Origin of the sequence: Gemmata algarum, from assembly GCF_034097035.1 — a bacterium.
Taxonomy (GTDB): domain Bacteria; phylum Planctomycetota; class Planctomycetia; order Gemmatales; family Gemmataceae; genus Gemmata; species Gemmata algarum.
Genome location: NZ_JAXBLV010000187.1, coordinates 1 through 57,671, shown reverse-complemented (window position 1 = coordinate 57,671; position 57,671 = coordinate 1). Strand labels below are relative to the sequence as shown.

The window sequence follows — 57,671 nt, the reverse complement described above, 5'->3', positions numbered from 1 at the left end:
AACGTTCCCCGACGAGCAATCGGTGCTGGAGTCCGTGAGTGAGCGATTGAAGCGGTGAGTTTCGCCTCGTGATCCCTTCCCCAAACGGAGGAGCGTCATGTTCCGCCGGTCGTTCCTGGTGCCGTTCGGCCTCTTGCTCTTCGGGCTGACCGTTGTGCCGGCGTGTCGCAAGAAAGAAGCCGCACCCGACCCGTCCGCCCCGCCCGCGGCGGTGAAATCCGATTACGTCGCTTTCGCGCACATTGACACGAAGCAGATCCGCGACGGCGACCTCTTCGCAGAAATTAGGCAAGCGTTCACGAAGGCCGGTGGCGCAGCCGAGTGGAACGAGGTCGAGAAGGGGTTCGCCAGTCAGACCGGGTTCAAGCCGTCCGACGTCGACGCCGTAACGGTCTGCGTGACCGACGTGACAGAGCGCGACGGGCCGCAACTCGTCCTGATCGTGAAGGCCAACACTGCGATCCCCAAAAACGGAGCGTTCGGGATCAAAAAGGGCACGGAACCGGACGCGGACGGGTTCTACATCGTTTCGCACGTGGCGGACGCGCACTTCCCGGACGACAAAACACTGGTGGTGCTGACCCGAAGTTTGCGGAAAAAGTACCTCGACGGGTACGCGAAAGACCGCGCCGGCTGGCCGCTCACCCCGGACCTTTCAAAGGCCGCCGCGGGTCACACGCTGTTCGCCCACGTCCAGCTCGACAAATTGCCTAACGAACTAAAGAACGGCCGCGAGATGGGCGACATCGCCCCGCTGCTCGCGGCACGGTCCGTAACCGTGACCGGGAACCTGAAAGACAAAGCGCTCGTCCTTGCCGGGCGCGCGGCGTTCGCCGACGCCAACGCCGCTGGCAAAGCGAAGGACAAGGGGCAGGAGTTCATCAAGATCGCGACCGACGAGGTCGCTAAGTTCCTGAAACGTCAGGGCGCTGAAGACCTCGGCCCGCTGCTCGCGGCGGTGAAGGAGGCCGACCGCGCCCTCGCGGCCGCGAAGCTGGAAGTGAGCGGCTCGGACGTCACGCTGGTCGCCGACTACAAGGCCGACTTCGACTTCGGCACGATGGTGGTGGAAGGGGCCAAGAAAGTGCGCGAGGCCGCCGCGCGGATGAAGGTGTCGAACAACCTGAAAATGATCGGCCTCGCGCTGCACAACTTCCACGACAGCAACACATGGCTCCCGATACACGGCACTGGGGCGAGTGGCACCAAGCTCACGAAAGCGACCGACAAACCGTTGCTGAGCTGGCGGGTCGCCCTACTGCCGTACATCGAGCAGGACGCACTGTACAAGCAGTTCAAGCTCGACGAGCCGTGGGACTCGGAGAACAACAAGAAGCTCATCGAGAAGATGCCCAACATCTATGCGCCGGTCCAGAAGCCGGGCAAGCCGGGTTACACGAACCTGCAAATGGTGATCGGGCCGAAGGCGATGCCGCCGCTTGCGACCACTCTGGTTGCCATCACCGACGGCACGTCCAACACGCTGGCGGTGGTCGATGCCGCGGAACCGGTCATCTGGACGAAGCCGGACGACGTGATGCTGCCCGAAAAAGAGTTCCCGAAGGACTTGAAGAAGAAGTTCGGCGGTCAGTTTAAGGGCGGGTTCCAGGCGCTGTTCTGGGACGGCTCGGTGCGGTTCATCGCGGACACGATCGACGAGAAGACGCTCCGGGCGCTGATCACGCCGGCCGGTGGTGAGGTGATCGGCGGTTACTGAAGTAAAAGCGACCGGGGGCGTGAGCTCCCCGATTAACCTTCGCGCTCAAGTACGCTGAGGAGGTTACTCGGGGGCGGCCGAGCTACGGGCCGAGTTGGCCGACACGTTCGCCGCTGTGGTCGTTTTACGCCACCCGGCCTCCAACTTGATCAGTCCCTTACAGGCAATTGGCACCTTCAGAACGCCGCAACGATTCGTGGCCACCGCCGTACAGCTGCCATGTGGCAGTGCAGACCAAGCCGAAATCAGCTTCGGGTGCTGAGTAAGTTGGTGAGCAACAGCCCCACGGACAGCGCGCCGATCGTTCCGAGCAACCCTGGGAGTTTCGGTTTCGCAACCGGGCGTCGCGCGGCTTCAAATCGCGCGTGGCACTCCCGGCACAGCGGCACCGGCCGACCGTTGACGCTCGGCAGCACGCGAATCCGTTCCAGGTACGCCGGTTCGTCGAGGGTGTCGGTTTCGACGAGGAACCGGAGTTGCTGTGCGGGTTCGAGCGGCCCTTTGCAACACCGGCACGGGAATAATTTGGTCACGACCGCCCTCAACCGCAGGTGTGCGGATACGAAGCCAATGACATTGGCGGAGGAAACGTGTGGAATAGGAGAGGGGTTAAGGTCAAAACTAGCCTGACCCCGGCCACATGTCAAAAGTTATCGGGGCGCAGCTTAGCAAGTTTGCCCCACATGTCCAGTCGAACCGGCTATTGGGATGACTCGCGGCCTCTTTCCAATCCGGCTGCGTTCGCGCCTCGTCTGAATTACGACGAGTGATACTCCTTTCCGTCGGGTGGCGAAATCCGCACTATGCTGTTAGCTGAGTCGCCGTAACTCGTCGCACAGAAACCTTGAGCGGCAAATTTCGGTGCCCCCGTTCACCCTCCTTCGAGGCTTCCCACCATGCGGACACGGATCGCGGCCGGGTTGGTCACTTGCGCGGCCCTAGTGGTCGTTCTCGCAAGCAGTGCCACCCGCCCCGCCGGCGCCCAGGATAAGAGCAAAGACGCGGCTAAGGCGAGTGCGGGCACGCCGACGCACCTGTACGGTCATAACGTGAGCGTCCGCCCGGGCGGCGAACAGGAGTGGACCAAGGCCCGCAAAGTCGGGATCGAGTTCTTCCGCGACGACGCCACCAAAGCCGTCATTGCGATCAGCGACGCCGGCGCGATCGCCGTGACGAAGGCGCCGGTCGGCTCGCTGGGCGTGGACAAATCGTGTAACTGGATCACCGCGCACGACCTATCGTGCCGCCGGGCCGATGAGGCCGAGTTCACGCAGAAGACCAAGAAGTTCGGTGTTGAACTGTTCCAGGACCGGGCTTCGAACACGCTGCTGTACGCCTGCGAGAGCGGGGCCATCGCGCTGGCGCCGGTGCCGGGCGGGTTGGTGAAAGATAAGGGGCCGAAGTGGCACCACGCCCAAACCGCCAAGGTGCGGTCCCCGGGGCAAGAGTCGTTCGACAACGCCAAGAAGTTCGGCATCGAGGTCTTCAAGGACGAGAACACCGGCGGGTTGGTATACGCCACCGAGGTCGGCGGCATCGCCACGGCTCCGGCGCCGTCGGCCGTTCCGGACCCGAAAAAGCTCCTCGCCCCCAAACCGCTCCACGGGTTCGACCTCCGGGTCCGTAAGGCCGATGAGGCCGAAGGCGGGACCAAGGTGGGGTTGGAGGTGTTCGAGGACCGGAACGCCAACGTCCTGTTCTACATCAGCGAAGCCGGGTTTCTGGCGACCGCACCGAACGACACGAAAGCGGCGACCGACGGCCGCGGGGTGACGTGGAAAGGGGCGATGGTACTCAGCGCCCGCAGGGCCGAGGAGAAAGATTTCGCCAAGGCCAAGCGGTACGGGATCGAGGTGTTCCAGGACAACCGCACCGGGCACCTGATCTTCATCAGCGAAACCGGTTCGATCGCGGTGCTGGCTAAATAAGCCATTGTCGCAGGTCCGCAAGCCCGCAAGTCGAAGGCCTTACTCACCACGGTCTTCGACTTGCGGGCTTACGGACTTGCGACCTGTGACTTAAAGAGAATGAACCCACCCCGCCGGCGCCAGCGGCTGTCGCGTTCCGTTGAGTTCGAGCCACAAACCCGTCTCGACACACGTGCCGATTTTCGCCAGCCCTGGGAACGGCGAGCGTGCCAGTAACTGTGCGCCGTGCTCGGGCGATACCGCGAACACCAGTTCAAAATCCTCGCCGTCACCGAGCGCGTGTTGGAGCGGCGTTCGGCCCGATGTGCGGCTCAGCTCCCGCGCGGCATTGGTAATTGGAATCGCCCCCCCTTCCAGAACCGCGCCGCAGCGGCTCTCCTCGCAGATGTGGTTCAGGTCGGCGGACAACCCGTCGCTGATGTCGCACATCGCCCGGAGGTCCACCACTTCGTGAAGCCGTAACGCTTCCGCCACGCGCGGCGTGAAGTCGAGGTGGTGCCCGAGGATGCTGCCGCCGAGCGGTCCCGTGACGAAGATCCAGTCGCCGGGCCGCGCCCCGTCGCGCCGGACCGGCCCCCGCTCGGTTGCCTCGCCGAGGGCGGTGACGGAGATGACGAGCGGCCCGGCCCAACTGTTCGTGTCGCCGCCAACGATGGGCACGTTGAAAGCGTCAGCGACATCGCGCAGCCCGAGGAACAGCTCACGCGCCAGATCGGCCCCACGCGCGTTCGGGAGCGCCACACTTACCGTGGCGGCGGCGGGTGCGCCGGCCATTGCCGCGATGTCGCTGAGGTTCGCGGCCATCGCCTTCCGCCCGACCCGCCGCGCGCCGACCTCCGACAGGATGAAGTCGGTGCCATCCATGAGCATGTCGGTGGTAACGAGCAGTTCCCGTGCGGGCGGCTCCAAGGCGGCGCAGTCGTCCCCGGGACCGATCCGGACCCGCGGGTGGGCGGGCGTCTGTGACCGCAGCCACGCGATGTACTCGAACTCACCCGGCATCGCACCACACCCGTTTACGGCCCGCGGTTGTTCTTGTCCCGGAAAGCGGTACGCGGTATTACCCCATTCCCTATTGTCGCGCGAAGGCGGTCGCGCCAACCGTTTCGATTTTACCGATGCGGCAAGCGATTGCGGTGCGGTGCGCGTGCGACCGAAGCCCGGTCCGTGCGACGGCTCTTGGGACGGTCGCGACCCTGGTAATAGTGCAGGCCGTGCCACCGGGCGACCTCGCGGTGTACCTACCTGACGACCGCACGGTGGAACCGCTCCAACCCGACGCCGACTTCGGCGAACGGTACCGTTCGCTCGACGCGCTCAAGGTAAACACCCCCGGCTCCGATGCCGATCCGGGACCGGTACCGGCGGCGGTTCGGGATCGAGAGCCGCTACCGCCAGTTGGACCCGGTGCGGCCCCGCACCTCGACCACGAATGGGGTCGTGCGGCTCCGGTGGGTGGCCGTGGGCCTGATCCCCCGCAACACCTGCGTCCAGTTCCGAACCGAACGCGGGTGGGCACTGACCACCGCGCGTCTGCCATTACTGACTGATGCGTTAACATCAGAATCGGGCATGAGCCAGCCAATTACCATCATGCATGAGGGCCATAATTCCAGATCGCCAACTTGAAACTACTGGATTCGGCTTGAGTCGCCATACATCGCACCGATCACTTGATCGGCCCGTCACCACACGCGCTCCGCTCGGGGGCACAGTGAGAACCGTTCCCCGAGGCGTAAAGCGGAAAGACACGGCGCGCAAGCCCGCGCAACGCACCCAGCTATGCGTGTTGGCCGTGGTCGAGGGGCGAGCGGTTCGGCAAACTGCGGCGGCACCATGAAACGTTGCTACACCCCGCTTTCCAAGGCTTGTCATTATCGTTTGCGGCTGTAGAATGTATTTGGGATGCATCACGGTGCCATCGCAATGACTGCTAGGTTATAGCTAGCTAGATTTTATCTGGCGGCAAAGTTCTGTAGATGTCAAGAAATGCGCGTTTAGCTCAGTTGGCTAGAGTACCACATTGACATTGTGGGGGTCACTGGTTCAAGTCCAGTAACGCGCACTCAACTAACCGGCCGCAAACCCAAGCTAAACAAGGGTTTGTGGCCGGATGTTTTTACCTCGCTTCACCAGTCTTGCTTGTCACCGACTTCGTCTTACTGCCACCCAAATCTATTAGAGCCGCTGCACAATAACGAGTATTCTTGCCGTAACTGTTACCGTGCCTGACTTTAAAATCGAAAAGCCGCGTCGTCTCAAAAATTGTCGCAAATCCAGCTTGGACAAATAGTTACGTCAGATTGCCTGTTATTGTGCAGCGACTCTAATTTCTCGCTTCCGATTGGGATCACGCCAATTCTTCGGGTTCGCCACCCACCAGCGGCTCCCCTTGAGTCGGCTCCGGGTCTCCGCCGACAGCCCCCGCTGCAACTCCCGGCGGGCCACCGTAAGGTCGCCCTGGAAGTCATTCATGACGTGGAACCGATCGGTGGTGATGGCGACGCCCTCCCCGAGCGCCTCCCGGGGCGTCTCCGCGGAGGCGCCCCACATGTCCGTCGTCACTTCCTCGACCCGACTCCACAAGCCCTGTTCCTTCCGCGTCTTGAGGTATACCAATACCGTCGCCTTCTCACGGCTTTCGAGCACTTCGAGCACGCACCCGTGATCGTGATCCACGATCACGGCGACGAACGGCCGGTGCCTTTTTTAGGATGATTAGCAAAATTCTAGGGGAGCAAGTAGGCTGTTCCAATAACCCTCGAAGAGTATGAACGCCACGTGGTTGGGCCGCTCTGTTGCGCGGTGCCACTAGGCTACCCACGAGGAACTCGGGCGGGCAGCGGCAGTGCCCTGGGTGCCGGGCTAAATGGAGCTACCACCGTCGCAAGGTCCGGCGGGAGCTGCTCCGGGCGTTCGCGTTGAGTACCACCGCCCACCACGCGGCTCGGGTGGTCCGGTGTAGCTACCCCACGGCCCATGCCGCGTACACCCGGTTCCGCCTCGCCCTCCAGGCCATAACCGATGAAGAGAACCGGCCCCGGCTCGGGACTCTGGAGTTGGACGAGTCGTACTTCGGGGGCAAGAGGGGCCGCGGCGCGGACGAAAAAGTCCCCGTGTTCGGCATCCTAGAACGGGCCAGGCGGATATACGCGGTGGCCGTCGAATGGCAAAAGATCCGGGCCGCGACAGTCAAAGGGAGCGTGTTCTACACCGACGAGTTCGCCAGCTATAACAACGGCCAGAGCCAAGGCAAGCATGTGACCATCAACCATCAGGAGACGTTCGGAGGGGGCCGCACACATCAATCGAGGGGTTCTGGAGCTTCACCAAGCGCCTGTATCAGCACGTCCACGGGGTCGAAGCTGGCAACGTACCGCTGTACCTAGCCAAGTACGAGTTCCGGTACAACCACCGCGGAGAGTACCTCATGCCCCTCCTGTGCGACCGCCTGATCCGAGCCATCGTTCTAACCTAAACCCAGCCCTAGAATTTTGCTAATCACCATCCTCTATTCACTACGGCTGGACTACCGCAACCACCAATACCCTTGAAATCCTAGAATGCGAAGGGGGGGACTTGAACCCCCACGACCTTGCGATCGACAGAACCTAAATCTGTTGCGTCTGCCAATTCCGCCACCCTCGCGTCGAGCAATTCTACAAGCCGCAGAGAAAATCAAATTACTCCGGTGCCACGGCCAGGTCAACCCCCATTTCCGTTACACGTAAGCCCGTTGAAGATGTCGCATCCTCCAACAGTGGTGGGTGTTACGTCGTGCCATATTGGGTGCGGGACTGATGTCTGCGTGCGTGGGAGTGACCCGGCACCACACGAAATGGTCGCTGTCCCCGCATCAACCTGACGGGTGCGATTGGCGAGCCGACCTGAACGTCGTTCCGCAGTCGCTCCGGCGCCACGCCCGTCGCTGGGCTCGGGCGGCGTCCCCCGTCGTCCCACGGAATCGTGATTGGTGCCAGACCTATCCCTTGATGGCAAGGGCTGCTAGCGAAAGAGGCTGACGCCGTTCGGTTTGACGGGTTGCGGCGTCAGCAGCTCATCCAACGAGTTCCAGTCAGGAACACGGATCTCGCCGAGCGGGACAGAAGGGTCGATCTGGTGGACGACGTACCGCCCCGAGCGGAAGACGACCGGTTGGTTCCAGGGGAACTTCTGGCGCTCGTGGTCCGGGAGCCACACCGGGAGCGGGTCACCGCCGCGCCACGACTCGGGACGGTACGGCGCGCGCGGGTCGTGGGTCGTGCGCAACAGGTCACTGACCACGTAGCGCTGGCGGCTGGCGCGCACGGCGTCGGCGATTTGTTCCCGTTTGGACTTCTGACCGGGCGGCGGAGGCCCTAGTTCCTTGATGTCGAACGCGGTGCCGTAGTGCATGTACCGCGTCGCGGGGTCGAGGTCGAGCATCAGGTACAGCGGGTGTGTGCTGTCGTGCCAGCAGTTCAGCTCGCCGGCCCCGAGCGGCGGCTGGATGGAACGCAAGTGGTCCGCAACACTGGTCAGGTCCTCCCAGTTGGTGCCGCAGTGAACCCCGGTGTACTGCCCGACCCGGTCGCGCAGCTCGGGCGTATCCCCTTCGGTAACGGCACGCACCCACAACTTCATGACCTCGCCGTCCGCGAGGACGTGCTTCTCGAACTTCCCCTTGGCGTCTGCGGGGTCGAGCTTGTGGACCCACGGCGCGACATCGTGCGGGTACGCGTCGGCGAGGTTCAGCAGGCCGCCGACCGCAACGAACCACAGGAGGTACAGGAAACCGAAGCACCATCGCTGCGCCGCCACCACCGCGAACGCGAGCAGCGTTACCGGAACGTAGACGTAATCAAGACCCTTTTGCAGCCCGACGGCCTGAGCCGCCCAGCCGAGGTACAGGGCCGCCAGGATCGCGCGGGCCGCCGCCGCCCCCTCACTCTGCGCCGGCGCGTACCAGCGCGTCGGGCGGAACCCACCGGCCGGCGGGCCGGGTGTGCGCGACCAAGCCCAGGCGTCCCAAAGGGCGAGGGCCGCGAGCGGGAGCGCGACGAAATGCAAAACGCCCCACGGCCGGTGCATCTCGAACAGCCCGCCGATCCGCGCCGCGAGCGGGGCGTTGTCCGCGAGGTACGCCGGGTTCCAATTGAGGAAGATGTCGAGAAAGTGAGGCCAGGCACCGGTCGCGATCAACCACGCGATACCGGGCACGCCCGCGAGCGCTCCGCCGCAAACGAGCGCGGCGAGGTCCCGCAGAACGCTCCCGCGGGATTCGTGCCGTGCGAGCAGCGCCGCCGACACCGCCCACACGGCGAGCGCGGGTACGACGACGTGTGGCTTGAGCCACAGCGCGGCCCCCCAAAGGAACCCTTCGAGCAGGGCGGTACGCGATGCGGTCCGCACCCGCCGGAACCGTAGCCAAGCCGCCACCGTCGCCGGGAGCAGCATCCACGGGTCGCGCTGGACGTGGTTGAACTCGGACGTAAAGGGGTAGAACAGCGCAACCGCCGCCGCGAGCCACGCGACCGTGTCGCGCCCCCCCCCGCACCGCCGCACGAACCGGCCCAGCGCGGCGGTAACGGCCCCGATCACCACGAGGTCCACGGCCCGCAGCGCAACGGTGCTCCATCCGAACAGGAGCTTCGCCCCGGCCATCAGCCACACGAACCCCGGCAGGTTCGTGTCGAAGATGTCGCGGTAGTGGGTGCCGCCCCGAAGTACGTTGCGGGCGGCCATCTGGTAGAGCGTGACGTCGCACCACGGCGGCATCGCAAGGAACAGCGGCACACCCGCGACCAGCGCGGCCGCGGTTACGACCCAGCCCGCGGCACCGGACCGCCACGGGCGCCACCGGGAAGAAACGACGGGTTCGGGCGCGGCGCTCAGTGGGGCTTCCCCTGATCGGTCGAGGCGCCCGCGGGCGCTCCGGAGTGCTCGGTCGGGTGGTGCGGCATTGTATACGCGGTGACCGCGAGAACGACCGCCAGCGCCGCCGAGCCCAGCCCCGCCAACCAGAACGCCTTGCGCTTGGTCAGCAGCGCGAGGGAGCACAGCACGATCCCGATCTCGGCCCCGAGGTGCGCGACATCGAGCCGGTCGGCCTGGTGGTGCGAGTGGTGCGCGTCGCTCATTTTCTGGAGCGACTCGGTCTGCTTCTCGTGGCCCGTGTGCCCGAGCTTTTCGGCCTCGGCTTTGACCTCCGGCAACCGCGCCTTGTACTTCGTGTGCTGGCCGTCGGCTTTCTTGATCGCGTCCTTGAACGCCGCCTCGTACTTGGGCTCGACCTTCGCGACCTCCTTCAGCAGCCCGCCGGTGAACTCGTACCCGTGGTCGCGTACGTTCACCGCTTGGTACTCGCTCCACTTGTCCGTGGACTGTGTGTGCGCGATGCTGGCTTCGGTGGTAAGGCGGTTCGCCTCCCCCTGAAGCTGGAGCACCTCGTTGTGCTTGCGGTGCCCCAACATGCTCAGCCCCGCGAGCAGCGCCGCAACGACGGCGACGCTCACCGCGACGCGCTGGTTGAACGGATCGGCCGCGTGGTGACTGGCATGTTCGGCATGTTCGAGATGCTCGTGCGTGTGTGCCATGAACACTCCGAGAGGATGGCGGCAGCGCCGGAAGTTTACGGGCGCCTGCGGGGCACCGCAAGGGTCAGGAAAAAAAGGAATATGCCGGAAAATCGTTGCAGTCCACAAGAGCCATGTTTACGATGCGTGAAAGAATGGAAACGAGCCCTTCGCCCTCGCAATTCGGACGGATCCGCGGTCGCACTTCGTTGCGCCAACTGTTGGCGTGGGTCGCGTTTTCGTTACTCAGTCGCTAATCACATCCGGGGCTCGCACCCGGTTGAAACGCTCGCGCCCTCTCTCAATCGCCGGAGCGACATCATGAACACCTGCCCCTCTCTCGCCCCCGATCTGGCGGACTTTTTCCTGCACAGCCCGATCGGCCAACTCCGCCGGTTGGTCGTCATCGAGAACGAGACCGAAGTGCTTATCACCGGGCAGGTGTCGAGCTACTACCACAAACAACTGGCGCAAGAGCACCTGCGCCGCAGCCTGGGCCAACGGATCATCGTAAACCACGTCGAGGTGTGCCCGGGCGACATCGGCTGAAACGGCTTGAGCAGCGCGCCCTGACGCCTCGCGACTCCTCGGACAAGCGTCGCGGGCCGCCGAATTTACGTGCTGCGGGTGGTCACTTCGGTACCGCCCGCAACGCACCCAGCAAATGAATCACGCCGTTACTGCACCCGAGATCCGCGGCGTCCGGTTCGAGCTTGACCCCACCGACGTATAAACCGTCCCCGCGCTCCTCGATCTTGAGTCGCTCGTCACCGATCGTTGTCAGCGATTCGCCCGCCTGTGCCTTCTTTTTCAGTGCCGCGGTCGTGTACTTCCCTTTCACGAGGTGCGAGCGCAACAACTTTTGGACCACCTGTTCGTTACGCGCGACGGCACCGATGCCGTCGTCGTCGAGTTTCAGGAAGGCCGCATCGGTCGGAGCGAACAGCGTGTACTCGTCCTTCCCTTTGAGGACCGCAGTCAACCCAGTTTCTTTCGCGGCAATGGCCAGGATCGCCGTCTGTTCGTTGGCGATGAGCGCATCGTAAATGGTCCCCCGGTCCGAAGCGCCCACACGCGGCGCGTGGCAACCGAGGATGAACGACGCCACAAGAACTGCGGTTCGGGTCGCTCTCACGATTCGCTCCGGCGGCGCAGCCCACGAGTTTCAGAGTTCTCACGTGCGAGGCGGCGCTGTTAGAATACGTGAGTACACCACCCCGCACAAGTCGCGAACCGCACTTATGAGCCGCACACCCAAGGACGGGAAGAAGCAGGGGACGCTGTTCGCGGACGAGTTCGACGGCTTCGGGCCGAGCCGCTTCCGCCCCGCCGAGGAGGTTCCGCCGGTCTTCGAGGTGCGCGGCAAGCGGCTCAGCAAACTCAAGCGCGGCACCAAGAAGAACGCCCCGAAGGTGCCGGGCGTGTACGGTATGTTGGACACCCGCGGCCGGCTCATCTACGTCGGGAAGGCGAAGAACCTGCGCGCCCGGCTGTTGTGCTACTTCCGTGAGAACAGCCGCGACCCGAAGGCCGGTAAGATCATCGAGCAGACGAAGCGACTCGTGTGGGAGCAGTGCGGCGACGAACTGGCGGCGCTGCTGCGCGAGCTCGAACTGATCCAGCGCCTGCGACCGCGGTACAACGTGCTCGGCGTCCCGGGCTTTCAGCGCCACCATTACATCTGTGTGGGGAAGAGCCCCGCCGCCCACGTGTACGTCACCACCGCGCCGAGCGGGAACGAGCAGGGCGTTTACGGCCCGTTCGTGAAGCGGCACAGGTCCGAGGACGCCGCCCGGCGGCTGAACGACTGGTTCAGGCTCCGCGATTGTCCGCAAACGGTCCCCCTGACCTTTGCCGAGCAGGGCGCCCTGTTCGATCCGGCCCGCAGCGCGAAGTGCCTGCGATTTGAACTCGGGACGTGTGCCGGGCCGTGCGTGGGCGCATGCACGCGCAAGGACTACGCGGCCGGGGCGCGGGCGGCGAAAGCGTTTTTGGACGGACGCGACCGCTCGGTCTTGCGCACAATCCGAGAGCAGATGACGGTCGCGGCGGACGAGTTTCAGTTCGAAAAGGCGGCGTCGCTTCGCGACAAGTTGCACGCGCTCGAGTGGCTCGACAACCGGCTCAGCCTGCTGAACACCGCACGGAACCGCAACTCGTTCGTGTACCCGCTCGAGGGCACGGACGGCCAGACCCGCTGGTACCTGATCCACCGCGGCGAGGTGCAAGCGGTGTCGTTTCCGCCCGACGCGGAATCGGCCCCCCGGGTGGCGGGCTTACTGGGCACCACGTTCGCCGATCGCCCGGCGCCGGCGGTGCTTTCGGACGTGGCCGTCGACAGCGTGCTGCTCGTTGCGTCTTGGTTCCGCAGGAGCGAGAGCGAGCGCTCCAAACTCCTGACGCGGGTGAACGCCGAAGCCGCGTGCGCGACGTTCCTGTCTGGCCGCACGCCGAACTGATTTCGTTCGGGCGTGCGCGGTCGAATCGGGCGCGCTGGCGCCCGCTAATCGGACAGTTCGTCAAACGCACTCTTGCTGACGAAGCGGGAGTATGTTGTATGATGGCATTGCGCCTGCCCAGCGCCTGGAGGTTGTCAGATGGGAGTGCCGACCGGAGAAGTCGTTGCGCGGCCAATGGTGGCGCGCGCGTGCGGCTGCTTGCGCGAGTTCCAGCATTACGCGGTGGACCGATATCGGGCTCAACGGCTGGCGAAGTTTCAGAAAACCCGTTGTGAGGTGTGCGTCGCGAAGCTCAACGAGGAGCAACGGGTTGCCGCGGCCGCCGTGCCAAAAAAGGGCGAGGCTTTCAAGCTCCTGCCCACCGACGCTCACTTTTCGTTGACACGCAAAGCGGATGCCACTTGGGCCGGTACTCTCACGGCAGACGGCTCGACGGTCGAGGCGACCGGCGACGGGCCACACGGGCTGACGCTCGCCCTAGCTCGATCGTGGCTGGCGGAACGGGGCATCTCGGCCGCGCCCGATGATGCTCCTGCGGACAAGCCCGCATCACCGGCGGCTGAAGCGAAGCCGGCGCCCGCGGGACCGGTGTCGAAATTCCCGGCACCAAAGCCGCCGCCACCGTCCGCACGGCCGAGTCTAACGAACTTCCCGCGCCCGAAGCCGAACTGATCGCACCGTCCGTTCGTTTTGAGAATGTGGCACCACCGGCAACGTACTTGAAAGGGTGCCGAGCAGGAACACACGCCCGATCACGATGGCAACGATTCGCCCCTCGCCGATCCCGGGGTTGCGCTCACGGTCTTGGCCGAACTAACAGTAGGCAAGAGCGGGAAGTTAATCTCCCGGCTCTTGAGGTTGGATCGTGAGGCTCCACTTGGGCAGGGTAGCTGAACGTATCAGCCGTGCGGCGATGGTACGGAACGCGGCTCGAGCCACTCGCACGCCCCAGACGCAAACCGTCGTGGTTTTCCGAACGATCGGATGGAGCTCGCGCCACGTCATCGTTGCGGCCCACCGAGGCACATCCGCCACGGACGCGAACGCGCTCCCGTTTGTATTTGCTGTGATACGGGGGTAAGCACACCGACTCCACCGTCACCCGGTGACGGTCCGCCAACGGTTGCCAATGCTATTCCGTTAGAGGTCCGAATTATCCCAAGGGATTTGGCCCTCTCGTGTCGCATGAGCACCTACACGCCGCGTCTCGAAGCTGCGGTCCTCGACCCGCTCGCGTGAGTACGCGGGTCTGTTCGCGGATGCGTTCCCCCCCCGTCCAAGCCCGTCGCGTGGGCGGGTGTCTACCTCCGGGGTGGGGCTCCTGGACAGGGAGCGCAAATCCGTCGAGCCCCTGTCGCACCGGGTCCGGCTTCCCGAGGGGCGGTCCTCCACGGACCCGAAACAAGCGATCCAGCAGTTCGTCAGCCCGAGCCAGTGGGATCACGGCACGGTTCTCGAGCAGTACCGGGGCCATTTGGCGCACACGTCCGCATCCCCCGACGGGATCGTTCCGTTCGACGACATGCGACCGGTGGCGCGGGGCGCGAGCGCGGAACGGGTGTGTTTGCAACGGGTGCGTTGGCGCGACGGAACCAAGGGGATGTTGTCCGGGCGCGTCGCATGAGTGCGGGTGTGGCACGCCCACGGTTGGAAGACGGGCGACGGCGCCGGGGTCCGGGCGTTGTGGGTGCGGATCGAGAAGCCAGGCGACGAGGAGCCGTTGAAGTTCGCGTTCTCGAACCTACCGGCAGGTACCCGCCGGGTCGCGGCGGTGCGGCGCTGGAAGAGCCGGTAGCCGGTGGAGCAAGGCTACACCAGCAGTTGAAGGCAGAGTCAGGGCTGGGCCACTTCGAGGGGCGGTCGTAGCGCGGGTTCCACCACCACGCGGCGATGGCCCTGTTGGTCTGCGGCACCGGCTCGGGGCCGAACGCGAGCGGCCCCAGAACACCCGCCCGAAGCGGTTAAAAAACGGGACCCCGAACCGCCCCGACCCCGCCCGGGGTGCGGCGCGTCTTGCAACAGCCATTGCGCCCGTGGACCAAGCCGGACGGTGCCAACTGGCGGGTGCCGCACGTACATCCGATTCAAATCTAACGGAGTAGTACTAACACTGATGAAGCGTTCAACGGACCAGCCCCCAGGACGTAAATTATTGTGCAAATTACTATAAAATTATACAAGCAATAGCAATAAATTACCATCACTCGCCATTTTATTCCGGGAGCGGTCTGCCCTTCGTTTCGGGCGCGAACGCGATCAGCACAAGGCCTACCATGTACACCCCGGCGACCAGGGCGCACGCTCGCGAGTAATCTTTGTCGAAGTAGGCCAGCAGGTTGGCCATTTGCAGGTTGCCCGCCGCCGCGATGATGCGCCCGAAGTTAAACCCGAACCCCTGACCGGTCGCTCGGACGGCGGTCGGGAACAGTTCGGGTAAGTACAGCGGAAGCCAACCGTAGAACGAGGCCGATATCAGCCCCAGCAAACCCGATGCGAGGACGAACATAGCACCGAACGGCGGCTTCCCGCCTTCGTAGAGTTGCCCCTGCTGGTAAAACCCGACCATCGCCAGCATTGAGGCGATACACAGGGCTGCGTAAACGGGCCGGCGCCCGAACGGGCCGCACAACAGTGCGCCGGCCATGCACCCGAGTGCGGCTCCGATCGACGATGACACCTGCATCCACGCCCGCGCGTCCGGCGATTTGCCCCCGGGAAGGTCGCCGACCCACTGGTACATCCACATCAGCCCGGCCCAGGTTCCCAGAAGCGCGACCCCACTGAGCCCCGCCCCAAGGAGCATCCGACGAAGTGTGGTCGCGCGCGCTTCGGGCGAAAGGCCGCTGCGGGTGAGGTACCCGCGCGCGGGGTAGAGGTAGCCGAGCACCACCACCACCAGACCGACGAGCGAGCCGACGACCCGCACCCAGAACGGAACCGGGACCGTGAACGCGGTCTGTTGGATTGTGAACGTGAACGGGTCGGAGAGAGCCCACAGCACAATGACCACACCCGCCGCTCCCGCCCCCACCAGCACGCCCGCGAGGTCCCGCTCCGACCACAGGGCGGCGCGTCCGGATTCCTTTTCGTGCATCCACTTTTCCGATTCGGGCACGAACAGCCGAAGGGCCATTGTCAGCAGGGCAGGCAGCGCGCCGACCAGCATGAGCAACCGCCAGTTGTTGCCCGCGGTGAGCTGAGCGGCCCAGTCGGTCGAGAGCCCGATCGTGGTGAGCGCGTTCTGGATGTCCGCCGGCGATGTGCGGTTGGGGCTCAGCCCGAGTGCGATGCCGCCGCAAATCAGGTACCCGAGGTTACCGAACGCGCCGATCAACCCGGCCATGAGGGCGCGCGAGGCGCCGGGCCACAGCTCCATGACCAGCGCGACGCCGAGGGCCCATTCGCCGCCCATGCCGAGCGCGCCGACGAACCGAAGCACCGCCAGTTGCTCGGGCGATTGTGACGCGGCCGACAGCCCGCTGCACAGCGAGTACATCAGGATGCTAACGGTCATCGCGCGAACGCGGCCGATCTTGTCACCGAGCCAGCCGAACAGCACGCCCCCCGTTGCTGCCCCGACAAGGAAACATGCCAGCACAATTCCGTACCACTTGTCGACCTGCTTCGACGGGTCTGTGCCGTCGCGGAGCCACTCGCTCAGTGCGTCCCGGCCGACGAGCGGGAACAGTCCCATTTCCATACCGTCGAACATCCAGCCGAGCAGGGCGGCAAGAAGCGCGAGGTTACGACCGCGTGAGGTGACGGCGGGAAGGCTCATTAGTGTTCGGCCCGGTTAGGAGGGATTGCAGCCAGAATGTGGGAATCGCGCGCCGCGGACAAGGGGAATCTCGGACCGGGGGGTGTGCCTATTGTTTGGGGCGGTGTCAAGCGGGCATCCTCATCTCATCGTTTTTTGGGAGGCACGGATGCCCACGCGGGCCACCGAACACCGCACGGAGGCCGAGCGCCTGCAGTGCGCGCGGGCGATCACTTATGTGCGGGAACGGAACCGGTTGGGAACCACGGCGACTCCCGGCATCGTTCTGGGCGCCTGCGAACTCTTCGCTCTGGAGTGGGAGCGCGAATGGCTCCGGGAAAACTTCGCCGCCCCCTTCAGGCGCGCATCGACACGGCACCCGAAATGTATTTGGGTTCTCGGTCAGGGCTGCGCAAGGGTTTAATTTGGGTAGCTTGGGCAGCTAGCTGAGCCACTCGATAAAACGACGAAGGGATTGAAAAACAAGGAGTTACGACATTTCGCTCCCGTTGTCATTCAACCGAGTTTGGATCTCTGCGTAGCCCTGGGTTCTCCGCCACTCTTGTGGAAAAGTACTGAACCGAGGTACCATGTTCGAGCCGGGCGCGGCGGCCCAACCCCACTCCGAGCTTCGCGATGGCCAACACAACCGCGTTGAACTTCTGGACCGAACTCCTCGACTCACCGGGCTTTGTCGTCCACCATGACAACGACGTGCCCAACCAGCGGCATTGTTTCACCGTGACGCCACGCCACGCGGTGGGCATTTGTCCGCACTGCGGCAAGCCCACCGAGGCGGTCAAGCAACGCCGCAATCGCGAGCGGATCGTGGACCTGCCGATCGGATCCCGGGCGGTCGAGTTAACCGTTCGGGTCGATCCGGTCGCATGCGGCGCGTGCGCGTGTTGCTTCACCCCGCCGATCGGCTTCTTGGCGGACGGTGCCCATGCCAGCGAGCGCTTGCTCCGCCGGGCCGCCGAACTGATCCAACATGCCGATGTGGCCAACGCGGCCCGGTTCTTTGCGCTCCCCGAGAAGAACCTGGAGGACGGGTGCTAGGAGTACCTGGGGCGCCAGCAGCAGTGGGCCGCGAAGGTCCCGACGGCCCCGATCCGGCGCATCGGGATCGACGAGCTGTCATTAAAAAGCGGCACCGGCAGTTCGTCGCCGTGATCGTCGATCACGACCACCGGTGCGTGCTCGACGTGCTGGAGAACCGCGAGAAAGCGACGGTTGTGGCGTACTTGAAAGCGGCCAAGAGAGCGGGCTGGATGGAGGAGAACACCGACTACTGCCGAGCACGCAGCAGTAACGGTTGAACGGAGGGACTGAACCACGGCATCCGGACTATCCTGTGGTGGGCGTTCGGCATGTCAACTTCAAGAACTTCCGCCTCCGCGTCCTGCACCAGTTCGAATGCCCTTAAGAATGAGTGTCTCCAAGAGTACCGCAGAACAAAAAATCAAAATAAATCGCGATCTTCACATTTACACAACTCATCCTGAGTGGAGGCGCGGGGAATCGAACCCCGGTCCCGAGGCGCTTCCGCGCCGGCATCTACGTGTGTAGCTCGTATATTCCTGCGGCGCACCGTTTAACGGGCCGCCGCGCGTTCGTTGTTACCGGGTTCCTACGAGCGGGACCCCGACACAACTATCGGCCAGATGTTTTTAGCAGGAACGGCCGCCGAGGCGGATCGGGTGGTTGTCCCCTCTCCTCGAGTTCCCGCGAGCCTGACTTGCGTCCGGACTAGCACCTCTCAGGCGAAGCTGCCAGAACGGCTCTCGGCACTTAAGCCGCGAGGGAGTACTGCGGTTCAGCAGTTAAATTTTGATCGGCTTTTTACGTGGCCAGCTGATCAACCACGACACGCCACCGAACACTTCCGACACCCGGTCGATACCAGATCGCCCCCGAGTTACCCTACCCGCTTCGTTAGAGCGGCACACGTAGTATACGGTTCAACCGGGCAGAAAAAAGTTCGGTTGCGCCACGTGAGAACGTAACCGAAAACGGCGCGTGGCGGTTGCGCGGAGGCCGGGTATCATCAGCACCGCTTCTTTTCTCCATCCGGAGTCCGTCATGTTGCCCCTGCTGCTCCTGACCGCGACCGCCGCGGCCGACCCGGCGCCGCAAACGTTCCCCCTGTGGCCCGGGAAAGCGCCCCTGGCGGTCAGCGACTCGCCCACCGACAAGCCCGAACTGACCGCGTACCGTCCCGAGAAACCGAACGGCACCGCGGTCGTCGTCTGCCCGGGCGGCGGGTACGGGTTCCTCGCCAACGACCACGAAGGAAAGCAGGTTGCCGAGTTCTTCGTCAAACAGGGCGTGACCGCGTTCGTACTGAAGTACCGGATCGTGACGAAGGATCGCCCGGGACCGCTCGGCGAGGCGCCGCTCCTGGACGCGCAGCGGGCGATCCGTCTGGTCCGCGCGAAGGCGAAGGACTACGCCATCGACCCGCGCCGCGTCGGGATCATGGGGTTCTCCGCCGGCGGGCACCTCGCGAGCACCGCCGCCACGCACTATGAAAAGGCCGGGCTGAAGAACGACGATGACGTTGAAAAGGAGAGCAGCCGCCCGGACTTCGTGATCCTGGCGTACCCGGTGATCTCGATGGAGGACGGGGTGACGCACGGCGGCTCGCGCAAGAACCTGCTCGGCGACAAGCCCGACGCCAAACTGATCGAGTTGTATTCCAACGAGAAACAGGTGAAGAAAGACGTGCCGCCGGCATTCATCTTTCACACCAGCGCGGACACGGCAGTGGTGCCGGAGAACGCGGTGCGGTTCTACCTCGCGTGCAAGAAGGCCGGCGTGCCGGTCGAGATGCACATTTACGAAAAGGGGCGGCACGGCGTCGGCTTGGGCAGCGATCCGAAGTGGACGGGCGGGGAGAATTCGGTCGGGACCTGGCCCGACCGGCTTTCTGACTGGCTGACAGCTCGCGAACTGCTGCCGAAGGCGAAGTGACCGCGTCCCAAACTTGGTTTGGTCCGGCGCGCGGGCCTCGGGCCCGATGGCACTGACTTTGTATCGGGTGGCGGTGTAGCATGTGGTCGATGGGGGAACTTGCGCGCGTCGGATCACGGTTCTGGGGCAGTTGCGCCCGGGCCGCTCCGATACCTTTCGTTGAGCCGCCCCACGAAGCACCCACTCGAACTTCTGCTCCCGTTGGGGCAGTGACCAACCGTTGCCGCTCAGCAGCACCACCTTGACTAGTGCAGTCTCATTCACGATCCGGATGGTGGTGAATAATCGATCCGGGCGGCGAGCGACGTCCGGTTGGAGCCGACCGACGATCCGGGTTAACCTGTCCGCCGCCACCGCCGCGAGCCTTGAAGGCGTGTTCCGCACGGTCGCGGAGGCGAAGATTCGGCACCGGGTGCCGATCGTCCTGATGTCTCACCGGGGTCGGTCCCACGGGGACATCGCCACCGACCTCGGGTGTTCCCGCCGTTCCGGCAAGAGCAACACCGGCAGAGGCAAGAGAGGTTCGCGTCGCACCTGCGGCGCGTGGCCTGGATGTGCCCGGGCGAGAGCCACAAGCGGGCGGCGCTTCGGATCGACAACGCGCCGTGGCACCGAGGTGCAGCGATCGACGAGGCCCTGTGGGAGAACCCGCACCTGGAGTTCAAACGGTAGCCCCGTTACGGCCCTCCGCTCCACCCGATCGACCAATAGCCGCCAGTCCCAAGCGCAACAGGGAGGGCACAATCGCCCTAATAAACAGTCATCACAAACTTTACTCGTACAAAAACGCCGGCTGCCGCAACAGGTATGTGACCACCGCACGCCACGCCCGCACCGTGTACTGCGGGTCATCAGCCAGCGCCCCGCCCTGCCGGCACCCATACGCCTCGCGCTTCTCGACGCCCTTTGCCGCCTTCGCGTCCGCAACGACCGCCGCGAACAGTTTGAACGTGCGGCTCACGTCGCCCGAATCGACAGCGGCGTCCTGGCCCAGGAGGCGCCGGTGCAGGTGCGCGATCGCCTGGCGGATCTGTCGGTCCCCGTCGGCCGACGCGCCCGGGACCACCTCGGGTTCGATCCCGGGGAACAGCACGCGCTCTTTCGCGGGGCGGGCGAAGTCGCGGGCCACGTTCTTGCACGCCACGTCGTTCGACATGATGCGCTGGATCGCGCCCATCGCCCCGCTCGGGTCCGCCGGCCGGTCCGTCGTTTCCTTGGAGTCGATGGCACCGTAGAGCGACGCGATTTCGCCCTCGAGCCGGCCCCAGCGCGCGCCGAACACGGCACCGATTTTCCGCTCGAGTTGCTCCGGCGTTAGCATCCGCACCACGCCCACGTCGTCCAGTTCGGCCCGGCGCGCCGGGTCCTGGGCCACGGTCGCGAGCCCGTCGGCCCGGTAGAAGTCCGATGCGATCCACTCCTTGAACGCCACTTTGAGGTTAAAGCCGCTCTTCGCGAGTTGTGCCGCAACCCGCTCCACCTCCTTGCGCTGCGTAAGGTACGCTCGCGCGCGGGCCGGATACAGCGGGTCTTCGATGTCCTTCGGCGGTAGGAGCGCCCGGCGCCCGGTCAGGACGTAATACACGTGCTCCGTCATCGTGACCGCGAACCGCGGGTCTTTCGCGGTCCGCTCACCGAGCCACTGGAGCGCCCGCCAGCGCTCCGACGCGGGCAGGCGCTCGCCCTCGAACCCGGGGCCGAACATGTCCGTGAACCAGCCGCCCTTGCGTTTCCCGTACACGCCCCGTTCGGCGAACCGCCAGTAGTCCTGAAACAGCCCCGCGACCGGGTCCAGCGTTTTGTGGCACACCGCGCACTCGGGCGCCTGCATCGTCGGCACCGCGAACTTCGTTTGCGCGGTCGCGGCGTCCGAGACGCGCGCCGCCAGTTCCAGCACGTCCACCCCGAGGAAGTGCTGGTAGTACATTCTGGCCCGGAGGCGGTTGCGGTTGGTCTCGGTGGTGGGGTAACGGGCAAGGTACTGGAACGTGCTGAGCAGCCCGGCGTGCGGGTAATAACCCGTCGCGGAGTCCTGGTTCTCGGGCTTGCTGCGCCCGACGAGCGCCTTCAGTTTCACCGGTACGAACTCGAACGGGTCGTCGGGGTTCTTGAACTGCCCCTTGAGCGGCTCGAAGACGCCGTAACCGCGCGCCGAGTACGGCGACACCATGATGTAATCGGCCGTCACGATTTCTGTGAACGGGCGGTCGTTGCGGACGACGTACTCGACCAGCCGCATCGGCTCTTCGAGCAGCGATTTGCGGTAGTCGGCGGCAAGTTTGTAGCCCGCCTTGCGGCGCTCGGCCTCGTCCGCGATATGGCCGAGGTCGAACTTCTGGTACCAGAGCCGCGTCTTCTCGAAGTGCTCGTAGGAGAGCACCGACTGGTCCGGGTTCCCGTCAACGCCGGCCGTCAGGAAGATGTCGTTGAAGCCCTCGCGGAGCCGCAGGTAAAACGCCTCCTCCTTCATGACAGCGTCGAGGATGGCGGGCAGCGCGTGACGCCCGTCTTTCGCGACCGCGGCGAGTTCCGCGCCGGTCGGGAGCCGGCCCGCCAGTTGCAACGTGACGCGCCGGAGCAACCGGGCGTCGTCCAGCATCACGACGCCTTCGAAGAAGGGCCCTGCATTGGGATCGAGGGCCAGTTCCGCGCCCTTCGGGTTGTTCACCCGGCGCACGAAGGCATTCAGCACGCGATACTCGGTCGAGTCGGCGGTGATGATTTCACCGCCGCCGTGGTCGAGCTTTCCGAGCGGCTTCAGCAGCAACCGCGCCTGTCCCTTGGCGTCTTTCTCAGGTATGGCAGCGAACTTGGCGAACGCATCGCGGTTGTGCCGCAGCGCCTCATCTTGTGCGACGCCTTCGGCTTTCCGGGGGTCTTTGAGCACGAACGCGCTGTCCGCCGCATCGCCGCCGGGTTTGTGACAGGTGAGGCACTTGCGCGCCCCGACCTTGGTCCACACCTCGTCCCGGAAGTACGAATCGCCTTCTGCCGCGCAGGCGGCGCCGGTGTACGGCTTCTTGTCGCCGGCCGGGAGCGGGGCTGAACCGAACACGGTTACAAACAGAACGACCGAACAGGCGCGCAGAGACATGAGTCGGCTCTCGGAGCGGGAACGGGCGCCGGGCCGCTCGATCGTAGCCGACACGCCGGCGCAGCCGCAACGCGGGTCCGCTGCGGCGAAGGCGATCGTTCTCTGTGCGGACCTCGTGTAAAGAGGTATTTTAACCGCTACGGCCCGGCCGGTGAGGCGCTTTACAAGGGTTTGACGTGCAGATCGATCTGTCGGAAGTGGTGCGCATGGCGACGGCCGGCGCACTGGTCGCGGCCGGGGCGGTGCCGGTCGGGTTGGTGGCGCACGCGCTCCGCCCCCGCGGCGAACCGCTACTCCCGCGCTGGAAACCGTTTCCGGTCCCGTGGAGCGGGTTCGAGGTGGCCGTCACGTTCCTGGCGGTCGTCGCCGTGATACCGATCACGACACTCCAGGTACTCGACAGCGGTGGGTTCTTCCAGTTCGTGTACGGGGACGGGTTCCCGCCGCTCTCGGCGAAAGACGTGCCCGCGGACCAGAAGGCCGAAGCGAGCACCCTGCGCGGGCTGTGGGCCGGCCTGTTCGCGCTCCCGATCGTTCTCGGAGCCCTGGCACTCGTCCGGTACTCGCTGCACGCGCGCTGGCGTCCGGCCGCCAACGGGAGCGTACCGAACAAGGTGGCGCTGGCGGTTGCCGCGTGGCTCCTGGTCACACCCGCCGTGCTGCTTTTGAACGCGGTCGTGAATGCGGTCGCCGTGGCACTCGGCGCGCCCCCCGAAGCGCACTCGCTGACCAAACTGGGACAGCGGCCGCTGCTCGATCAGGCCTTGCTCGTTCTGGGGGCGTGTGTGATCGCGCCGGTGAGTGAGGAAGTGCTGTTCCGCGGGATCATCCTGTGGTGGAGCACGGGCCGCATCCGGTTCCCGGGGCTGGGGGTGACGCCGGTGACCGGGATGCGCCCCTGGCTCGTGCTGCTCGTCGCCGGGCTGTTCTCGGCCGCCGCGGCGGCGGCCGATGAAAAATGGCAACCGGTTGCGTTCGCGGCGGTGCTGGTGGTAGGGTTGGCGGTGCTGTACCGCGTCACGCGCACCGGGGCGCGGCGGGCGCGGGCGGTGTACGCGACGGCCGCGTTCTTCGCGCTGGTCCACCCGACGTGGCCCAACCCGATCGCGCTGTTCGCGCTCGGGCTGGCCCTCGGCTACCTCGCCGCTCGCACCAATGGTCTGCTGGTGCCGGTCCTCGTCCACGCGCTGTTCAACGCGGTATCGGTGGTGTATGTGCTCCGGGGGTAAAACGCACGAGGTGCCGGATACCGATCCGGTTGGATCCTGTAATAAACCTAAGCTGTTGCCGCGAGATCATAACCGTTCACGAGTTCTGATCGGCAGTCGACGTGCCGCCACGGGTCCGGAACCACAAAAGCGTGTGTGATGGGCACGAGACCACCAATCCCGGAGGATCGTGGAATCATCTAGCACCGGTGATGAAAAGCAGCGATTTTGCCAGCTTAGCCAACTGCAAACCGCCAGAAATGATTGCGGCTAAAGGGTTTAGAAGAGCGGGATAGGGGAGTCGAACCCCTCTCACAGCCTTGGGAAGGCTGGGCACAGCCGATATACCAATCCCGCACACACATTTTTTTAGCTAAACCTGCTTCAGGGGCAAGGTCACTTTCGCTGAATATTCAAGGCCGAATGGTGTCTGATACATGAACCACCGAAGCTGTCTCATTGCCCCTGCCGATCTTGCGATTGGGCCGTCCCTCGATAAGGGCTTTTGACCTTATCGAGGGACGGTCTGGAAGTAGCGTAGGTTGACCCGGATCGACGCATTCAGGTCCGCCAAGGTGCCGAAGAGGCGGTTGTGTGGCGCGTCGCCGGAACGTCTTCCCGAACCGCTCGGTCGGGTTCAGCTGCGGGCTGTAGGGCGGGTGCGAATCGAGGGCACCCGCCCGTGTCCGAATACCGTGTTGCCCCGTCGCTCAAGCGCGAGTTGGCAGGCATCGTTGCTCAGTTGCCGGCGCTCCCGCCAACCGCCGACACCTCGCGCGCCGCGCGGGAACGATAGGAATATGGCCTGAACATACATATCACTCTACTAAGCGGCTTGCAACTAATGCTGATCCTGACAGCGATTGATAATTTAATAGTATATAAGATTAAGTCATAGCTACGGGCGTGGCAAATGACCCGCTCGCCCTCTTCGGAGCGAAGGCCGCGTTCATCGACTTCCAGTTTTGATACGGTTGTACCTGTTGGCGCCGGTTTTTGCGCTCCCCGAGAACCCGCTTTCTTAACTGACGCAGGAGCGGCGATGCGCCTGGGCATCCTTTCGGACACGCACGACGAGATCGAACGCACCCGGCGCGCCATTGAAATGTTGCGCGCCGCGGGCGCGGAGGCACTGGTTCATTGTGGGGATCTGGCGTCCGCGGCGATCGTGGAGTTGCTCGCAGTGCTCCCGGCCTGGTTCGTGTTCGGCAACCACGACGCGGACTCGGTTCCCTACCTTTACCGGGCCGCAGCGGGTACCGGCGTCGAGTGTCTCGGTTGGTGCGGGGTGATCGAAGCGGCAGGGAAACGCATTGCGGTCACCCACGGTCACATGAGTTCGGACGTGCGGCACTTGCTTGGAGAGGGGCCGGACTACCTGCTGAGCGGCCACACGCACGTTGCCGCGTTCACCACAGCCGGAACGGTTCGGCGTATTAACCCCGGTGCGCTGAAACGGGCAGACACGTTCACCGTGGCGCTTCTCGAAGTGGAGAGCGGCGCCTTCCGCTTTCTCGACGTGCCAGAGTGATACTAGGTCCGATTAAAGCATAATTGGTGGGTGGACGCAGGCACTCGGAACGACACGCTTCATTGGACTGCGCCCAACTTGGAGCTCTGAACTATTGGAAGCGTAAAAAGACGGACCGCCGCCCTGGGGGAGGGCGGCGGCTTGGGGGAAGGTTGCCGTCAGACGGGGGATCGGACGTGTTGTGTGATGAGTCCGAGAGAGGGGGGAAATCTCTCTCGTGACCGCGACTTTGGGGGAAAGCCGACGGTCGTTGTTCTCGCGGTGCCGGGTCGCTTTGGGGGTTGACTCGGCCTTGGGGGAAGGTGAGTCAGAAGCAGGCCCGGCACCGATTCGCGAGTCACTTGGGGGTTGTGCGTCGCGAACGGTTGTATCTAAAGCACCGATCGTGCCAATTCTCGCAGCCACGCCGACCGTAGCTATTACCGCGGACACAAACTCATTTGGTACCGACTCTTAAGAAAATGCTGCGAGCCCGGACTGGCTCCGAGAATGCACGCCGCTCTTCTAAAGTGCTCAGGGTTTGTAATTCTTGCCGGGTTGGTTCCGGCGTAGAACGTGTAAAAGTTACCGTGACCGGTTCCCAAATTACCAACACGAGGTGCGAGATGCCTCTCGATCAACTGGTTCAGAACCTGGAGTCCGCCCTCTCCAAGGTTCCGCTCATCGACCCGCACTCACACATCGACCCGTTGAAGCCGGTTTCGAAGTCGCTCGACGACATCCTCGGCTACCACTACTACACGGAACTGGCGCACTCCGCCGGGATGCCCCAGACGCTGCTCGCGCCCGAAGCCGACCCGCGCGACCGGGTGCGCGAGATCGTCAAGTTCATGGACCGCTACGACAACACCGCGCAGTACGCCTGGTTCATCGACATCGCCCACACCTTTCTGGGGTTGCCCGAAAGCGAGACCCGCGTCTCCGCGAGCGACGCGGACAAGCTGTTCGACGCCGCACAGAAGACGTTCGCCCAGCCCGACTGGGAAAAGCAGGTGTTCGAGAAGACACGACTCGAGAAGATCTTCCTGACGAACGAGTTCGACGACCCGCTCACCGGGTTCGACACCGCCAAGTACGTCCCGTGCCTGCGGACCGACACGCTGGTGTTCCACTTCGATAAGCCGGAAACGCGGCGGCGCCTGGAGGCGACCACGGGCACCCACGTCCACGACGCCGCGAGCCTGCGGCGAGCGCTGGCGAAAGTGTTCCTGCGGTTCACGCAGAACGGGGCGAAGGCGTGCGCCATCTCGCTGCCGCCGACCTTCCACCCGGCCCCGTTCGACGACGAGCACTTCTACGAGCAGATGCAGTTCCACGACTACCACGACCTGGCCTCGGGCATCTTCTGGCTGATCGCCGAGTTGTGCCGCGACTTCCGCCTGCCGTTCGACCTGATGATCGGGGTGAACCGCAAGGTGTACCCGAAGGGCGTGTACCAGGGTCAGGACCTGTTCGACCAGCGCACCAGCCTGATCCAGTACCGGGACCTGTTCAACGCGTTCCCGGAAGTGACGTTCCCGGTCTCGGTGCTTACAAGCGCACAGAACCAGGAGCTGATGGCGTACTCGTGGATCTTCCCGAACGTGCTGCCGAACGGGCACTGGTGGTACTCGAATACCCCGCCGTTCATCCGCAAGGACCTGACCGAGCGCGTCACCGCGGTGCCCAAGACGAAGCTGATCGGGTACTACTCGGACGCGTACAAGCTGGAGTTCGTGAAGCCCAAGTACGGGATGTACCGCCGCATCCTGGCGGGAGTACTGGCGGACGAGTTCGTGCGGCCCGGGGTGCTGAGTGAGACGGACGCCGTCGCTCTGGGCACGCGGCTCCTGCGCGACAACGTGAGAGAAGTGTTCAAGGTGTGACCGGAGCCGGGCGCTCCGAGTCGCCGATCCGAAAGCGGGATGCCCGGATTGAGGCGCCGGGCAACCACGACAGGCGGTCTGGGGCCGCGGCCGTCACGGCCGGCCCTTCATCTGTTTGCGCTTTTCTTCCAGAAACCACTGCTGTTCCCAGTACCCCCGGCTGTACTCGCCGAACGTTTCGGGGAAGGCACCCGGCTTATCCTTGAGTTTGGCAAACAGGGCGTCGATCTGCTTCCGCACGGCCGCGACCCGCTCGTCGTCCCCGCGCTTCGTGTGAGCCTCGTGCAACACGCCCAAGGCAATGAGCCCTTCGACGCGGTGCTGGTGTCGCTCGTAAACGGCTGTGGCGGCCGAAACGAGTTTATCGAAATCGTCCCCCGAACTGAGAGCCCAGATACGCCAGACATCCGTTTGGGTCCGCACGCGGGCGGCGCGCTCGTCATCCGTCCGGCCCGCGGTGCCGGCGGTGGCCTCGTCGAACAATTTCAGCGCCTCGGCCGTCAGCTTCGGAGCCAGCGTCGGCTCGTCGCCCGGTTTGGTGCTCAGGTCCCGCGCCCGCCTGAGCACGCAGATGCCAAGCATCAACCGGTCCTCAGCAGCGTTCAGCCCGGTCTGCTGTGGGAGCCGGGAGCGGAGGAGCGTTTCGGCTTCTGCGAAGTCTCCGGCTTTTATGAGGCGCTGCACCCGCCCGTCCGCCTGAGCAGGCGGGGCGGGTTTCGGCCCTTCGGGGGCCTTCTGCACCTTCCACCCTTTGTCTCTGATCTCCACGTACTGAAAGTGTTCCGGCCTCACGCCCGGAATGTTCGCCTGCGGATTTGTGAACCACCACTGCTCTTTTTCGCCGTCCGGTTTGATCACGTGCGCCGCTGCGGGCAGGTACGAAACGTCCTTGGTCAACGGCCCCGGATTGTACAGGGCCAACCGCAGGTGCTGAAACTCGCACTGCTCTTTCGCAAGCCGGGGCTTGATGTCCAGGTAGAGGTAGTGTTGGTCGGTCTTGAAGAGTGAGATGGCGAACCGCTCTTGTAGCTCATCGGCCTTCATACCGCTGAGGAAATGGAACCCGAACAGCGCGGCCTCGGAGTTCAGTGTTGGTGGTCGTTTAAACTCGGTAACCGTTTTCGCCAGACCGTTGTAAGCGTATACTGCGGTTTCGTTGCAGATGTACGCCTCGTAGTCGGCATTGGCGCTGTCGTCCGGGTTGTTCAGTCGCAGAACCGCGAAATGGGGCTTCATGTATAGCGTGGCGCCGCTGAGCGTCTTCGTATTGCCGGTGCTCGCATCTGTCCGTTTCAGCTTAACCTCGGCGCGAAAGTTAGTTACCTGAGCCGTCCACTTTTCCCACGCCTGCAAGTGGCGCGCAACGGCAGCTTCGTCAGCGAGGTCTTTGGGATTCAATGGCACTTCCATCTTGTCAGGAAGCGGGCAGTCATTGGCGGGCGCGCCGGCCGGTACGATTTGCGGCGTGGGCTGAGCGGAGATGTCAGTTCGAGGTGGTTTCGCCGGTGTCACATCGAACACGAATGTGTCATTGTCGCCTTTGAAATCGAGCGGGCGTGTGGTTCTTCGGGTGCCGAGTGCCATTCTCAGCCGACCGTCGGCCATCTCGTAGCAGCCGTATAGCTTCATCCCCTTCCCTTCCTCGACTGGGGCAAAAAGGTCCACATCAACCCATTTGGGGTTCTTCGTAGCATCAATCGTGTAGGTGCCCCCGAACCAAGATGCGGCGTTGCCGTTTGCGACTGGTCGGGCGAACAGATACCCCCCGATGACTTCGATGCGCGGCGCGGGCGCCCGCTTCCCCGGCCCGTTAATGTTCTCCTGAACGGCAGCTTCGGTCCCCGCCCAGGAACCTACGAGTCCTGTTTCACTTACCGGGAGTCGTTTCCCGCGACGGAGATGCAGCACCATGAGGGGCTCATCCTCCGGAGAGAAGAACTCGCGTGTGAATTCGGCGGGACGCGGACCGTTGCCTCGAACAGACATGCAGACGCGGAGGGCATCACCGTCGAGTTCGTAGATGGCTTTATCCTGACGGCTCTCGTCGGGATCAAATCCGCTGAGAGTCAACCATCTCGGGTTCTTGTCCGTATCGAGATGGAACTTCTGGGGGACCACACTACGACCGGCTGTGATCTTCCAAAATACGTCCCCGGCCACCAAGAAATGCAGCCGCCCTTCCTGACGGAGGAGCGCTTTTTTCTCGTCATCGCTCGCATTGTTGCCGAAGTCGACGCTGTCAGCAATCCACCACCCTTGAAGCGCCTCGCGGTCCGTGAGCTTCGGCGCAACGGGCTTCTTGTCCGCCGGTTGCGGCGCCACCACCGGCTTGTCTTCCGTCCGCTTCGGCGGCTCGCTCGCCTTCGCGGCTAGGTTGGACTCCGCTGCTGGAAAGCTCGATTCAGGCGACCACCCAGCCGTGAGTCCGGCCGTCGCACAAACGAGCAATGCGAGCGCACCGGTCGTCCGCAGTTTCGTGAGGAACATGGATTTGAGCACCTCGTCCGTGAGTCGGGCCGCCGCGACCGGGACCGCCCCGGTCGCGCCACTTTTTGCCAGTTCGGACACCACGGTCAGGAGCGCAGCCGGTACCGTTGCGCGGCCCACCTCGGCCACAGTGAACAGCGCCGCGACACCGCCCGCCGGGAGCAGCGTGCCGTGCTTCAGCAAACGTTTCCGTAACAGCTCGCGCCCGCGGGCCAACCGGCTGGAGAGCGTCCCTTCACGCAGGCCCAGTTCCCGCGCCGCCTCGGCCCGCGACCGCCCCTGAAGTTCGCAAAAGACGAGCGCGTCGCGGTACTTCGCGGGCAGCGCGTTCAGTTCGGCATCGAGGACCGGGAGCCAGTCGGGAATCGGCGCGTTTTCGTCGGCGGCGGGGAGCATATCGACACCCTCGGTGCGGTGCGCGGCCAACCGGGCGGCCCGCGTCCGGGCCTTCTGCGCGACCCGCCACGCCACCCCGTACAGCCACGGCCCGAGCCGCTCGCCGCGCACCGTCTTCGCCTTCCGCAGGAACACCAGGAACGTCGCCTGGAACGCGTCGTCCGCGTCCGCGGACCCGCCGAGGGTGCGGCGGCACACCCCGAACACCATCGGCCCGTGCCGCCGGAGCAGCACCTCAAAGGCCGGGTGATCCGCGTACCGGGCGAACCGGTCAAGCAGTTCGGCGTCCGGGAGCGCGTCGAGGGACGACGCGAGCGCGGCGCGCAACTGCACGACCGGGAGCGGATTAGGGCGCAAGCGGTTCACTGGGGCCTCCGGGCGTCGGGATGTAGTTACTGCCGCAAGGGGCCAGGGCGCGTCCGCGATTTTTTACACTCCTGCGCAAACACCGCGGCGCAGATCGTCCGTCGTACGTGTTCAAGCAGCGACAGAAGGTTCGGAATAACCACGTTCTGAACCCGCCCCGCTGTACAGCCACGAACGAATATCGTAATGACCACGTAAGTAACGGCACGTTGCCGGGCTCAGGCCCGAAGGGCGATCCGCTCACCGGGTGCCCTTCGGAACGCTTCAACCAGGTGCATGATGCCTTCGCCACACAGCACAAACAAAACGCGCGTTTTGAACTGCGAGCCGCTCGAAGACCGGCTCACGCCGGCGATCGACCTGAGCCAGTCGCTGCGCGCGCCGCTCTTCGATGGGTACAGCGGAGCGTTCGCCGCCGCGGCCGGCGACGTGAGCGGAGACGGCACGGCGGATCTCGTCGCAATTGCACCGGTGAACGGGCACGTCAAGGTGCTTGACGGTCGCACCGGTGTCCAGCGAAGTTCGTTCTTCGCGTACTCCGAGTTCACCGGTTCGGTCCGGGTCGCCGTTGCGGACGTCAACGGCGACGGGTACGCGGACATCATCACCGTGGCGGGCCGGGACGCTCACGTCAAAGTGTTCAACGGCCGGACCGGGACGCTCGATCAATCGTTCCTCGCGTACCCCGGCTACAACGGGGCGGTGGTCCTGGATGTGCAACGAGGCATCCCGCTGCAACAGTACGGTCCGGGCGGCGCGACCATCAGCACGTTCGCGCCGCTGGTCGTGCAGGCGGTGGACAACGGCCACGTCAAGGTGTTCGGCGGCCAGACCGGAGCCGAGGCCGGCAGTTTCATGCCGTACGCGGGTTACAACGGGCCGATTCAGGTCGCGACCGGCGACCTCAACTACGACGGCATGGTGGATGTCGTAACTGTGGCCCCGACCGGCGGGCACGTGCGCGTGTTCGACGGGGCCACCCGAATCGAACGGGCGTCCTTCCAGGCGTACCCGGGGTACAACGGTCTCGTCGAAATTGCCGCCAACGACAGTTCACTCGGCGGGTCGAGTTATGGCATCACCACCCGGGCGCCTGACGGGCACGTTAAGAGGTTCGACCCGTTCACTTGGACGGAAATAGCCAGCTACATGGATGTGAACCGCGACGGAGTACCGGATGTGGAGCCGGTTCCGGGCTCCGGTCCGACCCAGTTGATTACCCTGCCAAACCAGGCAAGCGTTTAGAGCGTCAAGGTCCATTGAGCGGTGGCGGCACGGTCGTGAATGAAGATCCGTCCCTCGGGCCGCCCCGCGTGGTTCGCGTAACACGTTAGGTAACGACATTGGCGCGAGCGCCCGGGGCCGCTATGGTCCAATCGTAACGTCGCACCGGACCAGTTGCATTGGCCGACTGGTCCGGTGAAACTGCCCCGAGATTTGAGATGTTCGCTCCGCACAACCCGAACCTGCGTGCCCGACTCAGAGCCGAGGCGCTCGAAGACCGGCTGACGCCGTCATCAGCCGTCACCTCAACCGAACCGCTCGCGGCGGTGAGCATTGAAGGCGAAGGCGCGTTCGCCTTCTACCCGCACGTATCGGCCCCCTCGTTCTCGCAAGTCTTTGCCGGCTACGACGGGGGAGGCGCGGTGGCCGCGAGCGCCGATGTCAGCGGGGACGGCGTTTGGGATTACGTGTTGATGGCCGGCATTAACGGCCACGTCAAAGTGTTCGATGGCAAAACCGGCGCGGAACTGCACAGCTTCATTGCGTACCCCGGCTACAACGGCTCGGTCTCCGTGAGTGTCACCGCCACAAACGGTAACGGCCCCAGCGACATCGTGACCGCGGCCGGCGCCAACGGACACGTTCGGGTGTTCGACGGGCGAACCGGGGAAGCAACGCGCTCGTTCTTCGCGTACACCGGCTACGTCGGGTCGGTCAACGTCCTGTCGGTCGATGTCAACCGAGACGGCATCGCCGACGTAGTGACCGGTGCGAACGTTAACGGGCACGTCAAAGTGTTTGACGGCCAGACCGGCGAAGAGGTTTCGAGTTACTTCGCGTACCCGGGCTTCACCGGTAGCATCGGCCTCGGCTACGAAACTGCACCGGATGGCGGCAGCAACATTAGCACCTTCGCCATCGGATCGACACACCGGAAGTTCTTCGACGGGCGGACCGGTGCCGAGCTGCGCAGCTTCCTGGACGCGGACATGAACTACCGGCCGGACGACCAAACCTGACCGCCCAGACCATTTCTTCGTCGCCCTTCGATTTCGCTGCGGCTTTGCAACGGAAGCACGTAAAGCCGTTCCCAAACGGCCGCCAGCCACGCGCCGGCGCTCGGCCGGATCGCGCCCCGCCAACCCCTGCGCTCAACTTCTGGTAGGCGGTAGCCGCTAGAGCGTTTTCGGGTAATACGTAGCGACGCTGCGGCCATCAGTGCTTTGAAAATAGGCGTTGTATGCTCCGAACTCCGCTACGCATTACCCGAAAGTGCTCTAGGTTTTCTGTCCGGTGTCTCGGCCTAGTTCAAAAAGTGTCACTTTTGGGTAGCACGCGCGTGGGAGGATGTGGCCACGTGTATCGCGGCCACATCCTCCCACGCGCATGTGGGGTTGCTCCGTCGCATGTGAACCGGTGGTCGCCGAGCCATTCGGCCCCGTGCGAATGGGAGCATCCGGTGAGCAACTGGGGCCAACTCCTGTCCACGGGCGGGGTGCTCGCTGCCCCCGAACCGCCGATGGTTCAGGAAGAACCGGAGCAAGTCCAGGTACGCACCACCCAGGGCACGCCGCAGGAAGACGCACCCGCGCGACCGGCGGCTCAGGTTCTCGATCACCACGCGGGTCCGAACCGTTGCTGACGCGACCTCCCCGACCGCTCCTCGCACGCCCCGGTAACGGTCCCCTCAACGGCCGGTGTAACGCCGCATCGCGTCGCCACGTCGCGGGTCGGGTCGGGTCGGGTCGGGTCGGGTCGGGGCCGACGCCGACCGCACCCGGCGCATCACCTCCGGTGGCACCTCGTACTCCGGCACCCACCGCGCCCAACCCATGATCCAGGGCAGCGGCGAACGACGGTCGCTCGTCGACCGGGTTCCGCACGGCACGAACCACCGCCCCGCTGAGGCGCGGGCAACCGGCAGCCAGAAGATCGATTCGGTGTGGATCGCAGCCTCCGCTAGCGGCGGGCCCTCCTGCCGCCAGCAGGTGGAAAAAGTTACTCCGGAACTGTACTTACTTCGCCCCCTGCACGTGTCGCAAGTGCGGGGAGCATTTCGTCAGCGGCATATCGTAAGAATCGTAAGCTGCCGTCCGCAAACGCAGCGTTCGCCCCGCCGGGGTGGCGGGACCAGAAATGGAAAGTGTCGCACGGCTCGTCGGCACCTGACAAAAAGCGGTACGGGCCAACCCCGCAGCCCTCCGTGTAACTGGACGAGCGCCGGTTGATCTCGCGCACGCCGAGCAGCATGTCGCCCGAACCGGCCGAATCCTGGCCCACGCCGGCGTACCACCATCCGAACCCCCCATTGCCCGTGCTCGGCGGGCGCTCACAAATGAGAAGCGTGTTCGAGGTCCCATCGGTCGCGTCCGCGAATCGGACCCTTGAACTGCGAAACAGCATCCCGTCACCTGTCGTGTGATCGGTGCCGCACACACCGAGGTAGCTGGTCAACCCGGCCCCCTCCAGTTGCGAACGCGTTCGCAACTCGGACGGGCACGTGAAAAGGGAAATAGGCGTGGTGAAGCCGACGTGCGGGGGGGGTGAACGGGTCCGCAGACATCCGGAATGCCTCAACAGTGGCTTGCCAGAGCGCCGCCTGCTCGGCATACGGGAGGATCCGCGCGTGCCAACCCAAAAACTTGTACGGTTCGACAGGCAACGGGGTGCGCGTTGCGTTTCCCATCGGAAGGGTCCCGTGCCCGTCGTGGTACATGTGGAGGGCGAGGCCGAGCTGCCGCAACTGGTTTTGGCACGCCGCCCGGCTCATCGCCCCCCGCGCCCGCTGCACCGCTGAGAGCAGCACCGCGCACAACAGGCCGATGATGGCCAGGACGACTACCAGTTCAATCAGCGTGAATGCGGTCCGCCGGGTGGGTGTGGTCATGCCGATCTCCTGCGGCTCCATGCCTGATCCGATCGATTGACACCTGTTAGACCTGGCGCAAAATTTAATTTTCGACTATTTGCGGCAAGCTCAAACATGAGCGGATCGACCGGATTTGGTATCACCGCTCCGGGGGCTGAGTAAACACCAACACCTGGACCGTGCCGGCCGGGGCGGGGCCGTTACCGGCTGTAATTGCCACCGTGGCCGATGCATCCTGCGGCGGGGGGCTAGTGACCGTTAGTACGACTGATGTTCCGCCCCCATCGGCGGACGAGGCAGACGCCCCAAGCCATTCGGGCAGACCAGTCACCCGGATCGCACCTGCGGGACGGCGGCTCGGTAGCGTGACGGCCCGCCACTGCCCGACGAGGGCGCTCGCGGTGCCCCCGGCAAAAAGGACTTGGCTCACATCTGGGGAGAACTCGGCCCGTCCGGTGAGTTGCACGCGCAGAGGCACTTTAACCTCACGACCGGCATAATCAAAGACCAAATGGCTGGTGGTTTCCAGTGCCGTGGCTCCGGCCGGAATCGTGGCGGTGACGTCGATGGCCAAAACGTTTTGTGTGTACAGACTGGATTCCAAGGCCGCCCGGTCGTCAGGCCCGGGGCGGTCATTGACGACCGCCTGGATCGTCGGCGATTCGGCTTCGATCCGCTTGAACACCGGAGGCGGGATTTCACCGCTCGCGGGGTGAAAGACGCGGACGGTACGGGTCACGGCTCCGCCCCGGTCGGACATGGCCTCGGCAATGACGCCGGGGCTGAGCGTCGGCGCCCCGACCCCGACCCAGGCGAGCATCACCAGTTTTGACCCGTCGGGGTCTTCGTTTGTTACGAACCGCAGGGCCGCGCTCCCAGGACCGTCGCGGACCTGGAGGGCTACCTCCAGGTCCACCGACTGCCCCGCCCCGATCGCCGCTGGGGCCGAAACGACTGCGCAGATGCACGAAGACCGGATCTGGCGAAGCTCCAACGTTTCCGCCCCTACATTCCGAACGGTCACGCGGAATGAATGCGGGCCGGAGGACAGCAGCCCGAGGTGCCGGGACGGCTCCGGAAGCTCGAGGGTCGGCCCACTCAGCGCCCGGGGCCACCAGACCCACGCGCCGCACCCGGCCGTGACAATGACTAGGGCGGCCGCAGCTACCGGCCGACCCGGGACACGTCTTATCACCCGACCGACGGGGGCGGCAGCTCGGGCAATACGCTCCCGCCGCAGCATAGCAAGAGACAGTCCTACTAACGCTGCGACGAGCGGCCCCCATAGGCGCAACGGGCTCGGGCCGGTGGCCGCAAGAGCGGCGTCGAGCTGGGGACCTTCTTCGGGCTTTCCGACGAGTAAGCAGTAGCCCGTCCAGGCCCGTTCGAACTCCGGCCAGGGCATAGCGAACATCGGGTACGGTGGGTCGAGGAGGTAAACGGCTTCGGCCGATGACCCGAGCAGAACAACGAAGTGCGGTTCTGCGCGCCCGTGTGCATATCGGGTCTGGACCACCGCCGGCGCCGGCAAGAACCTGAGCCGCTGGGGGGAGGTGCGAACCGCGCGGTGCGGCAGTCCGGCCCGGTCGAAGGCTTGCTCGAGGTCCGAAAACGTGTGCTCGCCGCCGTCTCGTGAGGCCCCCAACTTCTCGCGGGCCTCCTCCCATGTCATCCGCACGCCTTGGAGCCGGCACGCGGTGAAGAAGCTGTTCAGCCCGCAACTCTGGTAGTCGGCAAGCCCCCCGTGGGGCGATCCCCCTCGCGCGTGCCCGCCCCCGAAAACAAAGGCGCATAAGGACTAGAAACAGTAGGCCCGCACCCCACATCGCCGTCCCCACCCATTAGGCCGCTTTGCCTCTCCGCAACAGGCGGAGGGCCGTGATCCCCACAACAAGTAGCGCGGCGACGAGACCGCACGCCCATCGCCAGTCCCGCCACCATGTCTTCGAAACCGTTTGGAACTCCGCGGCCGAACCGAGCGGAAGGGCCTCGCTGGCCTGAGCAATCAACTGATCGACGTTGGAACCCGGGTCCGAGCTGCCTGAGATGAATTTCACCTTCCGGGTCGTGTCGTGAACCACGGTCCCGACAGGAAACCCGAGCCGGAAAGTCGTGTCTGGGGGGGTAACGTTCCACTTGGACCCGGCCACATCGACCTCGCCCGTGACCGAATAATCCTCCTGCCCGAGTTCCGGCCCTGGGCTCGTGTTGTACAACCGGGTGGTCGCCTTAACCGGGACGGTCACCCCGTTGGGCAGGCGGGTGAACGCCTCGACGGTCATGAGCCGCCTTAGCGCGGTTTTGGCACCGGGATTCAGTCGCAGGACGCGGACCTCCACGGGGAAAAAACCCTGTGCGGGATCTACGACAAGTTGGAACCCGTGCTTGTCGTAAAGCCCCTTCTCCTCGACAGGGGGGAGGTCTAATACCAGCCGCCCTCCCGGTCCACGTGTCACCCACGCACCTGCCGACAACCGCTTCCGGAACACATCGGGCAGCTCGAACATTCCGTCCAAGCTACGAAAATACGAAAGGTAATCAAACCCTTCTTCGATTGGGGCGTACACCGGGGCACTGACCATGCCCGACTTGTCCGCTTTATGTAGGACGCGGTTCTCGGTGCCATCGCTGACGAGAACGCTCTCCGACTTGCGGTCGGGAAAGCGGAGCGACCGAGAGAGCGATTCGACCCGGAACCGCCAGCGGTCGCGGTGCCAGATCTGGCGGTGTTCGGCCACAACGGGGAGGTCCGTGCGCTCGACCGCCAGCAATGTTTCTTGTTTAAACTTGATTTTCAAATCGTAAGAGCGAATTTCACTCGTGGCTGCATCGAGCAGGTCTATGAACTGCGCGGGGGTCGGATCCGCAGCCCGAGCTGGCGGCCCTACCGCGAGGACCAGAATCGCGCTGCAAAGCGACGAGAACGGGTAACGAATTCGTGTCATAGTAGAATCGGGCGTGAGGGTAAGAGGACCGGTACGGCACCGACCGGCCTTCGGGCCGGCGGCGGACCGCCAGACAGAACCTACCATCCGCCCCTGTAAACCGAATGAATTGACGATTCAATGGGCGATTGGCAGGATTTGCGGCCTCTGGAACGGACCTCCTTGGCGGAAAGGCTTCTAACTCTGTTCCGCAACCGCGACTGCAACTTTGGTGCAGTCGTTCGATCCGAAATCAGCCACATCTTGCGCGCACCAACTTACCTTTTTGTCGCCCTTGCACTCGCAATGCGCGACAACGGTACCCAAACGCACCGCATGTTCAGCCGTTAGTCTCCACATCCCATACCGTTGGTAGATTTGATTTTACAGTCGAACAAATCAAATCTTTCGCTATTCGTGTAGGTGCAGCGCTTCGTCAACTTCGTCGTTTCCGAACACCCGTCGCAGTCGCTACTACACTTCGCCTCGGTGCGATCCTTGCAAACCGTATTGCCCGTATCATTACACAACCTCTCAAGAAGCTTACTAGTGCAGTCGCGTGCCCGACCCGTGACCCGGGCCGACTCGGACGCACTCAGCACCTCAGTGTCTCTACTCCAACAGGCCTGTCCGGAGACGGCCCAACAGACGGTCAGGACACATATCGCCAACAGATACATTGCCGAGCAACGCATGCATTGCCTCCAGCAGGGAGGAACGGTCGCGGGGCTCGCGTGATTGATAAATGTGCAGAGATAGTCTCACGGAATTTTGTTATTGTCAATATCTTGCGGCCTTTTCTTGCATTTTACGCATAACGTTGCCAGTAGGTGTGATGTCCCTGCTGCGCCGTTCCCTAGGTTTTCCGTCAGGTTGTTCGGCCTGGTTTAATAAGTGCCACTTTGGGTAACACGCGGGTGGGAGGACGTGGCCGCGTGTCTCGAGGCCCGTCGCACGCACGTGTGGGGGTGTTCAGTTACGTGTGAACCGTTGGTAGCCGAGCAATTCGACCCAGTGCGGATGGAAGCGTCCGGCGAGCAACGGGATCCAACTCTTGTCCACACGCTCGGGGTGCTCGCTGCGTCCGAACCGTCGGTAGCAGAACGTGGAGCTCACATCGCCCCCGACGAGCACCGGTCGCCCGTGCCAGAAGATCTCGTCGTAGGCCCCGATGCGGACCGGTGGCCGGTCACATCGGGCGTTGAGTTGGCGGGCCGGTTCGACGGCCGAATGGACGATGTTGTGGACGGCACCCACAGAGAGGTGTTGGCCGAAGAAGTCCCGGAACAGTTCTTGGGCGCCCCGCCGCGGGCAAGGCCCTATGAGCGCTAGGCCGAGCGCGAGCCGACGGTTTCGGTCCGAGACGTTGCCACAAGCAGTTACAAAATTAGACTTTACCCGCGTGATGAATGGCGGCTTCGGCGGGCCAACGTATCAGGAGATTGTCCGAATGTCTCTTATTCCTTTCTCTTTGCGCGCCCGGCTCAACTGCGAATCGTTCGAGGACCGGACGGTACCCGCGGCCGGGGTGCTGGAGATCTCGTTCGCAAGCAATGCGTTTGAGACTCCCGGTGCCGCCATCAACGTGACCGTCGTTCGCACCGACGGCTCCGACGGCATAGTATCGGCCACGCTTACCGCGACCGGCGGCACCGCGATTTCTGGAACCGACTTCGCAGCCGGGCCGTTCACCGTGACGTTCGCCCCCGGAGAGGTGACGAAGGTCGTTACCGTCCCGGTCACTGACGACACGCGCAAGGAGCAGACCGAGACCGCGACGTTCACCCTGTCGAACCCGACCGGAGGGGCGACACTCGGTACGTCGGTGTCGGCCACCGCTTCGATCTTCGATGACGACGGAACGCTGGTCGCGTCGGCCCAGCCCGCCTCACAGTTCGCCTCTCCCCAACAGACGACGGTGAACATCTCCGCGGCAAACTCGAGCGAAGTCCTGCCGACCGGGTTCCGGACGTCGTTCGTACCGTTCGCCGGGTTCAACGGACCGTTGTCCGTCGCCCTCGGGGATGTCAACCGCGACGGCATTCGGGACGTGATCGTCGGCGCGTCGGTGAACGGGCACGTCAAGGTGCTGGACGGAGCGACCGGAGCTGAACTCCGCTCGTTCCTGGCGTACCCCGGGTATCCCGGGGCGGTGCGCGTGGCCGCGGGTGATGTGAACGGTGATGGAGTCGCGGACATCATCGTTGGGGCCGATATTAACGCGCACGTGAAGGTGTTCGACGGGGCGACCGGAGCTGAACTCCGCTCGTTCCTGGCGTACCCCGGCTTCCCCGGCGCGGTGGACGTGGCCGCGGCGGACGTGACCGGGGACGGGATCGCGGACATCATCACAGGAGCCGGTATCAACGGCCACGTGAAGGTGTTCGACGGCAAGACCAACGTCGAAGTGCGCAGCTTCTTGGCGTACTCGGGGTACACCGGGCCGGCGCTGGTGGCTGCGGGCGACGTGAACGGAGACGGGTTCGCGGACATCATCACCGGCGCGCCTGCCGTCGGACACATCAAGGTGTTCGACGGCAAGACCAACGCCGAGTCGCTCAGCTTCCTCGACACCCGCACGACTCCGACCGTTGCGTTCGTCGCCTTGGCGGCCGTCGACGCCGACGGGGACGGACTGGCCGACATCATCGCCGGCGAGTCCTCGATCTACGGATCGTACAACGGGCGAACCGGTGTCAAGCTCCCGATCAGCGGGAGCATCGACCGGCTCAACACCAACTTCGTGTCCGTCGGCTGACCGGCCGCGACGTTACTCGCCGCCCGCGGGCTTGATGGGCTTGCGCACCTTGCGGGTGGTGTAGCCGCCGTAGTTCTTCTTCAGACTCCCTTCCTTGCTGATGCGTTCGGGCGTTAAGTACACCGTGAACTCACCGCCCATCGCGCGGCTGCACGCCACGCACACCTGCGTCTCGGGGAGCGCCTGAAGGCGCTCCGCCGGGATCTCGTTGCCGCACCGGGCGCACGGTTGAGGGGTCGTCATCGGTACCGTCCTCCGGAAGTCGAGATGCGGGCCGGCGCCCCGCGGCCGGCCCGCCAGTTCTGTAACGCCGAGCGCCGGCGATTTACTCCCCTCCAGCACCCGAAACGGGCCAAAAAGGCTGCGAACGAACCAAATCGTTCGCGGCGCTGTCTTCCGAATATCGGCGGTCGCTCCGGGCGCGCCGCCGGGACTCTAAGCACTTACCCGTGGCTGGTTGTAACGTTTGAAAACGAGCCGCGACCGCCCGGGAGCGGGATACGTCACCCGCTCCCGGGCGGCCGCGGCTCGTCAAAACGCGCAGCGCAACCACGGCCGCCTGCTTAGATGCCACGCACCAACGTCAAACTGTCGAACGCCTCGCAGTGCCCGATGCGGCCTGTTCCCAATCACCGGCATGTCCGACACGCTCACGTTCGCGAACCTACTGGCCCAGCGGAACACCGGCGGGCCGGCCGCGCGTCAGTCCGTGTACGGTATCGCCCCGGCGGATCACATGATCGACGGGTGATTCATCGTGGATGGTATCCGTTCCTTTTCTCGGCGGATGCCACCGTGCCCGACTCGTCCCTTATCCTTCCCTTGCGTCCGGTTCTCACTTCTCCTTGTCCAGAGACCACACCTTCACCGTCTTGTCGTCAGAAGCGCTGGCCAGGCGTTTGCCGTCGGGGCTGAAGCAGACGCTCCTCACCAGACCGGTATGTCCCTTGAGGGTGAGGAGTTCCCGTCCCTTCCCCGCATCCCACACCTTCACCGTCTTGTCCCAACTGGCACTGGCCAGGTGCTTGCCGTCGGGGCTGAAGCAGACGCTCTGGACCTCACCGGTATGCCCTTCGAGTGCCAGGAGTTCTTGCCCCTTCTCCGCGTCCCACACCCGAACCGTCTTGTCCAGGCCGGCGCTGGCGATTCGCTTGCCGTCGGGGCTGAAGCAGACACTACCGGTGCCGGAGGTGTGTGGCGTTTTGATCGTGAGGAGTTCCTGCCCCTTCTCCGCGTCCCACACCTTGATCTTCGCACGCTCCGTTACGCCACCTGAACTCCACGGGTAGACACTCGCGATCCGTTTGCCGTCGGGGCTGAAGCAGACGCTGCCGTTTGGTATGACATCCGCCTTGAGTGTGAGGCGTTCCTGTCCCTTCCCCGCGTCCCACACCTTGACGTGCTCGGAGCTGATCGTGGCGATTCGCTTGCCGTCGGGGCTGAAGCAGACGCTACCGCCATGTGGGTGCTGCCCCTTGAGGGTGAAGAGCTCCTGCCCCTTCTCCGCGTCCCACACCCGAACCGTGTGATCCGTGGAAGCGTCGGCGCTGGCGATTCGCTTGCCGTCGGGGCTAAAGCAGACGCTCTGCACCATGCCGGTGTGCCCCTTGAGGGCGAGAAGTTCGGTCCCCTTCTCCGCGTCCCACACTTTCACCTCGCCTGGACCGGGCGGAATTTCCCCGGCCCCGCCAGATCCAGCGCCCGCCGCCAGAGACCAATCCCCTCCACCCGTGACGACTCGTTTGCCGTCGGGGCTGAAGCAGACGCTCTGGACCTCACCGGTATGCCCCTTGAGGGTGAGCGGTTCCGGTTTTTCGGCCCGCGCAGAAGTCCTTTCCGGCAGGGGGAACAATCCCACCGGTCGGGCCGGACCGTCCTCCGGTTGGACTTCCACCTGCGCCGCGTGGGCGGCGTAGAAATGTCCACCGACCGCCGTCGCCACCAGGGTGAGTACAATCAGCGCGCCGGCGACGACCCCGATTTTCGTTACGTGAATGGTTTTCAGCACTCCTTCCGTCAGAACGGCAACCCTGGCCGACGCGGCCAGCGCCACGGACTTACCGTTGACCACCGCGAGCGCCGCCGCGGCCGTCGAATCCAGGCAGGCCAGGGACATCGCGGTCGCCTTCGGACCGTCGGATGCTAGGGCGGCGGGCAGCACCGCCGACCAAGTGATACCGCGACCCTTCAGCCGGCTGCCCAGAGCCTCGCATGCCTGCTCTAACCGCCGCCGGAGTGTGCTCTTGCTCCAGCCGAGCTGATCGGCCGCCTTATCCTGCGTTTGGCCTTCCAGGTAACACAAAATCAGTGGCAGCCGCCACTTGTCCGGCAGGCGACTCAGCTCATCGTCCAGGGTCGAACGGACCTCGCCCCACGTGAGATCGTCCGGCGGCACGGCCTCGGGCCGGGCGGCACCGGCTTCCCGGCGCTGTCGGGCCGCGGCGCGGCCCCTGGCTTTGCGGGAGACGCGGAGGGCCACCCCGTGAAGCCAACCGGCCAGCGAGTTGCGTTTGCGCAGAGTGTGTAGTTCCTGAGCGAGCACCAGAAAGGTGGCCTGGAAGGCGTCCTCGGCGTCTTGTGGGTGTCGCAACACGCGGCGGCAGACGTGGTAAACCAGCGCCCCGTGGCGGAGCAAGATGGTCAGGAGGGCCGACTCGTCACGGGTGGCAAGCACCCGCTCGACGAGTTGGCGGTCGGACTCGACGCCGAGAAGTTCCGCCGCCATGCCGCGCGTCAGATGTTGAAGAAAGTCGCCCACACCTGCCGTGGCCATCGGTGGACACTCCCGCGAGGATCAGCACTCCGTATGGTAGTGCCCGCAGGAAGTGAAAAGTGTTCACCTTTACTCAGGCGGCGTTCGATGATGGCCAGCTCGATACAGCGATGCACGGAGTGCCATCGCGCCGACGCTCATTACCCAAGACAAATCAATCTGCCTCTAACGTGATCTTCCTAGCGCCTACCTTGAACAACAAATTGCACTACCGAACTAACGACAATGCGACAGCAGAAGCATTCTTCCGCGACGACCGGCGGTCCCCGTACCCGTGGAAGCGCCTCATCGCCGCCGAAGCAGCATTCCAGATGTGTCGGGACGAGGCGGCGGGTGCCTCCGCATCGAAGTGTGATGCGAACCCGAAAGGAACCAGTCCCCGGCCCCACACGATCGCGGGCCTCACCAGCTCAGCGCCGACGGCTGTGGCCCCGGCCTACAAGCACTGTAACCCACTTGTCAGACGTGTTTGCCGCACTCGCGCCGGCGCCGTACTCGCCACTCTCTCACGCGAGGTGCCCCCCAAGCGCTCGCCCACTCCGCCCTATGCAACAGGTCGAAGCTTCTGCTGGGTAAGCACCGGGCACGGAAAGCGACGCGGCCTCCGCGGGTTGTGGTTGCACGGCCGTCTTGCAATCACAACCCGAGGAGACGCAAACCTCACCCTTAATGAAGGGTATCAGGCTTAGGACTACCGGTCAGAAGTCGTCAGGTCAGCAAGTCATAAAGTCACGAGACTTTGCCCTTACTGAATTTGTGACGTTACGACATTCAACGAGCGGACTTTTGACCAGAAGTCCTCATAGGCGGTTCGACCGGATACGTTCCTACGGCAGCAGTTTCAGCGTGCGCGACTTCACCACTGCTTCGAGCATCGCGACGAACTCCGCGACCGGCTTCTGGCCCAGATCGACCTTGCCGCGCAGCCGCACGCTCACCGCGCCCGCCTCAACGTCCTTGTCGCCGACCACGAGAATGTAGGGGACCTTTTGGGCCTCGGCTTCCGCGATCTTGGCCTGCATCCGGCGCTCGCGCAGGTCCACGTCCACGCGGTAGTCCTTGTCGAGCAACTCGTTCCCGAGTTTCTGCGCGAACTCGAAGTGCCGGTCCGCGATGGGCACGATCGCGACCTGTACCGGCGACAGCCATACCGGGAACGCACCGGCATACAGCTCGATCAGGTACGACATCATCCGCTCCATCGTGGAGATCACGCCGCGGTGGATCATCACCGGGCGCTTGGGGGTGTCGTCGCTGTCCTTGTACTCCAACTCGAACTTGGCCGGCAGGTGCTGGTCGGCCTGGATGGTGCTGAGCGTCTCCTCGCGGCCCATCACGTCCTTCACCTGCACGTCGATCTTCGGGCCGTAGAACGCGGCCTCGTTCCACGCCTCGAAGAACGGCATCCCGCTCTCTTGCAGCACCTCGCGCAGCATCTTGGTGCTGCTCTCCCACATGGCCGGGTTGTCCACGTACTTGTCCGACGGCGGGCCGTCCGGGTCCGCGTTCTTCGACAGCCGGAACCGGTACTCGGTGATGCCCAGGTCCGCGTAGGCGCGCTTCATCAACTGAAGCACGCCCGCGATCTCGTGCTTCACCTGGTCCGGGCGCACGAACAGGTGCGCGTCGTTGAGGGTCATGCACCGGACGCGCGACAGCCCGCCGACCACGCCGCTGCGCTCGAACCGGTACATGTTGCCCAGTTCCGCGATCCGGATCGGCAGGTCGCGGTAGCTGCGGGCCTTGCTCTTGTACACCTGGATGTGGTGCGGGCAACACATCGGCCGCAGGCACAGCTCCTCGTCGTCGTTCCCGCCCTCCCCCATGTCCATCGGCGGGAACATGCTGTCCTTGTAGTGGTCCCAGTGGCCCGAGATCTTGTACAGCTCTTTCTTCGCGATGTCCGGGGTGAAGACGTGCAGGTACCCCGCCCGGCGCTCGTAGTCGGTGATGAAGGTTTCGAGCAGCCGGCGGATGGTCGCGCCCTTCGGGAGCAGCATCGGGAAGCCCGAGCCGAACACCGGCTCGTTGGCGAAGAGTTCCAGCTCGCGGCCCACCTTGCGGTGGTCGCGTTTGGCCGCCTCTTCGAGCCGCGCGAGGTGGGCTTTGAGGTCGTCGCCCGACGCCCACGCGGTCGCGTGGAACCGCTTGAGGGACTTATTCTTGCTGTCCCCGCGCCAGTACGAACCGGTCACCTGCTGGATCTTGAAGCCCTTCGGGTCCAGGTCGTTGGTGGCTTCGACGTGCGGGCCGCGGCACAGGTCGACGAAGGTGTCCTGCTGGTAGACGGTGAGCACCGGCGCGGCGGCGGAGGCGTTCCCGTACTCGTCCTGCCCCTTGGTGAGGCCGTCGATCAGTTCGAGCTTGTACGGGTTGTCCTTGAACAGCGCGCGCCCCTCGTCGGCGCTGATCTCGCGCACCTTGAAGGCGTGCTTGCCCTTGATGATCTGCTTCATCCGGTTGGCGATCCACTCCAACTCGCCCTCGGTCGGGTTCACGTCGAGGTCGAAGTCGTAGTAGAAGCCGTACTCGTTGGGCGGCCCGATGGTGGGCTTGGCTTGCGGGAACTTCTCGACCACCGCCTGCGCCAGCACGTGCGCCAGCGAGTGCCGGAGCTTGTACAGCGCCGGGTCGTAGTCCTTGGGGATGTACTTTTCGCTCGCCGCCTTGAGTTCCGCTTCGGTCGCCATGATGGAGATGCCTTTTCGTGCGCGGCGCCCGTGGCACCCGGACATACAGCCGGAACCTCCCGGGCGTCGCAGAGAGCATGTTACGTCGAAAGGGACCGCCCGACAGGTAGGGCAGGTTCACGAGCCCGATGCACGAACCCACGAGTTCACGTTTCCGAAGCCGGAAGACGTGCCTCGCACCGCCAGTGCCGCGAAGCTACCACAACTGATGGCAAAAAAGTGGCTTCGAAGTGGCACGTTGGCGGCGGTGCGGTGACGCCAAAGAGCGTTCCAATTGTATCGGTTACATCGGTTGAAAGGAGCCAATCGGAACGTTGAGCGACATTTCGGGCGCGTGTTGCGTCTAAAGTTCAAATGGCACGGAGTGCCCTGTCGGGCGCAGCCGCGGCTGCAAACCAATGTGAGATATTTAGATGCGCCTTGGCTACGGTCGGCAATTGGGACAGCTTCCCTCCGCACCGGTCGTCGCTGCCATCTGATGAGTAGGGAGCGGCGTTCCGCTCAAACCGCGCGGCACAGCTTCACGGCCAGTTTGACCGCCTGAATTAAACTGGAAACGTCCGCGACGCCCTGCCACGCGATGTCGAACGCCGTGCCGTGATCGACACTGGTGCGCACGATCGGTAGCCCCAGCGTTACGTTGACGGCCTCCTCGAACGCGAGCGCCTTCAGCGGTATCAGCCCTTGGTCATGGTACATGCACACGTAAGCGTCGCACCGCGCACGGTGCTTCGGCAAGAAAGCGGTGTCGGGCGGGAGCGGGCCGCTCACGTCGATGCCCTTGGCGCGTGACGCCTCGATCGCGGGCACGATGATCCGCTCCTCCTCGCGGTCGCCGAACAGCCCGTGTTCGCCGGCGTGCGGGTTCAGCCCGCACACCAGGAGCCGCGGGTCGCGCCCGCGGATCCGGCGCATCGCGTCCGCGGTCAGTTCGATCGTGTCGCAGATGCGCTCGACGGTGAGGAGCCCGGGAACCTCACGGTAGCCGACATGGACCGTAACGAGGCTGCACGTGATCGCCTCCGCGGTGAGCATCATGCACGACCGCTCGGCGCTCGTGCGGGTCGCGAGGATTTCAGTATGGCCCGGGAACGGAAAGCCCGCCGTGTGCAACGCCTCCTTGTGCAGCGGCGCGGTCGCGACGGCGTCGATTCGACCGGCAAGGGCGTCGTCGATGGCGGTGGTGAAGTAGCGGTAAGCCGCGGCCCCGCACGCCGCGGACACGTGCCCGGGTACGATCGCGTCGCACCCGCCGTCAAATGTGGTGAGATCGCGAACGGCGGCCGGATCGGGTTCCGGCCACCTCAACTGAGCCGCAACGCGCCGCAACAAGCCGAGGTCACCGTACACGAGGGGCTCGCACAGTTCGCGAACCTCTTCGCTCCGGACGAGCCGGAGGCACAGTTCCGGGCCGACCCCGGCCGGATCGCCCATGGTGACCGCGATTCGCGGACGTGCGGACATCGTGCTACCGTTTCTTGCGTGCAGATCGAAAGCGGGCGTCGCACGCATCATTGTACGGCCCGCCGCCATCCCTTCCGGAGGCCCATTGTGATCGCTCCACTCATCCCGGCCCGCGCAACAGCAATTCTGTTCGCGCTCACTCTGATGGGATTAGTGCCAGCGGTTGCCCCGGCCGAAACAGCACCCGCGACGGACATCAGAGACGCCAAGGCGTGTGGCGACAGCGGCGAGAAGGACGATACGCCGGCCGGAACGGACGCCAAGGTCAAACGCGCAGACCGGCGCGGCGACGCCAGGTGGTACACCGTAGGGTCAGCAGGGACCACCGGTCGCCAAAAGCCGACACCATTCGGGCAACTCAAGGAGATCGAGAACCCGCCCCCGGACCTGTTCACACTCGCACGACCGGGCCATTTAGGCGCCGTTTCGGCGGTGGCCGTCACACCTGACGGCCGGATGCTGGTCTCGGCGGGCAACGACTGCACGGTTCGCCTCTGGGACGCATCAACCGGAAAACCACTCCGAGTGCTTGAAGGGCACACGGCATGGGTCGGCAGCGCGGTCGTCACTCCCGACGGGTCGAAGGCGGTGACCGCGGGCGGCGACGGTACGATCCGCGTGTGGGATCTGAAGACCGGCAGGGAACTCGCCAAGCTCAACGGCCACGCGGCCGCGGTCCGGGGTCTGGCGCTGACCGCCGATGGTAAAACGCTGGTCTCTGGTAGCACCGACAAGACGTGCCGCGTTTGGGATCTGGCAGCGTGTCAAGAGTTAAAGCAGTACGGGGCCGCAAAAGCTTCGGTGGAGAGTGTAGCGGTAACCCCGGATGGGACGCATGTGCTGGCCGGCAGCGACCTGGGCGCCGTCACCGTGTACGACGCGCAAACCGGCGACGTAGTCGGCGGATTCAACAAGCATGGTGGTACCGCGGTCCACACGATCGCGGTCACCGCCGACGGTGAGACCGCGATCTCCGGCGCGCGTGACAAAACCGTTTGCGTGTGGGACATTGCTTCGGGGCGAGAACGGAAGCGACTCAGTGGGCACAAGGAACACGTGTACCACGTCGCGATCAGCCCGGACGGCAAGCGGGTCGCGTCCGCGAGTTGCGACAGAACGGTACGCATCTGGGATCTCGCGTCCGGTCGAGAGTGGAAGCGGTTCGAGGGGCACGAGAACGGAGTTCAGGGCGTGTGCTTCACCCCGGACGGGCGATTCGTGTTCTCCGCGAGTTGGGACAAAACCGTGCGGCGGTGGCGTACACCGCCCGATGAAACGAGGCCCAAGAGGGTCGATTGACGCGCCCGACGAGCCGGCGTGTGAACACGAGGTGCCCTTCGGTAGGTACTCATGCGGGCGCGAAAATACACGCTGCGACCGGCACCACCGGGCCGAACGGGACGAAACGTTTGCGCCCCCATCCGCAGCAACTCACGCCGGGGTGAACGATTTCGCGACCAGCGCAAATCGCGCGCGTGGTGTGCGAAAAACGCGCACACGGGCGCCACCCCGCACCCGCGCCCTTCTCGCCCTGTTCTACGCTCGAAGCGATCTCGCATTCACTCGGCACTGTTCGGCTTCGCGGAGGCGTCTCCCATGACCACCCAATTCGGTGCCACCCTGGACGCGCCCCCGTCACCCAATTTTGCCCCGAGCACCCCATCCGCGGCACCGCACAACGCTCCCACGGTCCTGCTGGTCGATGATTCCTCCGTCCAGCGGCGCATCGTCCACTCGCTGCTCGACGCGGCCGGGACGTGGAACATCATCCAGGCCACCGACGGCCTCTCGGCGCTCAGGATGATCGAACAGGCGCCACCCAGCCTCGTGCTCACCGACGTGTACATGCCCAAAATGGACGGGTTGGTGCTCGTCGAGCAGATCCGGGACCGGTTCCCGAGTGTGCCGGTGGTGCTGATGACCGGGCACGGGAACGAGCAGACCGCGGTCGATGCGCTGAAAGCCGGTGCGTCCGACTACATCCCCAAGCGTGCGATGGTCACCGACCTCGGGCGCATCCTCGAGCGTGTCCTCACCAACGCCCGCGCCGAATCGGACCGGGTGCGCCTGCTCTCCGGCATGACGGGCCGGATCAGCCGCTTCAAGCTCGAGAACGACGCCCGGTTGGTCGGCCCGCTGGTGGCCCAGTTGCGCGACGACCTGCTCGCGGTGGGGGTGTGCAACCGGCACGGGCTCACCCGGATCGCCATCGCGCTCGAGGAAGCGCTAGTCAACGCGATCTACCACGGGAACCTGGAAGTGAGCTCCAAGCTAAAGGAGAACGGGGACGAGCCGTTCCTGGCGCTCGCCCGCGAGCGCCGCACCCGCTCGCCCTTCGCCGAGCGGCGGGTCCACGTGGTCGCCCGGATCACCCCCGCCAAGGCGACGTTCGTGATCGAAGACGAGGGGCCGGGGTTCGACCCGACCTCGCTGCCCGACCCGACCACCCCCGAGTGCCTCGACCGCCCGAGCGGACGCGGGTTGTTGCTCATCCGCTCGTTTATGGACGACGTGAAACACAATGCAATCGGTAACCGCATCACCATCACAAAGTATCGATCAGAATAGCGACCAAGCTCTTCGACCTGAGCGCGAGGCTCACGCCCCCAAGCGGTGAACCGTGATGCGGTTGTGCCCGGCACTGGTAATCTGGTCGCCTGCGGCCGAAAGCGCGAAGTCGTGGACGTGCATCGGCAACTTCTCCTGCCGGAGTACCTTCTTCGTGCCCACATCGAAGAAGCACAGGAATCCCTCACCTGCGCCGCCGGCGCCGAGCAACCACGAGCCGTCTGGCGCCCACGCCAGACGGTTCACGAGACCCACGAACTTGTCGCCCGGGAACTCCGCGGTCTGCTTCCCGGCCTTCCAGTCGAACACCTCCACCCGGGCCTTGCCTTCGAGGTGGTCGATGTTCCCAACTTTGCCCATCCCGCCCACCGCGAGCGATTTGCCGTCGGGCGAAAACGCAAGCGACCGCACGCCCCCGATCGAATGCAGCCGTTGCACCTTGTCCCACGTGTACATCACCGGCGCCTCGCACGAGCCAAGCTGCGCTCCGGTATTCGCGTCCCACACGACCACGTGCCCGACCTTGTCGCCCGTCGCCAGCAGCGCCGAATCCCTCGAAAACGTGACGGCGTAGAGCATCGAGGCGAAGTCGTGCGGGGTCTTCTCCTTGTGCCCCTTCAGTGTGTGAACGAGTTGACCGGTTTTCGCGTCCCACACCTTACAGAGCATGTCGTCGGCGGCACTCGCGATCAGCTTGCCGTCGGGCGAGGCGACCACCTTGCGGACCCACTTCGCGTGAGCGTCGTGAGTGCGGACGATCTTGCCCGCGGCGATGTCGAACCAGGTGAGCCGGCCGTCGTAACCGCCGCTGACGAGCGTGGCGCCCGCCAGCGCGACACCAGTGACGTAGCTCTCGTGCGCGTACAGTTCCTTCGGCTCGAACTTTGGGGCCGCTAGATCGGCTCGATAGACCTTGAAATCCGACCCACCGAGGTACGCGACATCGGCTCTGTCGGCACGGGCAATCGCAAAGGTGATGATCGGCCGCGAAAAGTCCTTAACCTGCTTCAGTGTGTCCGGGTTGGGAGCGTTCATGTGGTCGGCGCTGTGTTGGGGGTGGAAGCCGGGCCGGGGGGTACTCACTAGAGCAGGTCCTGGACCGCGTGGACGCCGGGGTTCACCAGCGGCACCGGGCGGCTGCCCACGTAGTAGTTCTTCTCGGGGTCCACGCCCAGCGCCGAATAGATCGTCGCGAACAGGCGGCCGGCGTCTACTTCTTCGGCCGTCACCGTCTGCCCCTTCGGGTCGGTCTTGCCATACACCGCGCCGCGCTTAATCCCGGCTCCGGAGACGGTACAGCTCCAGGCGCTCGCGAAGTGGTCGCGGCCGAGGCTGGCGTTGATCGACGGCGTCCGCCCGAACTCCGCCAGGGTGACGACCATCACGTCGTCCAGCAGCCCGCGCTCGCCCAGATCGTCGAGCAGCGTGGCCATCACGTGGTCGAGTTCCGGTACCATCTCCTGGTGCGTTTCGAAGTTCTGCCCGTGGCTGTCCCACCACGCCCGCCCCACCCGGACGAACGGCACGCCGGCCTCCACCAACCGCCGGGCGATAAGCGTCTGCTCGGCGAACTGCGTCGGCCCGTACCGATCACGCACCTTTTGCGGCTCTTGCGTGATGTCGAACAGCTTCTCACTGGCCATGATCCCACGGACCCGCTGGTACGCCTCGTTCTGGCTGCTCATCGTCTCCGAACTGCGGCCCTGGCCGAACTGTTTGCCAAGGAGGTCACGGAGTTCGCTGCGCTCGACGTGGTCCAGGTCCGAGATGCCGTCCAGCTTCTTGATGAACTCGGGGTAGTTGTTGGTGGTCAGTTCCATCGGGGCGTAACGAGCACCGAGGAACCCGGCGGTGCCCGGGGCCATCCCCCGGCCCTCGGTCTGGGTGTAGAAGGTGACGTAATCCGGCACCTTGCTGTCCGCGCGGCCCATCTCGCGTGCCACCACGGCGCCGAGGTCCGGGTAGCGAACCGCCGCCTCGTCGCGGCGCCCCTTCATCATCGTTACGGCGGCCGACCCGTGGTCGCCGTTCTTGGTGTTCAGGCCGCGGATCACACACGTGGTCTTCATCCGGGCGGCCATCTTCGGCATCAGTTCCGAGATGCGCACGCCGGGCACGTCCGTCTGGATGGAACGGAACGGCCCGCCGGTGCTCGCGCCGGGCTTCGGGTCCCAGGTCTCGAGTTGCGACGCGCCCCCCGCGAGCCACAGGAGGATGACCCGCTTCTGGGTCTTTTTCAGCGCCTTGTTCACGTCGGCGGCGGCCAGCGCATTGAGCTGCGTCATGTCCGCCGCCAGAGCCGCACCGGCGGTGAGTGCGCCGCCGAGGAACGCGCGGCGGTCGACGGCGTGGGCGGCCGAGCGGCAGAAGGTGTTCCGGGCCATGCGAAGTGCTCCTGTGCGGGCGGGCGCCCGCCGGGTGAGTAGGTGCGGGCGGTCAGTAGCTGAACCGGAACTCGGGTGCCGTTACGAGCGCCCACAAAATCTGTTTGTAGGCCTCGTGGGGTCGATCCTTCCGCTTCTCGACGTATGCGACCAAGGCACCTTCTTCCGCCCCGGTTGGGGCGCGGCCGTACGCAGCTTTCATCAGGAACGCGACCGCTTCTTTCGGCTCCGTCATCCCCTTCGTGCGCCCGAGCGCCGAGCCGCCGCCGTCGGTGAGCAGCTCCTTCATCACGCGCTCACCGTTGCTGAACAGCAGGGCCTCGCCCACGCCGATCTGGAAGTTGTCCGTCGGCTGCGCGAGCATGGCCGCGAATCCGCGTGCGGATGATTCGATCTGCTCCAGCCGCTTTTCGAGTTCGTCCGGCTTCAGTTTGTCAAAGCTCGATGGGTCGGCGGCGGCGATTTTGAGCGAGGTCGCGAGTTGGAGCGGGGTCAACGGCTTGAGCCGGGCGACGGCATAGGTCTTGAACGGCGGTACGCTCGCGGACTCTTCATATTTGCTGCTCCGCGAGTAGGTTTTGCTCATCACGATGCCGCGGATCAGTCGCTTGAGGTCGTAGTTGTGGGCCGCGGTGTCGCGGCTCAGCCACGCGAGCAGTTCCGGATGACTCGGCGCGTTCTCACTGTGCATCTGGTCCAGCGGGGACACCAGCCCGGTGCCGAGGAAGCGGTGCCACAGCCGGTTGCTGATCGACCGCGCGAAGAAGTCCGCGTTCTCGCCCTTCAGCGCCACCTCGACCAGTTTGGCCCGCGCGCTGAATTTCGGTGCGGGCGGCGCGGTCTTGGCGGCCTTAGCTTTGTCGAGGGCCTCTTTCTCGACCTTCTGCTCGGCGGCGCTCGCCTCCTGGGCGGTCGGGTCGTGGACGGCGGCGCCCGTCAGGAACATCATCTTTGCGGTGCGCTCGGGGCCCTTGGTGGGCTTGTACTTGACAACCCCGTACCCGCGTTCGGCCAGAAACCCGCCGTTATCGAAGGTGCGGGCGAGAAACGCCTTCATGCCGTAGAAGTGGTCCTGGGTCCACGCTTCGACGTTGGGGTGGTTGTGGCACTGCGCACAGCTCACGTTCACGCCGAAGAACGCCACGCTCACATCCGCGGTCAGCTTGTCCGCGTCACCGACCCGGCCGCGGAGGAACTCGGCCGCGCCCTTCAGCTTCGGGTCGGTCTCATCGGGCAACATGACATCACGAAAGATCTGGTTCCAGGGCTTGTTCTCTTTGAGGGCGCTCGTGAGGTAAGCGCGGAGCGCGGCTCCGCCGCGGCGGTCCCCTTCGGGGTTCAACATGACCTCGAATTGGGCCGCCTGGTGCCGCACGAACCCCGAAGACGCCATGAGCCGGTCCACGAGCTTCGCCCGCTTGTCGGCGTCGGTGGACTCGACGTAAGCGTCGACCTCGGCGGTCGTGGGAATACGGCCGACAAGGTCGAGCGTGAGCCGGCGGATGGTGGTGGCGTCGTCCGCTTGCGGAGCCGGAGTGATCCCGGTCTCATTAAGTGCGGTCTCGACGAGCAGGTCGATGACCTCCTCGATCGGTTTCGACGCGGGGGGCAGATCGGCCGCGCGAGCGAACGCAGGCGCGAGGGTACAGGCGGCTGCGAGGAGCAGCGAGCGGAGCCGCATAAAGAGTGCTCCAGGTTGAGGCGGGATCGGCAGTCGTGGCGGGAGTTCGGCGCACCAAACCTACGGAAGTATAACACCGGCGAAAACCAACGCCAGCGCAAACTAGAAAGCAGCGGCGATCGTCCAACGGGCGACAGCCCCCCACCACCCGCCGGGGCGAAAGTCACGACGCGGCGGAAGCGGCGGCACGTGCCAGAACGTGGTCCGGTGTGGGGGACTCGTCCGGGCTCGCCGGGAGCGTGACCCGGAACGTCGTGCCGATGCCGGGCTCGCTCTCCACCGTAATTGTTCCTTTCAACCGGGCCATGTACTCCTTCACGATCGCCAGCCCCAGCCCGGCGTGAACGCCGGTCGCGGTGCGCGACACGTCGGCCCGGTAGAACCGCTCGAAGATCCGCTCCCGCACGTCCGCGGTCATCCCGATGCCGGTGTCGCGCACCTCGAACACCGCCGCCGGGCCGTCGCGCCGCGCGACGAGCTCGATGGTCCCGTCGGGGCGGTTGTACTCCACCGCGTTATGGAGCAGGTTCATCAGCACCTCGCGCAGCTTGCCCGCGTCGGTGTCGAGGCGCACCTCGTCGTCCACGCGCACGGTCAGGGTCACGTCGTTCGCGGCGGCCAGCGGCCGGACCACCGCGGCGCACCCCCGCGCCAGTTCGCCCGCGTCCGTGCGGACCACTTGCGTGTGATCGTTGCCCGCGTCGAGCGAGGCGAGCGTCATGATCCGCTCGACCAACTGCCCGAGCTGGCGGGAGATCAGCCGGCACTCCTCAAGGGCGGTGCGGTACTGCTCCGGGCTGCGGGGCTTGCGCAGCGTGACGTCGATCGTGGCCAGCAGGGACGCGATGGGAGTGCGCAGCTCGTGTGAGATGTCGGCCACGGCCTGTTTCTCTCGTGCGAAGGCACGCTGTAAGAGGGTGAGGGTCTGGGTGATGCGGGCGTGAATCGGGGCCAACTCGCGACCCAGCTCCTCAGCCCCAACGGGGAGCCGGAAGTCCCTCTCGGACACCCGGCTGACGGCATCGGAGAGGGCGTGCAGTGGGGACAGCCCGCGGGCCACGATGAACCACCCGCCGAGCACCAGCGCGGCGAACGTGACCGCCCCGATGGTGACCAGCCGGGCGCGAAGCTGCGCCAGCTCGAGCTGCGTTTCCGTCCGCACCCGGTCCAGTTCGACGTCGTGAGCGGCGCGGACCGCCGCGAGCCCGTCGTTCGGGACCACCGGAACCCGGGCGAGTTGAACGATCACCCGCAGCGACAGGTGCGGCCCCCGCGGCACCGCGCGGAACGGCGCGGGGGTTGCGGTCGGCCAGGGCGGCGGCGCGAGCCACACGTCGAACATCATCGACCGCCCGTTCGGGCTGGTCGCGCTCGTCACCCGACGCAGAACGCCCTCCGGTGTCTCCACCTCGTCGAGTTTCGGCTCGGTTTCCCGGTCCGCGTGGAGCCATTCGGGGTCGAGCGGCAGTTCCACGCGCGCGTTCCCGATCCGGGCCGGGTATGCGACCGTCACGAACTGCGCGGGGCGCCGGAACGGCCCGCCCGCGAGCGCGATCTGGAACCCGCCGGGGTGGTCGTCGTCCTCGAACGCCTTGCCCAGCGCCTCCGCGATCCGGGCGAGGGCTCGCGGGCCGTCGTACTCGACCCAACCGGGGAACGGGTTGTACCGACGGGGGTCGTTAAAAGCCCGCGGGTCGGTGGGCGGCCCGGCGGCCGGCGAGCGGGGGTCCAGGGCCGCAACAACCGCCCAGGTGCCCCAGCGCGCGGAAGACGCCGCAGCGGCCTCCAAGAGGGCGACCCGGACACGAAACGCCCGCGCCTCTTCTTCGGTCGCTTTCACCGGTGCGGGAGGGTCCACGAACCTCCCGCCACCGCTCCAACCGCCACCGCCACCGCCTCCCGGGCGGGGGCCGCCCCCCGGTCCCGGCCCGGGCCACGGGCCGAAGGTGGCCGCGGCGATCGACGCTCCGGCCTGAATCGCTTGCCACTCGGTCGGAGTGAGGCGGCGCTCGTTCTGGCCCAGAATCGCCGCGAGCTTGTACTGCACTTCCTTCGAGAGCACCTTCGCTTCCGCGAGCAGATCCGCGTCGAACTTCCGCCGGGCGTCCTCGGCCCGGGCCTTGGCCTTCTGCTCGCTCAGCTTGAACCCCTGCTCGATGCGCCCGGCCTCCGACGCCTCGCGGTTGCGGACCGCGGCGTTGGCGAACCGGTCCACGAGCCCCCCCACCGCGCTCAGCGCGAGCGCGAGGAGCACCAGCAGGTAGCCCAGCAGCGAGCGGCGGATGGAGCGCATGGGAATCGAGTCGAAAGGTAAATAAGGAAAGGCACGGGAGGGCGCCCGCGACCGGTCGGATGCGGCGACGGCCCACCGCCCGCGGTCGCGCCCTTCCCTGTTGCCCTTTACTTCGCCGCCGGCGGGTCGTCCTCCCCGCGGAGCATGTACCCCTCGCCCCAGCGGGTGAGGATGAGGGGCGGATCAAACTCCTTGTCCACTTTGTTTCGCAGGTAGCGGATGTACACGTCCACGACGTTCGACGTGTTCTCGTCGTACTCGTCGTACAGGTGCTCCCAGATCATGCTCCGGGTCACCACCTTGCCGCGGTGGAACGCCAAAAACTCCAGCAGCGCGTACTCGCGCGGCGTGAGGTGGATCGAGCGCCCGGCCCGGCGCACGGTGCGCGCCGCGGTGTCGATCTCGAGGTCGTAGCACCGCAGGACGGGGTCCTTCTGCTGGTGCCCGCGGCGGATCAGCGCCCGGATGCGGGCGAACAGCTCCTCCAGGTCCAGGTTCGCTTTGCTCAGGTAGTCGTCGGCGCCGGTGTCGAGGCCGGTCACCTTGTCGGCCGTCTCGGACTTCGCGGTCAGCATCAGAACGTGGGTGTTAACCCCGGACGCGCGCCACCGCTTGAGCAGCGACAGGCCGTCCAACTTGGGGAGCATCACGTCGAGCACGATCACGTCGTACGCGGTGCTGCGGCACTTGACATCCGCCTCCTCGCCGTCGGTCGCGACATCGACGGCGAACCCCTCTTCCTCCATGCCCTGGCGCAGCGCCTTGGCAAGCGGCTGATGGTCTTCGACGAGCAGCACACGCACGATTCGCCCTCGCGGTCCGGAGCAACCCACCCGGATATTTGAGTTTACCCGGTCGCAATGAGTTGGGTATGAGAAACGAAACGCGAAACCCGGTTCGACCTCACCCCCGAAAACCTGATGAGAAACCCGCCCCTCCGCTCAGAACACGCCCGCCGGGCCGTCTTTCGACGGCCCGCACAGCCGCGAACGGATCAATCAAAACACCACACAACTAAAAAGCCAACTAACCCGCATTACTGATTCAACCACACAAGCTTGATCGACATCTGTCGCGAGGAAACACGATGCCGCGAACCGGTCAACCGGTTGGCGCAACGTCTTCCCTCTGTGCCCGCTCCCGTTTCAGCACTGTCGGAAGTCCGAACTACCACCGCGCTCATTCCGAACCGCGTGTCCGCCATCCGCGGCTCCGGGCGAGAGGCAAACGCCCTGCGCCATCTCATCAACACAAACGATTTGACAACAACATGTTACACCACATCACCTGAGCATCTCCAAGACCCGTTTCGGTTGCCATCGAAAGCGTACTCACGGGCCGGAGCGAGCGATTCGTGGGCAGCTCGGTACCAATTCGTTGGTAGTCCGTGACCGGTCGGACGGCAGCGAATGTCCAGTCGGTGCCCCATTGGACGTTACCCGCGTAGCCTTTGAAGCACTGAGCCGGGGAGCACGTTCAAAGGCAAAAGTGCTGATCCGTTTACCTTTGAACGTGCTCTATTTGCCTTGTGTGCCCCGAAAGGGATCGCCGCACATACGGCGGAAGCACAGTGCCCTACGCCGCCCCTAACTCACAGATGGCACCGCCCAGAACGGCGGTGCGTCACCTCTGATACTAAACGGCGACAGGCCCGCTGAACGACGTGCCGTACCGAATCCCGCCGTTTCAAGTTGGGCCGATGTGACAG

Annotated in this window: 41 protein-coding genes, 3 tRNA genes, 1 other RNA gene and 5 pseudogenes (1 of these 50 running past the window's edge); 22 read left to right on the top strand and 28 right to left on the bottom strand. The window is 64.8% G+C overall.

Annotated features, from left to right (window positions below):
• Window positions 1-58: pseudogene (locus R5W23_RS17995) on the top strand (Rdx family protein); its annotated part reaches 137 nt to the left of the window's first position; the annotation flags it as partial.
• A 39-nt stretch (window positions 59-97) separates the two neighbouring features.
• Window positions 98-1,717 (top strand): DUF1559 family PulG-like putative transporter, encoded by a 1,620-nt coding sequence (locus R5W23_RS17990; protein ID WP_320687481.1) that lies wholly within the window; start codon window positions 98-100, stop codon window positions 1,715-1,717.
• A gap of 245 nt (window positions 1,718-1,962) precedes the next feature.
• Here the strand turns inward: R5W23_RS17990 and R5W23_RS17985 are convergent, their stop codons facing one another.
• Window positions 1,963-2,250: a hypothetical protein gene (locus R5W23_RS17985; protein ID WP_320687480.1), complete on the bottom strand. Its 288-nt coding sequence runs from the start codon at window positions 2,248-2,250 to the stop codon at window positions 1,963-1,965.
• Window positions 2,251-2,613: 363 nt separating this feature from the next.
• Between R5W23_RS17985 and R5W23_RS17980 the strand changes: the two genes are divergently transcribed.
• A complete protein-coding gene (locus R5W23_RS17980) occupies window positions 2,614-3,645 on the top strand; it encodes a hypothetical protein (protein WP_320687479.1) in 1,032 nt (343 codons plus the stop codon).
• A 90-nt stretch (window positions 3,646-3,735) separates the two neighbouring features.
• On the opposite strand, the gene thiL is transcribed toward R5W23_RS17980, so the two are convergent.
• The gene (gene thiL / locus R5W23_RS17975; protein ID WP_320687478.1) at window positions 3,736-4,647 is read right to left on the bottom strand and encodes a thiamine-phosphate kinase; all 912 of its coding nucleotides are present in this window, start codon (window positions 4,645-4,647) and stop codon (window positions 3,736-3,738) included.
• Between the two features lie 989 nt (window positions 4,648-5,636).
• On the opposite strand from thiL, the gene R5W23_RS17970 reads away from it, so the two are divergent.
• Window positions 5,637-5,710 (top strand) — tRNA-Val (locus R5W23_RS17970).
• 245 nt (window positions 5,711-5,955) lie between these two features.
• Here the strand turns inward: R5W23_RS17970 and R5W23_RS17965 are convergent.
• A pseudogene (locus tag R5W23_RS17965) lies at window positions 5,956-6,339 on the bottom strand (transposase); the annotation flags it as partial.
• Between the two features lie 227 nt (window positions 6,340-6,566).
• On the opposite strand from R5W23_RS17965, the gene R5W23_RS32725 reads away from it, so the two are divergent.
• Window positions 6,567-7,034 carry a hypothetical protein gene (locus R5W23_RS32725; protein WP_407936145.1) on the top strand — a complete coding sequence of 156 codons (468 nt, stop codon included), beginning with the start codon at window positions 6,567-6,569 and terminating at the stop codon, window positions 7,032-7,034.
• A 175-nt stretch (window positions 7,035-7,209) separates the two neighbouring features.
• Here R5W23_RS32725 and R5W23_RS17955 read toward each other — a convergent pair.
• From R5W23_RS17955 to R5W23_RS17945, 3 genes are all read right to left on the bottom strand, one after another.
• Window positions 7,210-7,293 (bottom strand) — tRNA-Leu (locus R5W23_RS17955).
• Window positions 7,294-7,650: 357 nt separating this feature from the next.
• Complete coding sequence (locus tag R5W23_RS17950; protein ID WP_320687477.1) at window positions 7,651-9,420, bottom strand: hypothetical protein; 1,770 nt, start codon at window positions 9,418-9,420, stop codon at window positions 7,651-7,653.
• Between the two features lie 95 nt (window positions 9,421-9,515).
• On the bottom strand, window positions 9,516-10,220 hold the full coding sequence (locus R5W23_RS17945) for a DUF4337 domain-containing protein (protein WP_261188557.1): 705 nt from the start codon (window positions 10,218-10,220) through the stop codon (window positions 9,516-9,518).
• Window positions 10,221-10,520: 300 nt separating this feature from the next.
• Between R5W23_RS17945 and R5W23_RS17940 the strand changes: the two genes are divergently transcribed.
• Window positions 10,521-10,748, top strand: coding sequence for a BON domain-containing protein (locus tag R5W23_RS17940; RefSeq protein ID WP_320687476.1), 228 nt, complete (start codon window positions 10,521-10,523; stop codon window positions 10,746-10,748).
• An 82-nt stretch (window positions 10,749-10,830) separates the two neighbouring features.
• On the opposite strand, the gene R5W23_RS17935 is transcribed toward R5W23_RS17940, so the two are convergent.
• The gene (locus R5W23_RS17935; RefSeq protein WP_320687475.1) at window positions 10,831-11,334 is read right to left on the bottom strand and encodes a fasciclin domain-containing protein; all 504 of its coding nucleotides are present in this window, start codon (window positions 11,332-11,334) and stop codon (window positions 10,831-10,833) included.
• A gap of 106 nt (window positions 11,335-11,440) precedes the next feature.
• Here R5W23_RS17935 and R5W23_RS17930 point away from each other — a divergent pair, with 106 nt between their 5' ends.
• Entirely contained in the window at window positions 11,441-12,658 is a 1,218-nt protein-coding gene (locus R5W23_RS17930) for a GIY-YIG nuclease family protein (protein WP_320687474.1), read from the top strand.
• A gap of 138 nt (window positions 12,659-12,796) precedes the next feature.
• Window positions 12,797-13,330, top strand: a complete 534-nt coding sequence (locus R5W23_RS17925; RefSeq protein ID WP_320687473.1) for a hypothetical protein — start codon at window positions 12,797-12,799, stop codon at window positions 13,328-13,330.
• Between the two features lie 165 nt (window positions 13,331-13,495).
• On the opposite strand, the pseudogene R5W23_RS32720 reads toward R5W23_RS17925, so the two are convergent.
• Window positions 13,496-13,735: pseudogene (locus R5W23_RS32720) on the bottom strand (hypothetical protein); the annotation flags it as partial.
• Window positions 13,736-13,955: 220 nt separating this feature from the next.
• Between R5W23_RS32720 and R5W23_RS17920 the strand changes: the two are divergent.
• Window positions 13,956-14,282, top strand: coding sequence for a hypothetical protein (locus R5W23_RS17920; protein WP_320687472.1), 327 nt, complete (start codon window positions 13,956-13,958; stop codon window positions 14,280-14,282).
• A gap of 6 nt (window positions 14,283-14,288) precedes the next feature.
• Window positions 14,289-14,453, top strand: a complete 165-nt coding sequence (locus R5W23_RS17915) for a hypothetical protein (RefSeq protein WP_261188564.1) — start codon at window positions 14,289-14,291, stop codon at window positions 14,451-14,453.
• A 417-nt stretch (window positions 14,454-14,870) separates the two neighbouring features.
• Here R5W23_RS17915 and R5W23_RS17910 read toward each other — a convergent pair whose 3' ends face one another.
• Window positions 14,871-16,436 (bottom strand): MFS transporter, encoded by a 1,566-nt coding sequence (locus tag R5W23_RS17910; protein WP_320687471.1) that lies wholly within the window; start codon window positions 16,434-16,436, stop codon window positions 14,871-14,873.
• A 615-nt stretch (window positions 16,437-17,051) separates the two neighbouring features.
• On the opposite strand from R5W23_RS17910, the gene R5W23_RS17905 reads away from it, so the two are divergent.
• Together R5W23_RS17905 and R5W23_RS17900 are read left to right on the top strand one after the other, a co-directional pair.
• A complete protein-coding gene (locus tag R5W23_RS17905; RefSeq protein ID WP_320687470.1) occupies window positions 17,052-17,474 on the top strand; it encodes a hypothetical protein in 423 nt (140 codons plus the stop codon).
• 23 nt (window positions 17,475-17,497) lie between these two features.
• Window positions 17,498-17,734 (top strand): hypothetical protein, encoded by a 237-nt coding sequence (locus R5W23_RS17900; protein ID WP_320687469.1) that lies wholly within the window; start codon window positions 17,498-17,500, stop codon window positions 17,732-17,734.
• Window positions 17,735-17,918: 184 nt separating this feature from the next.
• Here the strand turns inward: R5W23_RS17900 and ssrA are convergent.
• Window positions 17,919-18,330: a transfer-messenger RNA gene (gene ssrA, locus R5W23_RS17895) on the bottom strand.
• A 167-nt stretch (window positions 18,331-18,497) separates the two neighbouring features.
• On the opposite strand from ssrA, the gene R5W23_RS17890 reads away from it, so the two are divergent.
• Complete coding sequence (locus R5W23_RS17890) at window positions 18,498-19,388, top strand: alpha/beta hydrolase (RefSeq protein ID WP_320687468.1); 891 nt, start codon at window positions 18,498-18,500, stop codon at window positions 19,386-19,388.
• 772 nt (window positions 19,389-20,160) lie between these two features.
• Here R5W23_RS17890 and R5W23_RS17885 read toward each other — a convergent pair.
• Window positions 20,161-22,482, bottom strand: a complete 2,322-nt coding sequence (locus tag R5W23_RS17885) for a hypothetical protein (RefSeq protein ID WP_320687467.1) — start codon at window positions 22,480-22,482, stop codon at window positions 20,161-20,163.
• Between R5W23_RS17885 and R5W23_RS17880 the strand changes: the two genes are divergently transcribed.
• Together R5W23_RS17880 and R5W23_RS17875 are read left to right on the top strand one after the other, a co-directional pair.
• On the top strand, window positions 22,481-22,603 hold the full coding sequence (locus R5W23_RS17880) for a hypothetical protein (RefSeq protein ID WP_320687466.1): 123 nt from the start codon (window positions 22,481-22,483) through the stop codon (window positions 22,601-22,603). The two genes, R5W23_RS17885 and R5W23_RS17880, sit on opposite strands and share 2 nt — an antisense overlap.
• Before the next feature lie 55 nt (window positions 22,604-22,658).
• A complete protein-coding gene (locus R5W23_RS17875; protein ID WP_320687465.1) occupies window positions 22,659-23,711 on the top strand; it encodes a CPBP family intramembrane glutamic endopeptidase in 1,053 nt (350 codons plus the stop codon).
• A gap of 265 nt (window positions 23,712-23,976) precedes the next feature.
• On the opposite strand, the gene R5W23_RS17870 is transcribed toward R5W23_RS17875, so the two are convergent.
• Window positions 23,977-24,047 (bottom strand) — tRNA-Gly (locus tag R5W23_RS17870).
• 685 nt (window positions 24,048-24,732) lie between these two features.
• Here R5W23_RS17870 and R5W23_RS17865 point away from each other — a divergent pair.
• Together R5W23_RS17865 and R5W23_RS17860 are read left to right on the top strand one after the other, a co-directional pair.
• Window positions 24,733-25,221, top strand: coding sequence for a metallophosphoesterase family protein (locus R5W23_RS17865; protein ID WP_320687464.1), 489 nt, complete (start codon window positions 24,733-24,735; stop codon window positions 25,219-25,221).
• A 641-nt stretch (window positions 25,222-25,862) separates the two neighbouring features.
• Window positions 25,863-27,077: pseudogene (locus R5W23_RS17860) on the top strand (glucuronate isomerase); the annotation flags it as partial.
• A gap of 102 nt (window positions 27,078-27,179) precedes the next feature.
• Here the strand turns inward: R5W23_RS17860 and R5W23_RS17855 are convergent.
• Window positions 27,180-30,335 (bottom strand): TIGR03009 domain-containing protein, encoded by a 3,156-nt coding sequence (locus R5W23_RS17855; RefSeq protein WP_320687462.1) that lies wholly within the window; start codon window positions 30,333-30,335, stop codon window positions 27,180-27,182.
• Window positions 30,336-30,650: 315 nt separating this feature from the next.
• On the opposite strand from R5W23_RS17855, the gene R5W23_RS17850 reads away from it, so the two are divergent.
• Window positions 30,651-31,580 (top strand): FG-GAP-like repeat-containing protein, encoded by a 930-nt coding sequence (locus R5W23_RS17850; RefSeq protein ID WP_320687461.1) that lies wholly within the window; start codon window positions 30,651-30,653, stop codon window positions 31,578-31,580.
• A gap of 197 nt (window positions 31,581-31,777) precedes the next feature.
• The gene (locus R5W23_RS17845; RefSeq protein WP_261188579.1) at window positions 31,778-32,578 is read left to right on the top strand and encodes a WD40 repeat domain-containing protein; all 801 of its coding nucleotides are present in this window, start codon (window positions 31,778-31,780) and stop codon (window positions 32,576-32,578) included.
• Window positions 32,579-33,557: 979 nt separating this feature from the next.
• On the opposite strand, the gene R5W23_RS32715 is transcribed toward R5W23_RS17845, so the two are convergent.
• From R5W23_RS32715 to R5W23_RS17825, 6 genes and pseudogenes are all read right to left on the bottom strand, one after another.
• Window positions 33,558-34,046 carry a DUF1559 family PulG-like putative transporter gene (locus R5W23_RS32715; protein ID WP_407936144.1) on the bottom strand — a complete coding sequence of 163 codons (489 nt, stop codon included), beginning with the start codon at window positions 34,044-34,046 and terminating at the stop codon, window positions 33,558-33,560.
• On the bottom strand, window positions 33,967-34,446 hold the full coding sequence (locus R5W23_RS17840; protein WP_320687460.1) for a DUF1559 family PulG-like putative transporter: 480 nt from the start codon (window positions 34,444-34,446) through the stop codon (window positions 33,967-33,969). The genes R5W23_RS32715 and R5W23_RS17840 overlap by 80 nt, the downstream gene beginning before the upstream one ends.
• Before the next feature lie 121 nt (window positions 34,447-34,567).
• Window positions 34,568-35,248 carry a hypothetical protein gene (locus tag R5W23_RS17835; RefSeq protein WP_320687459.1) on the bottom strand — a complete coding sequence of 227 codons (681 nt, stop codon included), beginning with the start codon at window positions 35,246-35,248 and terminating at the stop codon, window positions 34,568-34,570.
• Between the two features lie 537 nt (window positions 35,249-35,785).
• A pseudogene (locus R5W23_RS32710) lies at window positions 35,786-36,145 on the bottom strand (cysteine peptidase family C39 domain-containing protein); the annotation flags it as partial.
• Window positions 36,146-36,269: 124 nt separating this feature from the next.
• Entirely contained in the window at window positions 36,270-37,166 is an 897-nt protein-coding gene (locus tag R5W23_RS17830) for a hypothetical protein (RefSeq protein WP_320687458.1), read from the bottom strand.
• A 1,158-nt stretch (window positions 37,167-38,324) separates the two neighbouring features.
• A complete protein-coding gene (locus R5W23_RS17825) occupies window positions 38,325-38,609 on the bottom strand; it encodes a hypothetical protein (RefSeq protein ID WP_320687457.1) in 285 nt (94 codons plus the stop codon).
• A 193-nt stretch (window positions 38,610-38,802) separates the two neighbouring features.
• On the opposite strand from R5W23_RS17825, the gene R5W23_RS17820 reads away from it, so the two are divergent.
• Window positions 38,803-40,110, top strand: coding sequence for an FG-GAP-like repeat-containing protein (locus tag R5W23_RS17820; protein WP_320687456.1), 1,308 nt, complete (start codon window positions 38,803-38,805; stop codon window positions 40,108-40,110).
• Window positions 40,111-40,122: 12 nt separating this feature from the next.
• On the opposite strand, the gene R5W23_RS17815 is transcribed toward R5W23_RS17820, so the two are convergent.
• The 4 genes from R5W23_RS17815 to pdxA all read right to left on the bottom strand — a co-directional run bounded on the left by R5W23_RS17815 (window position 40,123) and on the right by pdxA (window position 47,037).
• Window positions 40,123-40,353 (bottom strand): TraR/DksA family transcriptional regulator, encoded by a 231-nt coding sequence (locus tag R5W23_RS17815; protein WP_320687455.1) that lies wholly within the window; start codon window positions 40,351-40,353, stop codon window positions 40,123-40,125.
• 592 nt (window positions 40,354-40,945) lie between these two features.
• Window positions 40,946-42,883, bottom strand: a complete 1,938-nt coding sequence (locus R5W23_RS17810; RefSeq protein WP_320687454.1) for a sigma-70 family RNA polymerase sigma factor — start codon at window positions 42,881-42,883, stop codon at window positions 40,946-40,948.
• 827 nt (window positions 42,884-43,710) lie between these two features.
• On the bottom strand, window positions 43,711-45,573 hold the full coding sequence (gene thrS / locus R5W23_RS17805; protein WP_320687453.1) for a threonine--tRNA ligase: 1,863 nt from the start codon (window positions 45,571-45,573) through the stop codon (window positions 43,711-43,713).
• A gap of 501 nt (window positions 45,574-46,074) precedes the next feature.
• Window positions 46,075-47,037 (bottom strand): 4-hydroxythreonine-4-phosphate dehydrogenase PdxA, encoded by a 963-nt coding sequence (gene pdxA / locus R5W23_RS17800; RefSeq protein ID WP_320687452.1) that lies wholly within the window; start codon window positions 47,035-47,037, stop codon window positions 46,075-46,077.
• Window positions 47,038-47,124: 87 nt separating this feature from the next.
• On the opposite strand from pdxA, the gene R5W23_RS17795 reads away from it, so the two are divergent.
• Together R5W23_RS17795 and R5W23_RS17790 are read left to right on the top strand one after the other, a co-directional pair.
• Window positions 47,125-48,336: a WD40 repeat domain-containing protein gene (locus tag R5W23_RS17795; RefSeq protein WP_320687451.1), complete on the top strand. Its 1,212-nt coding sequence runs from the start codon at window positions 47,125-47,127 to the stop codon at window positions 48,334-48,336.
• A 297-nt stretch (window positions 48,337-48,633) separates the two neighbouring features.
• A complete protein-coding gene (locus tag R5W23_RS17790; protein ID WP_320687450.1) occupies window positions 48,634-49,605 on the top strand; it encodes an ATP-binding response regulator in 972 nt (323 codons plus the stop codon).
• Between the two features lie 30 nt (window positions 49,606-49,635).
• Here R5W23_RS17790 and R5W23_RS17785 read toward each other — a convergent pair whose 3' ends face one another.
• The 5 genes from R5W23_RS17785 to R5W23_RS17765 all read right to left on the bottom strand — a co-directional run bounded on the left by R5W23_RS17785 (window position 49,636) and on the right by R5W23_RS17765 (window position 56,766).
• The gene (locus tag R5W23_RS17785; protein ID WP_320687449.1) at window positions 49,636-50,640 is read right to left on the bottom strand and encodes a WD40 repeat domain-containing protein; all 1,005 of its coding nucleotides are present in this window, start codon (window positions 50,638-50,640) and stop codon (window positions 49,636-49,638) included.
• 47 nt (window positions 50,641-50,687) lie between these two features.
• Complete coding sequence (locus tag R5W23_RS17780) at window positions 50,688-51,989, bottom strand: DUF1501 domain-containing protein (protein WP_320687448.1); 1,302 nt, start codon at window positions 51,987-51,989, stop codon at window positions 50,688-50,690.
• A gap of 52 nt (window positions 51,990-52,041) precedes the next feature.
• Window positions 52,042-53,670, bottom strand: a complete 1,629-nt coding sequence (locus R5W23_RS17775) for a DUF1549 domain-containing protein (protein ID WP_320687447.1) — start codon at window positions 53,668-53,670, stop codon at window positions 52,042-52,044.
• Between the two features lie 163 nt (window positions 53,671-53,833).
• Window positions 53,834-55,963: a sensor histidine kinase gene (locus R5W23_RS17770; RefSeq protein WP_320687446.1), complete on the bottom strand. Its 2,130-nt coding sequence runs from the start codon at window positions 55,961-55,963 to the stop codon at window positions 53,834-53,836.
• Window positions 55,964-56,070: 107 nt separating this feature from the next.
• Window positions 56,071-56,766 carry a response regulator transcription factor gene (locus R5W23_RS17765; protein ID WP_261188593.1) on the bottom strand — a complete coding sequence of 232 codons (696 nt, stop codon included), beginning with the start codon at window positions 56,764-56,766 and terminating at the stop codon, window positions 56,071-56,073.
• Window positions 56,767-57,671: the final 905 nt, after the last annotated feature.

What these genes read in the sequence shown, in the direction of transcription:
- R5W23_RS17835 (WP_320687459.1), bottom strand. Translation starts at nt 35,248, where the DNA reads ATGCTCGCCTGGGTCGGGGTCGGGGCGCCGACGCTCAGCCCCGGCGTC.
- R5W23_RS17770 (WP_320687446.1), bottom strand. Translation starts at nt 55,963, where the DNA reads ATGCGCTCCATCCGCCGCTCGCTGCTGGGCTACCTGCTGGTGCTCCTC.
- R5W23_RS17880 (WP_320687466.1), top strand. Translation starts at nt 22,481, where the DNA reads ATGAGTCGGCTCTCGGAGCGGGAACGGGCGCCGGGCCGCTCGATCGTA.
- R5W23_RS17785 (WP_320687449.1), bottom strand. Translation starts at nt 50,640, where the DNA reads ATGAACGCTCCCAACCCGGACACACTGAAGCAGGTTAAGGACTTTTCG.
- R5W23_RS17780 (WP_320687448.1), bottom strand. Translation starts at nt 51,989, where the DNA reads ATGGCCCGGAACACCTTCTGCCGCTCGGCCGCCCACGCCGTCGACCGC.
- R5W23_RS17790 (WP_320687450.1), top strand. Translation starts at nt 48,634, where the DNA reads ATGACCACCCAATTCGGTGCCACCCTGGACGCGCCCCCGTCACCCAAT.
- thiL (WP_320687478.1), bottom strand. Translation starts at nt 4,647, where the DNA reads ATGCCGGGTGAGTTCGAGTACATCGCGTGGCTGCGGTCACAGACGCCC.
- R5W23_RS17990 (WP_320687481.1), top strand. Translation starts at nt 98, where the DNA reads ATGTTCCGCCGGTCGTTCCTGGTGCCGTTCGGCCTCTTGCTCTTCGGG.
- R5W23_RS17885 (WP_320687467.1), bottom strand. Translation starts at nt 22,482, where the DNA reads ATGTCTCTGCGCGCCTGTTCGGTCGTTCTGTTTGTAACCGTGTTCGGT.
- R5W23_RS17930 (WP_320687474.1), top strand. Translation starts at nt 11,441, where the DNA reads ATGAGCCGCACACCCAAGGACGGGAAGAAGCAGGGGACGCTGTTCGCG.
- pdxA (WP_320687452.1), bottom strand. Translation starts at nt 47,037, where the DNA reads ATGTCCGCACGTCCGCGAATCGCGGTCACCATGGGCGATCCGGCCGGG.
- R5W23_RS17905 (WP_320687470.1), top strand. Translation starts at nt 17,052, where the DNA reads ATGGCCAACACAACCGCGTTGAACTTCTGGACCGAACTCCTCGACTCA.
- thrS (WP_320687453.1), bottom strand. Translation starts at nt 45,573, where the DNA reads ATGGCGACCGAAGCGGAACTCAAGGCGGCGAGCGAAAAGTACATCCCC.
- R5W23_RS17980 (WP_320687479.1), top strand. Translation starts at nt 2,614, where the DNA reads ATGCGGACACGGATCGCGGCCGGGTTGGTCACTTGCGCGGCCCTAGTG.
- R5W23_RS17890 (WP_320687468.1), top strand. Translation starts at nt 18,498, where the DNA reads ATGTTGCCCCTGCTGCTCCTGACCGCGACCGCCGCGGCCGACCCGGCG.
- R5W23_RS17925 (WP_320687473.1), top strand. Translation starts at nt 12,797, where the DNA reads ATGGGAGTGCCGACCGGAGAAGTCGTTGCGCGGCCAATGGTGGCGCGC.
- R5W23_RS17820 (WP_320687456.1), top strand. Translation starts at nt 38,803, where the DNA reads ATGTCTCTTATTCCTTTCTCTTTGCGCGCCCGGCTCAACTGCGAATCG.
- R5W23_RS17845 (WP_261188579.1), top strand. Translation starts at nt 31,778, where the DNA reads ATGTTCGCTCCGCACAACCCGAACCTGCGTGCCCGACTCAGAGCCGAG.
- R5W23_RS17840 (WP_320687460.1), bottom strand. Translation starts at nt 34,446, where the DNA reads ATGACCACACCCACCCGGCGGACCGCATTCACGCTGATTGAACTGGTA.
- R5W23_RS17910 (WP_320687471.1), bottom strand. Translation starts at nt 16,436, where the DNA reads ATGAGCCTTCCCGCCGTCACCTCACGCGGTCGTAACCTCGCGCTTCTT.
- R5W23_RS17940 (WP_320687476.1), top strand. Translation starts at nt 10,521, where the DNA reads ATGAACACCTGCCCCTCTCTCGCCCCCGATCTGGCGGACTTTTTCCTG.
- R5W23_RS17945 (WP_261188557.1), bottom strand. Translation starts at nt 10,220, where the DNA reads ATGGCACACACGCACGAGCATCTCGAACATGCCGAACATGCCAGTCAC.
- R5W23_RS17775 (WP_320687447.1), bottom strand. Translation starts at nt 53,670, where the DNA reads ATGCGGCTCCGCTCGCTGCTCCTCGCAGCCGCCTGTACCCTCGCGCCT.
- R5W23_RS17865 (WP_320687464.1), top strand. Translation starts at nt 24,733, where the DNA reads ATGCGCCTGGGCATCCTTTCGGACACGCACGACGAGATCGAACGCACC.
- R5W23_RS17810 (WP_320687454.1), bottom strand. Translation starts at nt 42,883, where the DNA reads ATGGCCACGGCAGGTGTGGGCGACTTTCTTCAACATCTGACGCGCGGC.
- R5W23_RS17815 (WP_320687455.1), bottom strand. Translation starts at nt 40,353, where the DNA reads ATGACGACCCCTCAACCGTGCGCCCGGTGCGGCAACGAGATCCCGGCG.